This window comes from Halostagnicola kamekurae, from assembly GCF_900116205.1.
Taxonomy (GTDB): domain Archaea; phylum Halobacteriota; class Halobacteria; order Halobacteriales; family Natrialbaceae; genus Halostagnicola; species Halostagnicola kamekurae.
On the sequence record NZ_FOZS01000003.1, the window covers coordinates 1 to 57,215 of the forward strand.

53 protein-coding genes and 3 pseudogenes (1 of these 56 running past the window's edge) are annotated in these 57,215 nt (G+C 61.7%); 29 read left to right on the forward strand and 27 right to left on the reverse strand.

Going from position 1 to position 57,215, the window contains the following annotated elements; genetic code table 11:
• The 4 genes and pseudogenes from BM348_RS21670 to BM348_RS13945 form a co-directional block, all read right to left on the reverse strand.
• Positions 1-239, reverse strand: a pseudogene (locus tag BM348_RS21670) (hypothetical protein); the annotation flags it as partial.
• A gap of 264 nt (positions 240-503) precedes the next feature.
• Positions 504-1,799, reverse strand: a complete 1,296-nt coding sequence (gene gdhB, locus BM348_RS13935; RefSeq protein WP_092905618.1) for a glutamate dehydrogenase GdhB — start codon at positions 1,797-1,799, stop codon at positions 504-506.
• Positions 1,800-1,851: 52 nt separating this feature from the next.
• The gene (locus BM348_RS13940; RefSeq protein ID WP_092905620.1) at positions 1,852-3,030 is read right to left on the reverse strand and encodes a M24 family metallopeptidase; all 1,179 of its coding nucleotides are present in this window, start codon (positions 3,028-3,030) and stop codon (positions 1,852-1,854) included.
• 324 nt (positions 3,031-3,354) lie between these two features.
• Positions 3,355-4,509 carry a cobalamin-independent methionine synthase II family protein gene (locus BM348_RS13945; RefSeq protein WP_092905622.1) on the reverse strand — a complete coding sequence of 385 codons (1,155 nt, stop codon included), beginning with the start codon at positions 4,507-4,509 and terminating at the stop codon, positions 3,355-3,357.
• Positions 4,510-4,684: 175 nt separating this feature from the next.
• Between BM348_RS13945 and BM348_RS13950 the strand changes: the two genes are divergently transcribed.
• On the forward strand, positions 4,685-5,350 hold the full coding sequence (locus BM348_RS13950; RefSeq protein WP_092905624.1) for an MBL fold metallo-hydrolase: 666 nt from the start codon (positions 4,685-4,687) through the stop codon (positions 5,348-5,350).
• Between the two features lie 334 nt (positions 5,351-5,684).
• Here the strand turns inward: BM348_RS13950 and BM348_RS13955 are convergent, their stop codons facing one another.
• A complete protein-coding gene (locus BM348_RS13955; protein WP_092905626.1) occupies positions 5,685-6,488 on the reverse strand; it encodes an N-acyl homoserine lactonase family protein in 804 nt (267 codons plus the stop codon).
• 179 nt (positions 6,489-6,667) lie between these two features.
• Between BM348_RS13955 and BM348_RS13960 the strand changes: the two genes are divergently transcribed.
• Positions 6,668-8,335: an acyl-CoA synthetase gene (locus tag BM348_RS13960; RefSeq protein WP_092906362.1), complete on the forward strand. Its 1,668-nt coding sequence runs from the start codon at positions 6,668-6,670 to the stop codon at positions 8,333-8,335.
• Between the two features lie 287 nt (positions 8,336-8,622).
• On the opposite strand, the gene BM348_RS21850 is transcribed toward BM348_RS13960, so the two are convergent.
• Positions 8,623-8,958, reverse strand: coding sequence for a hypothetical protein (locus BM348_RS21850; RefSeq protein ID WP_245779504.1), 336 nt, complete (start codon positions 8,956-8,958; stop codon positions 8,623-8,625).
• On the opposite strand from BM348_RS21850, the gene BM348_RS13965 reads away from it, so the two are divergent.
• Entirely contained in the window at positions 8,866-9,759 is an 894-nt protein-coding gene (locus BM348_RS13965) for a sugar-transfer associated ATP-grasp domain-containing protein (RefSeq protein ID WP_245779500.1), read from the forward strand. The genes BM348_RS21850 and BM348_RS13965 overlap by 93 nt on opposite strands.
• A gap of 23 nt (positions 9,760-9,782) precedes the next feature.
• Here the strand turns inward: BM348_RS13965 and BM348_RS13970 are convergent.
• Positions 9,783-10,513 (reverse strand): annotated as a pseudogene (locus tag BM348_RS13970) (IS6 family transposase).
• Between the two features lie 175 nt (positions 10,514-10,688).
• Positions 10,689-11,852, reverse strand: a complete 1,164-nt coding sequence (locus BM348_RS13975) for an acyl-CoA dehydrogenase family protein (RefSeq protein WP_092905630.1) — start codon at positions 11,850-11,852, stop codon at positions 10,689-10,691.
• A 243-nt stretch (positions 11,853-12,095) separates the two neighbouring features.
• Here BM348_RS13975 and BM348_RS13980 point away from each other — a divergent pair, with 243 nt between their 5' ends.
• The 3 genes from BM348_RS13980 (at position 12,096) to BM348_RS13990 (ending at position 15,871) form a co-directional block, all read left to right on the forward strand.
• On the forward strand, positions 12,096-13,712 hold the full coding sequence (locus tag BM348_RS13980; RefSeq protein WP_092905631.1) for a long-chain-fatty-acid--CoA ligase: 1,617 nt from the start codon (positions 12,096-12,098) through the stop codon (positions 13,710-13,712).
• Between the two features lie 152 nt (positions 13,713-13,864).
• On the forward strand, positions 13,865-15,004 hold the full coding sequence (locus BM348_RS13985) for an acyl-CoA dehydrogenase family protein (protein ID WP_092905633.1): 1,140 nt from the start codon (positions 13,865-13,867) through the stop codon (positions 15,002-15,004).
• Positions 15,005-15,073: 69 nt separating this feature from the next.
• Positions 15,074-15,871 carry an enoyl-CoA hydratase/isomerase family protein gene (locus BM348_RS13990; RefSeq protein ID WP_092905635.1) on the forward strand — a complete coding sequence of 266 codons (798 nt, stop codon included), beginning with the start codon at positions 15,074-15,076 and terminating at the stop codon, positions 15,869-15,871.
• Positions 15,872-16,197: 326 nt separating this feature from the next.
• Here the strand turns inward: BM348_RS13990 and BM348_RS13995 are convergent, their stop codons facing one another.
• Positions 16,198-16,935, reverse strand: coding sequence for a 3-hydroxyacyl-CoA dehydrogenase family protein (locus tag BM348_RS13995; RefSeq protein WP_092905637.1), 738 nt, complete (start codon positions 16,933-16,935; stop codon positions 16,198-16,200).
• Positions 16,936-17,209: 274 nt separating this feature from the next.
• Here BM348_RS13995 and BM348_RS14000 point away from each other — a divergent pair, with 274 nt between their 5' ends.
• The 7 genes from BM348_RS14000 (at position 17,210) to BM348_RS14030 (ending at position 23,487) form a co-directional block, all read left to right on the forward strand.
• Positions 17,210-18,142 (forward strand): ribonucleoside-diphosphate reductase, encoded by a 933-nt coding sequence (locus BM348_RS14000; RefSeq protein WP_092905639.1) that lies wholly within the window; start codon positions 17,210-17,212, stop codon positions 18,140-18,142.
• A 73-nt stretch (positions 18,143-18,215) separates the two neighbouring features.
• Positions 18,216-19,379, forward strand: a complete 1,164-nt coding sequence (locus tag BM348_RS14005; protein WP_092905641.1) for a CaiB/BaiF CoA transferase family protein — start codon at positions 18,216-18,218, stop codon at positions 19,377-19,379.
• A 70-nt stretch (positions 19,380-19,449) separates the two neighbouring features.
• Positions 19,450-19,647, forward strand: coding sequence for a hypothetical protein (locus tag BM348_RS21415; RefSeq protein ID WP_175507194.1), 198 nt, complete (start codon positions 19,450-19,452; stop codon positions 19,645-19,647).
• A gap of 173 nt (positions 19,648-19,820) precedes the next feature.
• Positions 19,821-20,990, forward strand: a complete 1,170-nt coding sequence (locus BM348_RS14015) for a thiolase family protein (protein ID WP_092905644.1) — start codon at positions 19,821-19,823, stop codon at positions 20,988-20,990.
• Positions 20,991-21,161: 171 nt separating this feature from the next.
• Positions 21,162-22,412 carry an acyl-CoA dehydrogenase family protein gene (locus tag BM348_RS14020; RefSeq protein ID WP_092905647.1) on the forward strand — a complete coding sequence of 417 codons (1,251 nt, stop codon included), beginning with the start codon at positions 21,162-21,164 and terminating at the stop codon, positions 22,410-22,412.
• A gap of 142 nt (positions 22,413-22,554) precedes the next feature.
• Positions 22,555-22,836 carry a hypothetical protein gene (locus BM348_RS14025; RefSeq protein ID WP_092905649.1) on the forward strand — a complete coding sequence of 94 codons (282 nt, stop codon included), beginning with the start codon at positions 22,555-22,557 and terminating at the stop codon, positions 22,834-22,836.
• A gap of 75 nt (positions 22,837-22,911) precedes the next feature.
• Positions 22,912-23,487: an RDD family protein gene (locus tag BM348_RS14030; RefSeq protein WP_092905651.1), complete on the forward strand. Its 576-nt coding sequence runs from the start codon at positions 22,912-22,914 to the stop codon at positions 23,485-23,487.
• A gap of 5 nt (positions 23,488-23,492) precedes the next feature.
• Here the strand turns inward: BM348_RS14030 and BM348_RS14035 are convergent, their stop codons facing one another.
• The 6 genes from BM348_RS14035 to BM348_RS14060 form a co-directional block, all read right to left on the reverse strand.
• Positions 23,493-24,578, reverse strand: a complete 1,086-nt coding sequence (locus BM348_RS14035; RefSeq protein WP_092905653.1) for an ABC transporter ATP-binding protein — start codon at positions 24,576-24,578, stop codon at positions 23,493-23,495.
• A gap of 44 nt (positions 24,579-24,622) precedes the next feature.
• Positions 24,623-25,495 (reverse strand): carbohydrate ABC transporter permease, encoded by an 873-nt coding sequence (locus BM348_RS14040; RefSeq protein WP_092905655.1) that lies wholly within the window; start codon positions 25,493-25,495, stop codon positions 24,623-24,625.
• Positions 25,492-26,445, reverse strand: coding sequence for a carbohydrate ABC transporter permease (locus tag BM348_RS14045; RefSeq protein WP_092905657.1), 954 nt, complete (start codon positions 26,443-26,445; stop codon positions 25,492-25,494). The genes BM348_RS14040 and BM348_RS14045 overlap by 4 nt, the downstream gene beginning before the upstream one ends.
• Before the next feature lie 195 nt (positions 26,446-26,640).
• Positions 26,641-28,053, reverse strand: coding sequence for an ABC transporter substrate-binding protein (locus BM348_RS14050; RefSeq protein ID WP_175507195.1), 1,413 nt, complete (start codon positions 28,051-28,053; stop codon positions 26,641-26,643).
• Between the two features lie 156 nt (positions 28,054-28,209).
• Positions 28,210-29,754, reverse strand: coding sequence for a molybdopterin-dependent oxidoreductase (locus BM348_RS14055; RefSeq protein WP_092905659.1), 1,545 nt, complete (start codon positions 29,752-29,754; stop codon positions 28,210-28,212).
• A gap of 106 nt (positions 29,755-29,860) precedes the next feature.
• Positions 29,861-31,153 carry an MFS transporter gene (locus BM348_RS14060; protein WP_092906366.1) on the reverse strand — a complete coding sequence of 431 codons (1,293 nt, stop codon included), beginning with the start codon at positions 31,151-31,153 and terminating at the stop codon, positions 29,861-29,863.
• Positions 31,154-31,740: 587 nt separating this feature from the next.
• Between BM348_RS14060 and BM348_RS14065 the strand changes: the two genes are divergently transcribed.
• A complete protein-coding gene (locus tag BM348_RS14065; protein WP_092906368.1) occupies positions 31,741-32,778 on the forward strand; it encodes a MaoC family dehydratase in 1,038 nt (345 codons plus the stop codon).
• A 38-nt stretch (positions 32,779-32,816) separates the two neighbouring features.
• Here BM348_RS14065 and BM348_RS14070 read toward each other — a convergent pair whose 3' ends face one another.
• Together BM348_RS14070 and BM348_RS14075 are read right to left on the reverse strand one after the other, a co-directional pair.
• On the reverse strand, positions 32,817-33,242 hold the full coding sequence (locus BM348_RS14070) for a Zn-ribbon domain-containing OB-fold protein (RefSeq protein ID WP_092905661.1): 426 nt from the start codon (positions 33,240-33,242) through the stop codon (positions 32,817-32,819).
• Positions 33,239-34,387: an acetyl-CoA acetyltransferase gene (locus tag BM348_RS14075; RefSeq protein WP_092905663.1), complete on the reverse strand. Its 1,149-nt coding sequence runs from the start codon at positions 34,385-34,387 to the stop codon at positions 33,239-33,241. The genes BM348_RS14070 and BM348_RS14075 overlap by 4 nt, the downstream gene beginning before the upstream one ends.
• A gap of 209 nt (positions 34,388-34,596) precedes the next feature.
• Between BM348_RS14075 and BM348_RS14080 the strand changes: the two genes are divergently transcribed.
• Complete coding sequence (locus tag BM348_RS14080) at positions 34,597-36,162, forward strand: class I adenylate-forming enzyme family protein (RefSeq protein ID WP_092905665.1); 1,566 nt, start codon at positions 34,597-34,599, stop codon at positions 36,160-36,162.
• 86 nt (positions 36,163-36,248) lie between these two features.
• On the opposite strand, the gene BM348_RS14085 is transcribed toward BM348_RS14080, so the two are convergent.
• Both BM348_RS14085 and BM348_RS14090 read right to left on the reverse strand, forming a co-directional pair.
• Positions 36,249-37,244, reverse strand: coding sequence for an MBL fold metallo-hydrolase (locus BM348_RS14085; protein WP_092905667.1), 996 nt, complete (start codon positions 37,242-37,244; stop codon positions 36,249-36,251).
• Between the two features lies 1 nt (position 37,245).
• Positions 37,246-38,490 (reverse strand): acyl-CoA dehydrogenase family protein, encoded by a 1,245-nt coding sequence (locus BM348_RS14090; RefSeq protein ID WP_092905669.1) that lies wholly within the window; start codon positions 38,488-38,490, stop codon positions 37,246-37,248.
• A 194-nt stretch (positions 38,491-38,684) separates the two neighbouring features.
• Between BM348_RS14090 and BM348_RS14095 the strand changes: the two genes are divergently transcribed.
• The gene (locus tag BM348_RS14095) at positions 38,685-39,458 is read left to right on the forward strand and encodes an IclR family transcriptional regulator (protein WP_092905671.1); all 774 of its coding nucleotides are present in this window, start codon (positions 38,685-38,687) and stop codon (positions 39,456-39,458) included.
• 966 nt (positions 39,459-40,424) lie between these two features.
• Here BM348_RS14095 and BM348_RS14100 read toward each other — a convergent pair.
• Positions 40,425-41,717, reverse strand: a complete 1,293-nt coding sequence (locus BM348_RS14100; protein ID WP_092905673.1) for a glycosyltransferase — start codon at positions 41,715-41,717, stop codon at positions 40,425-40,427.
• Between the two features lie 95 nt (positions 41,718-41,812).
• Entirely contained in the window at positions 41,813-42,853 is a 1,041-nt protein-coding gene (locus tag BM348_RS14105) for a lysylphosphatidylglycerol synthase transmembrane domain-containing protein (RefSeq protein ID WP_092905676.1), read from the reverse strand.
• A gap of 765 nt (positions 42,854-43,618) precedes the next feature.
• Between BM348_RS14105 and BM348_RS14110 the strand changes: the two genes are divergently transcribed.
• From BM348_RS14110 to BM348_RS14115, 3 genes are all read left to right on the forward strand, one after another.
• Positions 43,619-44,950, forward strand: coding sequence for a permease (locus BM348_RS14110; protein WP_092905678.1), 1,332 nt, complete (start codon positions 43,619-43,621; stop codon positions 44,948-44,950).
• Positions 44,951-45,117: 167 nt separating this feature from the next.
• Positions 45,118-45,252 carry a hypothetical protein gene (locus tag BM348_RS22210; protein ID WP_281244705.1) on the forward strand — a complete coding sequence of 45 codons (135 nt, stop codon included), beginning with the start codon at positions 45,118-45,120 and terminating at the stop codon, positions 45,250-45,252.
• A 65-nt stretch (positions 45,253-45,317) separates the two neighbouring features.
• The gene (locus BM348_RS14115) at positions 45,318-45,584 is read left to right on the forward strand and encodes a hypothetical protein (protein WP_092905680.1); all 267 of its coding nucleotides are present in this window, start codon (positions 45,318-45,320) and stop codon (positions 45,582-45,584) included.
• Between the two features lie 4 nt (positions 45,585-45,588).
• Here the strand turns inward: BM348_RS14115 and BM348_RS21855 are convergent, their stop codons facing one another.
• Entirely contained in the window at positions 45,589-45,735 is a 147-nt protein-coding gene (locus tag BM348_RS21855; protein WP_245779462.1) for a hypothetical protein, read from the reverse strand.
• A gap of 377 nt (positions 45,736-46,112) precedes the next feature.
• Here BM348_RS21855 and BM348_RS14125 point away from each other — a divergent pair, with 377 nt between their 5' ends.
• From BM348_RS14125 to BM348_RS14135, 3 genes are all read left to right on the forward strand, one after another.
• A complete protein-coding gene (locus BM348_RS14125) occupies positions 46,113-47,477 on the forward strand; it encodes an MFS transporter (protein ID WP_092905682.1) in 1,365 nt (454 codons plus the stop codon).
• A 187-nt stretch (positions 47,478-47,664) separates the two neighbouring features.
• On the forward strand, positions 47,665-48,114 hold the full coding sequence (locus BM348_RS14130) for a pyridoxamine 5'-phosphate oxidase family protein (protein ID WP_092905683.1): 450 nt from the start codon (positions 47,665-47,667) through the stop codon (positions 48,112-48,114).
• Between the two features lie 151 nt (positions 48,115-48,265).
• Positions 48,266-49,426 carry a cation:proton antiporter gene (locus tag BM348_RS14135; protein ID WP_175507196.1) on the forward strand — a complete coding sequence of 387 codons (1,161 nt, stop codon included), beginning with the start codon at positions 48,266-48,268 and terminating at the stop codon, positions 49,424-49,426.
• 138 nt (positions 49,427-49,564) lie between these two features.
• Here BM348_RS14135 and BM348_RS14140 read toward each other — a convergent pair whose 3' ends face one another.
• The 3 genes from BM348_RS14140 to BM348_RS14150 form a co-directional block, all read right to left on the reverse strand.
• Complete coding sequence (locus BM348_RS14140; RefSeq protein WP_092905687.1) at positions 49,565-49,993, reverse strand: universal stress protein; 429 nt, start codon at positions 49,991-49,993, stop codon at positions 49,565-49,567.
• A 72-nt stretch (positions 49,994-50,065) separates the two neighbouring features.
• Positions 50,066-51,238, reverse strand: a complete 1,173-nt coding sequence (locus tag BM348_RS14145) for an inorganic phosphate transporter (protein WP_092905689.1) — start codon at positions 51,236-51,238, stop codon at positions 50,066-50,068.
• A 264-nt stretch (positions 51,239-51,502) separates the two neighbouring features.
• Positions 51,503-51,754, reverse strand: coding sequence for a hypothetical protein (locus BM348_RS14150; protein WP_092905691.1), 252 nt, complete (start codon positions 51,752-51,754; stop codon positions 51,503-51,505).
• 324 nt (positions 51,755-52,078) lie between these two features.
• Between BM348_RS14150 and BM348_RS14155 the strand changes: the two genes are divergently transcribed.
• On the forward strand, positions 52,079-53,434 hold the full coding sequence (locus BM348_RS14155) for a sulfatase family protein (protein WP_092905694.1): 1,356 nt from the start codon (positions 52,079-52,081) through the stop codon (positions 53,432-53,434).
• 290 nt (positions 53,435-53,724) lie between these two features.
• Positions 53,725-54,192, forward strand: coding sequence for a hypothetical protein (locus BM348_RS14160; protein WP_092905696.1), 468 nt, complete (start codon positions 53,725-53,727; stop codon positions 54,190-54,192).
• A gap of 89 nt (positions 54,193-54,281) precedes the next feature.
• Here BM348_RS14160 and BM348_RS14165 read toward each other — a convergent pair whose 3' ends face one another.
• Positions 54,282-54,743: a DUF2267 domain-containing protein gene (locus BM348_RS14165; protein WP_092905698.1), complete on the reverse strand. Its 462-nt coding sequence runs from the start codon at positions 54,741-54,743 to the stop codon at positions 54,282-54,284.
• A gap of 77 nt (positions 54,744-54,820) precedes the next feature.
• On the opposite strand from BM348_RS14165, the pseudogene BM348_RS22430 reads away from it, so the two are divergent.
• A pseudogene (locus BM348_RS22430) lies at positions 54,821-54,934 on the forward strand (universal stress protein); the annotation flags it as partial.
• 69 nt (positions 54,935-55,003) lie between these two features.
• Here the strand turns inward: BM348_RS22430 and BM348_RS14175 are convergent.
• A complete protein-coding gene (locus BM348_RS14175) occupies positions 55,004-55,294 on the reverse strand; it encodes a hypothetical protein (protein ID WP_245779463.1) in 291 nt (96 codons plus the stop codon).
• Between the two features lie 126 nt (positions 55,295-55,420).
• Here BM348_RS14175 and BM348_RS14180 point away from each other — a divergent pair, with 126 nt between their 5' ends.
• From BM348_RS14180 to BM348_RS14195, 4 genes are all read left to right on the forward strand, one after another.
• Positions 55,421-55,624 carry a dodecin family protein gene (locus BM348_RS14180; protein ID WP_092905700.1) on the forward strand — a complete coding sequence of 68 codons (204 nt, stop codon included), beginning with the start codon at positions 55,421-55,423 and terminating at the stop codon, positions 55,622-55,624.
• Positions 55,625-55,809: 185 nt separating this feature from the next.
• Positions 55,810-56,250, forward strand: a complete 441-nt coding sequence (locus BM348_RS14185; RefSeq protein ID WP_092905702.1) for a universal stress protein — start codon at positions 55,810-55,812, stop codon at positions 56,248-56,250.
• 209 nt (positions 56,251-56,459) lie between these two features.
• Positions 56,460-56,813, forward strand: coding sequence for a universal stress protein (locus BM348_RS14190; RefSeq protein ID WP_245779464.1), 354 nt, complete (start codon positions 56,460-56,462; stop codon positions 56,811-56,813).
• A gap of 96 nt (positions 56,814-56,909) precedes the next feature.
• Positions 56,910-57,215 carry the beginning of an ABC transporter ATP-binding protein gene (locus BM348_RS14195; RefSeq protein WP_092905704.1) on the forward strand. The gene runs 636 nt beyond the window's last position, so only the first 306 of its 942 coding nucleotides appear in the window; it begins with the start codon at positions 56,910-56,912; its stop codon lies beyond the right edge, outside the window.

Here is a 57,215-nt window from a genome sequence, read left to right on the forward strand (position 1 = left end):
GTTATCTCCCAACCACCACCGCTGGCATACTCCCAATAGATTTCACTCGTTGCAGGTTCGTATCGGATCGCCTGTAGTGAATCAGGTCCCGGCGAATGATATATTTTAACGTCGAACGTCCCATCATCCCATAACTGGATTCGGCAACTTCGCGGTTCTGGAAGTTCTTCGCGGGCGATTTCTTGCATTTGATCGACGATCGGTGCCAGTGGCTGCATCGGCGGAATTTCTCTGTTCATGTATGATCTTGGCCCGTCCTCCCGCAGGCAGCGGGAGCACCGGCTCAAACGTGGAAGTGAAATACTCGATTCTACAACGTAGCAGATCCACCCACAGCTGCGAGAAAACGGTGCATGAAGGGAAAAGACGACAGCAGATAAAGATCTATCGACCGTCCGAATTCGTTCTCAAGATTCTAAGAATAGTTAGAGAAATCTATCGAATCCGCCAGGCCAACGCGTATCGCGCTCGAGACGCGGCCCGCCCGCGAACGTGTCGACGACTTACGGCCAGAGCCCGCGGACCGCTTTCGCCTCGGCGATCCGAGAGAGCGCCACCACGTAGGCGGCGTCGCGCCACGTCAGGTCCTTCGCTTCGACCTGCTCGCGGACGTCCGCCCAAGCCGCGAGCATCTTCGTCTCGAGTTCCTCGTTGACGCGCTCGAGCGACCACTGGCGGCGGTTGATGTCCTGGAGCCACTCGAAGTAGCTCACCGTCACGCCGCCGGCGTTCGCGAGGATATCGGGGATCACCGAGACGCCGCGTTCCTCGAGGATGGCGTCGGCGGCGAACGTCGTCGGCCCGTTGGCCCCTTCGACGACGATTTCGGCCTCGATCGCGTCGGCGTTGTCGGCGGTGATGACGTTGCCCACGGCCGCCGGAATCAGGACGTCGACCTCGAGTTCGAGAATCTCCTCGTTGGTGACCGTCTCGGGGGCGTCGTGCTCGAGGACGGCCTCCGGCTCCTCCTCGTGGGTCGGGATCGCATGGGTATCGAGTCCGTCGGGGTCGTAGATCGCCCCGTTGACGTCGCTGACGGCGACGACGGTCGCGCCCCAGTCGTCGAGCAATCGAGCCGCGTTCGCGCCGACGCTGCCGAAGCCCTGGACGGCGACGGTCGTCTCGGCGAGGTCGCGGTCGTCGTACTCGATCGCCTCGCGGGCGATGATGGCGGTGGAGCGGCCGGGGGCCTCCTCGCGGCCGTAGGAGCCGCCGACGACGGGCGGCTTGCCGGTGACGACGCCGGGAGTCGTCTCGCCCTGCTGCATCGAGTAGGCGTCCATGAACCAGGCCATCGTCTGGGCGTCGGTGCCCATGTCGGGCGCGGGGACGTCCTGTTTCGGGCCGACGACGTCGCGGATCTCCTCGGCGAACCGGCGGGTGAGCCGTTCGGTTTCGGCCTCCGAGAGTGATTTGGGATCGACGGCGATGCCGCCCTTCCCGCCGCCGAAGGGGATGTCCATCACGGCGCACTTCCAGGTCATCCACATCGAGAGGCCGATACACTCCTCGGCGGTAACCGCCGGATGGTACCGCAGCCCGCCCTTGTAGGGGCCGCGAACGTCGTCGTGTTGTGCCCGGTAGCCAGTGAACACCTCGACGGAGCCGTCGTCTCGCTCGAGGGGGACCGATACCCGCTGGACCTTCGTCGGGTGCTTCAGTCGTTCGACGACGCCGGCGTCGACGTCGACGTGGGCCGCCGCGCGCTCGAGCTGTCGGCGCGCGGTGAGCAGCGCCGAGTTCGGTTCGTCGTCCGCCGATTCCGCGTCGGCCGTCTGTGTCGGTGGTGTCGAACTCATGTGGTGGGTCGAATGGTCGAAATCGAAGGTTGGTGGTCGAATATCGAGTCGGTTACGTCGTAAACAGCCGTCGCGGGAAGTCCGCCAGCGTCTCCGCGCCGCTGCCCGTGACGCGGAACGTCTCGCTGATCTCCATGCCGATCTCGTCGGTCCAGATGCCGGGGATCATGTGGAACGTCATGTCCTCCTCGAGGACGGTCTCGTCACCGGGCCGGATGCTCGCGGTGTGCTCGCCCCAGTCCGGCGGGTAGCCCAGGCCCATCGAGTAGCCGATGCGGTCCTCCTTCTCGAGGCCGTACTGGGCGATCGTCTCGCGCCAGGCCTCCTCGACGCGCTCGCAGGTGACGCCGGGTTCGACGGCGTCGAGCGCGGCCTCGATCCCTTCGACGACGATATCGGCGGTCCGCTCGAGCTCGTCGGGCGGGTCGCCGACGAACGTCGTCCGGGCCAGCGGCGAGTGATAGCGGTGCCGACAGCCCGAGAGTTCGATGATGACCGGATCGCCCTTCTCGAACTCGCGGTCGGTCCAGGTCAGGTGGGGCGTCCCGGTGTGGTCGCCCGAGGGCATCAGCGGCACGATCGAGGGGTAGTCGCCGCCGTATTCCTCGGTGCCCCTGACGAGTTGCTCGTAGATCGCGGCCGCCGCCTCGTACTCCGGTACCCCCGCCTCGATCGCGTCGAGGCCCGCCTGCATGGCGTTCTCCGAGATGCGTGCGGCTTCCTGCATGTACTCGAGTTCCTGTTCGGACTTCTTGATCCGCACCCAGCCGACCAGCAGCGTCGCGTCCTCGAACGCCGCCTCGGGGAGGTTCTCCTGTAGCCGCGTGTAGGACTTGGCAGTGAAGTACGACGCGTCCATCTCGAGGCCGATCCGGCCGTCCGCGACCTCGAGTTCCTCTAGGACTCCCGCGACGTAATCCATCGGATGGAGGTCGTACGGGGAGTGGACGTGATCGTCGCTGTAGGATCGAATGCTATTCTCACCGAGGGCGGTCGTCGCTCGCGCCCCGTTCGCGTCCATCTCGCGGCCGACCCAGACGGGTTCGTCGCGGTCGGCGGTGACGATCACCGCCTGATGAACGTAGAACGACCAGCCGTCGTAGCCCGTGAGATAGTTCATGTTGGCCGGATCGGCGACGACGATCGCGTCGAGGTTCTCCTCGCGCAACCGGTCTTTCGTCCGATCGACCCGGCGTTCGTATTCGGTCTCGTCGAAAACGTTGCGGGACATGGTAGCAGACCGTGTGGAGAACGTCACCTACAATCATTAAAAGTATTTCGTTTACTACGAGTACAGATATCGTTTACCCATCCCGTAGTGAGGATGCAGGGTTCCGCAGGGCTCTCGAGAATTACAACGCCGTTTCGAGCCGCCTCTGCTTGCGGCTATGCACGCGGTTCTCCGCGGATTCGACGTACAGCTCGGATACAAATCGATCACCGTCGACGCGTCGGACTCGAGAGCAGCACCGACATCGACATTCCGACGGCGGCTGTCGTCCGATTGCCGTCGGATCACCGACACCGATCGTCACGTTCGTCGGCGGTCTCGCTATCAGCGGCGGCGCTCGGTCGCGATCTCGGCGCCTTCGACGAGCGCCTCGAGTTTGGCCCACGCGATCTCGGGGTCGACCATGCCGAGGCCGGCCTGCGTGCCGAAACCGCAGTCGGGCGCGGCGACGATCGGCGTCGACTCGTCGACCGCGTCCACGACGCGCTCGAGTCGGTCCGCGATCGTCTCGGGGTGGTCGATAACGTTCGTCTTCACGTCGACGACGCCCGGCATGAGCGTCCAGTCGTCCGGAAGCGGCTGCTCGGCGAACGCGCGGTACTCGTGCTGGTGGCGAGGGTTGGCCTGTTCGACGCTCAGCCCCGTGATGTCGGCCTCGTAGATCTCCGGCAGCATCTCGACTAAGTCCGCATCGAGATGGTGGGGCCCCTCGTAGCTCCCCCAGCAGGTGTGGAGTCGGACCTGTTCGGCAGGGACGTTCTCGAGGGCCTCGTTGAGCGCCTCGACGTGGAGACGCGTGGCTGCTCTGATCTCCTCGAGCGGTTCGCCCGCGTAGGCCGCCGTCTGTCCGATGGTGAGCAGTTCGGGTGCGTCGATCTGGAGGTCCATCCCGGTCTCTGCGACGAGCTCGTACTCCGCTTGCATCGCCTCGGCGACGGCGAAGAGGAACTCCTCGTAGGTGTCGTAGTACTCGTTGACGTGCGTGGTCGCGACGATGCTCGGCGACGCCGAGGTCACGAACGTCCCCTCGAAGTCGGCGTCGACCGTCTCGAGCGTGTCTCGGAACTCCTCGAGTTCGTCCTCGGCCTCCGCGTGGCCGGTGTACTCGATGGGGCCGTCGACGACGGGTTGCATCGAGAGATCGATCACGTCCGTCTCGAACGTCTCCTCGGCGTACGCGGGGAACTCCTGAAGGTCCGCCCAGAGCTCCTGTTCGCGCTTCCCGTCGATCCCGCTCAATCGGTCCGCGACGTACCAGTTAAAGGAGACTCGCGACTGCTCGCCGTTGTTGACGATGTCGAGCCCGGCCTCGGCCTGCCGCTCGACGACGGCCCGCGTGGCCTCCGCGACGGTTTCGGTCCACTCGTCCTCGTCGACCGGTTCGTCGTTCTGACGCGCCTCGAGGAGCTCGAGCAACGCCGGCGGGCGAGGGAGACTCCCGATGTGTGTCGTGCGTATTCGGTCGTTAGTCGTCGTCATTGGGTACTCTTGTGAGTAATAGTCACATCGAAAATATAACTGACGGTATTCTCACGACCGGGACGGTCGCAGTGAGTCGATCGCAGTCGCGTTCCGCTGGGACGGTGATCCCTCGGGGAAGAAAATTGTTCGGAGATGGGTACTAAGTCACTCGAATTCGTACGAGAAGATAGCAATGGCTACCGAATACGATAGTTTGAGCTTCGACCGGCTCGGACATGCGAGCGTTCGGATCGAAACCGACGATAGCACCGTTATCTACATCGATCCCTGGAGCGAGGTACTGGATAGCGAGCCGAAAGACGGGGATATCGTGTTCGTCACGCACGACGATTTCGATCACTACGACCCTGACGCGATCGAGGCAGTCGCCGCCTCAAATTCTACCATTGCCGTCTACGACGCGGTTGATACGAGCGATCTCGACTTCGATGTCGTCGATCTCCCACTCGAGGGAGAAAAAACGGTCGACGGGATCACTGTTCGGACGATACCCGCCTACAACGATCCCGAAGGCGAACACGTCGACGAAGACGGAGCTCCGTTCCACGCCGAAGGGGAGGTAATCGGTCTCTTCCTTACCGTCGACAACACAACTGTTTTCTTCACGTCTGACACTGACTTCCTCGACCACCATCAGTCCGTCACTACCGACGTATTTATTCCGCCGATCGGCGGCCACTTCACCATGGATCGTCGTGAAGCCGCCGAATTCGCACAGCACATCGATCCTGGGATAGTGCTCCCAGTCCACTACGATACCTTCGAGCCTATTGAAACCGATACCGATGCATTTGTCAGTGATCTCGAAGATGCAGATATCCGGATTGAATTGTTCTAACTGGAATTCGGTCCTCAGGAATCTGTGACTCGGGTCACACGCTATAGATTCGGACAACTCTCGCCACTTCACGCTGGCACTGTGAACGGAAAATTACTCACCGGACGTATAAGTGATAGCCGTTTAGACACGTCAGGACGTGAGTCGGGCCTAATATAGAAAATCGGAACAGTAAGGGTTGAGATATTCTCGCTCAATTGGATCCAGCTATGGCGCGTTCGCGCCCATTGTCCGCTTGATCGAACAGCCAACAAGGAGACACACAGCGATCGACTCTGTCGATAAGTTACAGCCATCTGCGTATGGTCGATAGCAATTCCCTGTCGATCGCAGTCTACGGCAGTCCGCCGGTTAACCGCTCGGCATCAACCGGTGCGTGCCCGCAGAAAACGTCTGCGTCGTGTCGTCGCTCGAGTTCTTTGAGTCGGGTAAGGCTATCGTGCCAGTGGCGCTGGCTCCAGAGCAGGCCGGCACCGAGCGGGACTTCGTTGTCGTAGTTTTCGCGCATATAGACCTCGTCACCCGCAAAAATAGCCGTTCCGTAGTCGTCGAGATGGATCATCGTTCCCATCAGTCCCGGCGTGTGGCCGGGCAAGCGGATGAACTCGATGTCTTCAAAGAATGTCGTGCGATCGCGATGGATGACGTGCCAGTTCAGGTCGTGGTCGAAGTCCTCGAGGACGTACGCGCTGCTTCCTTCGTCCGTCTTCGCGCTGTAGTAGGCGTATTTGAGCTCCTTTTCGTGGACGAAGACGGGGATGTCGGTACCGGCGAAGTGGTGCAAACTTCCGGCGTGATCCAGATGCAGGTGGGTCTGGAAGACGTAATCGATATCTCCGATTGTGTACCCCACGTCGTCGAGCGCTGTCTCGAGGTCGCGTTCGGCGGCGTCGTAGTGTTCGAACGCAGCGTACAGTTCGTCGGGCCAGTAGCCCTCGCCAGCTTGCGGATGTGAACCGGTATCCCAGAGAATCGTCCCCACTGGGTGATCGATTACCAACCCGTAGACCGGCCCCTCGTCCATCGGGGTTTCCGGGTTCGGTTCGGCTGCGGACCCCATCTCGTACCCCTCGATGAGGTGGTTCAGATCGGTTCTGATCGTTCCCCGGTCGACGAGTGATACGGTTGCGTTAACCATGGATAATATTGACAATATCCCGCTATAGAAGCTACGGACGCTCGCACGCACGCAAAAATTGCTAGTCCTTTTTTGTCTCAGTGGGACGGAATTCCGTGTTATGTTCCCTGTTATATGTCACCAACAAACGTATATTACCGAACGGCCAAGCGAGTGCCACCATCGGAGAGGTGGTCTCGATGCGTGGTGACCGCCTCGAGGCGTATCACTTCTACGAGAACGAGTACGAGAGCTACGGCCAGCTCAGAGCGGAGTTCGAGTGGGAAATCCCATCCCGGTTCAACATGGCGTGGTACGCCTGTGATCGTTGGGCAGACGATAAGAGCCGTGTCGCAGTCTTCGAAGAACACGAGTCGGGCGAGCGGGCGACGTACACGTTTTGGCAACTCCAGAACCTGACGAACAAACTGGCAAACTACCTTCGACAACGGGGTGTCGAGCGCGGCGACTGCGTTGGCGTCAATACCCCACAGCGTATCGAGACGGTCCTCGCCCACATCGCCTGTTGGAAACTCGGGGCCGTTTCGGTCCCTCTATCGACGCTGTTCGGTCCTGACGCACTGTCTTACCGTCTCGAGGACGCCGGTGCTGTCGCGGCGATCGCCGGAGAATCGAACGTCACTGATTTCCGCGAGGCCCGCGAGCAGACGTCACTCGAGACGGTTCTCACGGTCGGTGACGTCGACTCACAGGAGGGAGAATACGACCTCTGGGAGGCGATCGAAGACCAGCCTCGAGCGTTCGATCCCGTCGAGACCGACTCCGAGGACGATGCGATCGTTATCTACACGTCGGGGACCACGGGCGATCCGAAGGGCGTTCGCCACGCACATCGCGTCCTCCTCGGGCATCTACCGCTGTTTATCACGACCTTCGGAAACATGCGACTCGAAGACAGCGATGTCTTCTGGACGCCGTCGGAGTGGGCGTGGGTCGCGTCGCTGTTCGATGTGTTGTTCCCCGGACTGTACTACGGTAAGCCGGTTGTCGCCTACAACGGTGGGCAGTTCGATCCATCGACCGCGTTTCGTCTGCTCGAGTCCTACGGCGTGACGAACTTCTTTGCGCCCCCGACGGCCCTACGGATGATGAAACAGGTCGAACCCAAGTCTCGGGTGGATGAGCTCCGAACCATCGCCAGCGGCGGGGAGTCACTCGGCCAAGATATCGTCGAGTGGGCGGCAGACACGTTCGGTGGCGCAGCGGTCCACGAGGGGTACGGCCAGACCGAAGCCAACCTGCTCATCGGGGATTGTACGGCCCTGTTCGAGTTTCGTGAGGGAACGATGGGGCGAGCGGCGCCGGGCCACGAGATTACGATCGTCGACCCACAGAGTGCGGAACCCACCATCGAGCCCGACGAAACCGGTGAAATCGCGGTTAGATACGAATCCAATCCCGTGTGCTTCAAGGAGTACTGGAACAAGCCCGATAAAACAGACGCCAAAGTTCGGAACGGCTGGTTGCTCACCGAGGATCTGGGTCGTCAAGACGAAGACGGCTACATCGCTTTCGAGGGCCGGACGGACGACGTTATTATCAGTGCCGGGTACCGAATTGGCCCGGTCGAGATCGAGGAGTCCCTCGCCAGCCACGACGCTGTCGCTGACAGTGCAGTGATCGGCGTTCCCGACGACGAGCGCGGCGAAGTTCCGAAAGCCTACGTGGTCCTTACAGCGGGTTCGAACAGAAGTGAAAATTTGCGTGAGACGCTTCAGCAACACGTTCGCGACCGACTCGCACAGTACGAGTATCCGCGCGAAATCGCGTTCGTCGAGGAGTTACCAAAGACGACCACCGGGAAGGTTCGACGGGCATCTCTCCGAGAGCGCGAAGGGCTCTCGTAACGAGGTCAGGGCTACGAACTGATTGTGAGGGCGAGCAATTCACCTCACTCGTCTTCCCTACGATCGTCCTATCGGACAGCTCGACGAACTCGAGGAGACGACCACCGATTCCGCTGTGGATACGGAGAGCGGTTCCTTTCGGTGCCGCCGGAGATTCTTGTCCTGAAGTACAAGAAGATATGCCTTCGGTAAATCCTGTGTGTCTGATCATACAGCGTCACATTCCAAATTGAGCGTTTTAGTAGAGACTATTCTGAATATAAGCTTATAATGCAAGTGTATAGCGACTATCGATGATCCGAGAGGCATACCAGACCGTAAATCGGGCTCGAAAACTCATCCGGGAAGAGCGCCAATCCGGCCCCGAATTCGATGTTTCGCCCCGCGACCGGCTTCGATACTACAAGCGTGGGTTTTTGAGTAAATCTGCGGTTCTTTATGACTTCGAGACCCACGATCCCAGCACCTATCTCAGCGATTACCAGCGGTTCATTCGATCGAGCCGCATCAACGGTCACTGGAATGCCCTCATCGATAATAAGCTCGCGTTTCATCGGGTCCTCGGCGAGTTTCCCTCGCACCGACCGTCGGTATATGGACTGCTCAAGGACGGGCACTTTCATCGCTTCAACCCGGATGACAGGACAGTTGTGAGCGGCGGCGGGAGTGAACTCGAGTATCAGAACCAGACCGTTCTCGCCGCTTTAGAACCGACCATGGATCCACTCGAGTGGTTCGACGCGACGCTCTCGAACGGGGATCAACTCGTGCTGAAGTGGTTCAGCGGCGGTGGCGGAAACAATGTTCACTTTCTCGAACAGAGAGACGGGTCGTACCTGTACGACGGAACGGAGAAAACCGACGCCGAACTCGCTGAGGTAGTCGGCTCCCTCGAGGACTACCTCGTCTGTGAGTTTGTCGAACAAGCTGACTACGCGGACGAACTGTTCCCTACCACAACAAACACGATTCGAGTACTCACAATGTACGATGAGCAGGCACAGGAAGCATTTATTCCCATTGCGATTCACCGAATCGGGAGCAGCGATTCCGTCCCCGTCGACAATTTCTCGAACGGTGGATTGAGTGCCGAAGTCGATCGAGAAACGGGACTACTCAGTGCCGGTGCTGAATATCCGCATGATGGCGCTGTTGGCTGGCACGATACACACCCTGAAACCGGTGCTCCAATCGAAGGCACAGCGATTCCCGGATGGGAGGCAATTCGCGAGCGACTGCTCGAGATCGCCAGTACGTTTTCACACCTGCCATATGTCGGCTGGGACCTCGTTGTGACCAGCGAGGGCGAGTTCAAGATCATAGAGGCCAACAGTTATCCGGGCGTGGCATCGCTTCAGGTCCATCGCCCCCTCCTGGCAGAGAGCCGGATACGGCGCTTCTATCGACGCCATCACGTCGTCTGATAGAGAATAGAAGGTGGCACTGTCTAGTTTAGCACCTCAGCTGGCGTTTGTCTGTTGAGTGATTGGTTCAGTCGTTGTGTGTTATAGTAGTGTACGAACTGATCAAGCCACTCCTGACGCTCGTCCGACTTCCCACCCACGAGTTATGGAAGCGGTTAACTCGCATCTTGAGGGTGTGAAACCACTTTTCGATGAGGTTTCGCTCGACGTAGTCGAGCTGACCGCGTAACCCTAACCGAGAGACAGCAGTCAGATAGCCGTAGCCATCAACGAGAAACACCGTGTCAGAGAGATCGTGTTTCTCGGTCAATCGATGCAGGAATGAAGCGGCAGGATCGGTGCCTCGTCGTCCGTATACTGCGACATCGAGAATAAGCCGCGAGTCTAGGTTGATTGCATCGTATACCCAAGACCAGTCGCCGTTGATCTTGACAGCTGTTTCATCAATGGCGACCCGCGACGGCTTCGCCATCCTCAGAACGCATCGCATTCTGATGGACCCCACGAGACCGTTGCTCTCGTGGACGTCGGCGGCCTGAAACGCTGTCGGCCAGCCGATGTACCAAGTGCCAGATCTCTTGGTGAGGCCGTTCAACTCTGATCAAGCGAAGAATAGCTTGTGTCTCTCGAAGCAAACAACCGGTCGCGTGGAGACGGACGGCGACACCCGCCAGGTGTTCGCCGTCCGCTCACGCTCCCCAGCTTCATCAAATTCCGCCGCATAGCACTCGCTGAGCAGGTCTACGAGTGCCATTCCAAACTAACTCTACGACCTGGCCCGCTTCTCAAACCGCACTAACTAGACGGCGCCTAGAAAGTGGATACCTGAGTGAATCGCCACTAATGTATTATCGAATATAGGGTTAGACTCGAGAAGCCGAGCCGAAGCGACCCGAGTCGGCGAGCGAAACTGGTCGCCTATCAGGTCACTACTGATAGGCCGGGATGCCGGTGAATTCCTCGCCGAGGATGAGTGTGTGGATGTCGTGGGTCCCCTCGTAGGTGTAGACTGTCTCCATGTTGGCCATGTGTCGCATCGGCGAGTAATCCGTGGTGATGCCGTTGCCGCCGAGCATCTCTCGAGCGATCCGGGACTGATCGCGGGCCGTCCGAACGTTGTTCCGCTTCGCCATCGAGACGTGTTGCGGTCGCATCTCCCCGCGCTCTTTGAGTTCGGCGAGCCGGTGTGCCAGCAGTTGGGCCAGGGTGATCTGCGTTCCCATCTCCGCGAGCTTGCGCTGCTGGAGTTGGAACCGACCGATCGGACCGCCGAACTGGTCGCGGTCTTTCGCGTATCGGCGGGCCTCCTCGAAGCAATCCCGCGCCGCCCCGACCGCACCCCAGGCGATGCCGTAGCGAGCCTGCGTGAGACAGGACAGCGGCCCCTTCATGCCGGAGACACCGGGCAGGACGTTCTCCTCGGGAACGCGGACGTCGGTGAGCGCGATCTCGCCCGTAATCGACGCGCGAAGCGAGAGCTTCTCGGTGATCTCGTTGGTCGAAACGCCGTCGCGATCGGTCTCGACGAGGAAGCCGCGTACGGGTTCGTCCTCGCTCGAGCGGTCCCGCGCCCACACGATCGCGACGTCGGCGATCGGGGAGTTCGTGATCCACGTCTTCGTACCGTTCAGGACGTAACCGTCACTGTCGCGCTCGGCGTAGGTCTCCATCGCCGACGGGTTCGAACCGTGTTCGGGTTCGGTGAGACCGAAACACCCGATCGCCTCGCCCCGGCCCATCGCGGGCAGCCACTCCACTTTCTGTTCGTCGCTCCCGTAGGCACGGATCGGGTACATGACGAGCGCACCCTGAACGGAGGCCATCGATCGCAGCCCGGAGTCGCCCGCCTCGAGTTCCTGCATCAAGAGCCCGTACGCCGTCTCGGAGACGTTCGGCGAGCCGTAGCCCTCGAGGTTCGGCGCGTAAAAGCCGAGGTCGCCCATCTTCGAAATCAACTCTTTCGGGAAGGTTCCGTTCTCGAAGTGTTCGCCGATGTCGGGCTTGACGTGTTCGTCGACGAATTCTCGAGCCGTATCCCGGATCATGCGCTCTTCCTGGCCTAAGTCCGCCTCGAGCCGCACGAAATCGAGCATACGTTGACCTAGACGAATGGCACAATAGGTATTGCGGTGCCAGATACCACGTGCGGGCGTCGTGGCGGCGAGGGCTCTTCGAACGCGGCTGTCACCGGGCCGAAACGAGGGAGCGGCGACGACAGTGTGCCGGGGCGGATCCGGTCCAGCGTTGGCGGCGACGATCGGGTTCCGGCCAAATTCGAGGGGGTGTGTTGACAAGTAACAATACTTTTGTGCCGTTCAGCCGTTGACACACATCGCATGACAAATCTCGTGACGGACGTAGCCGAGACGGTAGCGACGCACCCGGATTCAACCGCGATCGCGTACCGAGAATCCGAACTGACCTACGCGGAGTTCTGGGAGCGCGCCGGGCGGTTCGCACAGGCCCTGGACGATCGCGGCATCGACGAGGGCGAGCGCGTCGCGATCTATCTACCGAACCTCCCGCAGTTCGTGACGGCCTTCTACGGCACGCTACGCGCCGGCGGAATCGTCGTTCCGATGAACCCCCAGTACAAGGCTCGAGAGATCAGCCACATGCTCGGCGACAGCGGGGCGCGAGCAGTCGTCGCGCTCACGGATCTCGTCCCCAACGTCCGCGAGGTACGGGACGGCACCGATGTCGAACGGATCGTCAGCGTGGGCGGAAACGCCGACGGCGCCACCGAGTTCGGCGACTTCCTCGCGGACGACACCCGGGAGGTCGTTGATCGCGCGGACGACGACGTCGCGGTCCAGCCCTACACGTCCGGGACCACTGGCACTCCGAAGGGCGTCCTGTTGACCCACTACAATCTGGCGTTCACGACGCGGGCCAACGCCGACGTTCTGCCGGATGGCTTCCAGACCTCCGACCGACTCATCGGCACGCTCCCGTTGTTCCACATCTACGGCATGTCCGTCGTCATGAACGGCGCGATGTACAGCGGCGGGACGTACTACCCCGTTCCAGAGTGGGACGCATCGGCCGTCATGGACCAACTGGAAGAGGACGAGATCACGATCATGTTCGCCGTCCCTGCGATGTTCAACGACATGATCAACCAGCCCGACGCCGCCGAGTACGAGTTCGAGTCGCTTCGGTTCGCCAACTCCGGCGGCTCGAGCCTCCCGATGGAGGTGTTAGACCGGTTCGAGGAGCTGTGGAGCGTCCAGCTCAACGAGGGCTACGGCCTGACCGAGACGAGCCCGGTCACACACGCGAACACGAACGAGAACCGCCGGAAGGGAAGCATCGGTCAGCCGCTCGAGGGGGTCGAGGCGAAAATCGTTGATAGCGCGGAATTCCATTCCGCTGACCGTTCGGGCGGCAGCGGACCGCCCGAAGACGAGGGGTTCGAGGAAGTGCCGCGCGTCGAGGAGGGGCCGATCGACGAGGACGAGACCGATCTCCACGCGGTCACGGGCGAGCTGGTCGTCCACGGCCCGAACGTGATGAAGGAGTACTACGGCCTGCCGGAGGCCAACGAGGAGGCGTTCACCGACGAAGACGGCACGCGCTGGTTTCACACCGGCGACATCGGCTACTGGGACGAGGACGGCTTCTTTTACGTGGTCGACCGCGAGAAGCACATGATCGTCACCGGCGGCTACAACGTCTACCCGCGGGAAGTCGAGGAACTCCTCTTCGAACACGAGGACGTCGCCGACGCCGCCGTCGTCGGGATTCCGGATGAGCGCCGCGGCGAGACCGTCAAGGCGTTTATCGTAACCACGCCGGACGCTGAATCGACGCCCGAGGACATCAAACAGTACTGTCTGACGAATCTCGCCGAGTATAAGCATCCCCGCGAGGTCGAGTTCGTGGGAGAACTGCCGCGGACGACGACCGGCAAGGTACAGAAGTTCGAACTCCGCGCCGAAAGCAACGACTGAACACCGCCGCAGCACCGCCGCAGATCGTGTCCGTCCGGACTCCGGGCGGGGCCACCATTTCCACTCTCAAATCTTAGATTCGAATAGATTAACAAAAGCAAATCGAGAGTATATTCGAACCTACTTTGTAAGACGATCCCGATGAAACGCGTATGGCATTCCAGCTGTCAGCCGAGCACGAGGCTATCCGTGACGCCGTCCGCGAGTTCGGCGAAAACGAGATAGCGCCCGTCGCCGAGGAGCACGACCGAGAGCACAGGTACCCCGAGGATCTCCGGAGGAAGGCCGCCGAGTACGACTTCGTCGCGCCGAACATCCCCGTCGAGTACGGCGGTGCCGGGATGGACAAGCTCTCCGCGACGATCGTCATCGAGGAACTCTGGCGGGCCGATCCGGGCATCGGCTCGGCCGTCGGTTCCGCCGGCTTCGGGACGGACATGATCGTCGAGTTCGGCGACGAGTGGATGAAAGAGGAGTGGCTCCCCGAGATCGCCACCGGCGAGACCGCCTCCTGTTCGATGATCTCCGAGCCCGCACACGGCTCGAACGTCGCGGGCATCGAGACGGTCGCCGAAACGGACGGCGACGAGTACGTTCTCAACGGCAGCAAGATGTGGATAACGAACGGGACCGTCGCCGACGTCGGCGTCTGCATGGCGAAGACCAGCCCCGGCGAGAGCCACCGCGGGATCACCGCCTTCCTCGTCGAGATGGACCGCGACGGCGTCTCGACCGACAAGATCGACAACAAACTCGGGATTCGTGCCTCCGACCTCGCCGAGGTCGTCATCGACGACGTCCGGGTCCCCGAGGAGAACGTCATCGGCGAGGTCGACGAGGGCTTCTACCAGCTGATGGAGTTCTTCGCCTCCGGCCGCACCAGCGTCGCCGCCCAGGCCGTCGGCGCCGCCCAGGGAGCCCTCGACGCCGCCGTCGAGTACGCCACCCAGCGCGAGCAGTTCGATCAGAAGATCGCCGAGTTCCAGGCCATCCAGCACAAGATCGCCGAGATGGCCACCAAGGTCGAGGCCGCTCGATCGCTGACCTACCGCGCCGCAACCCAGGTCGAACAGGAGAACCAGGACGTCGCCGCCCAATACTCGAGTATGGCGAAGTACTTCGCATCCGAAATAGCGGTCGAGGTCGCCGACGAGGGCGTCCAGGTCCACGGCGGTTCGGGCTACGTCACAGACTATCCTGCCGAACGCTACTATCGAGACGCCCGCATCACGAAAATCTACGAGGGCACGAGCGAGATCCAGAAGAACATCATCGCCGATCAGATCCTGTAATCGGGCTCCGCTCGAGAACGGATTCGCCGCCGAGCGTACCTTTTTTATCGTTGCCCGTGACTGTCCATCATGGTCGAATCACTGGAGACCGTTCTGGTAGAGTACGACGAAGCCCGCGGCGTCGGCACGCTCACGATGAACCGACCGGACGCACTGAACGCGCTGAACGCGCAACTGGGAGCCGACATCGTCGCCGGACTCGAACGCCTCGAGGAGCGAAACGACGGCGCCGACGGCGTCGAACTGCGGGCCGTCGTGCTCGAGGGGGCAGGCGAAAAGGCCTTCTGCGCCGGTGCGGACATCGGCGGCTTCTCCAGGGAGTCGTCCGGCGGCTCCTCGCCCCGATCGCACTACGAGTTCATCCGCGACTACCCCGCGCCGGTCGTCGCCAAGATCGACGGCTACTGTCTGGGCGGCGGGTTCGAGACCGCGCTGGCCTGCGATTTCCGACTGGCCAGCGAGCGCAGCACGCTCGGCTTCCCCGAGGTGGACCTCGGCATTTTGCCCGGCGCGGGCGGCGTTCAGGACGTCACGAAGATCGCCGGCTCCGCCGTCGCGAAGGAACTCGCGATGACCGGCGAGCACATTTCCGCGGCACGCGCCGACGAAGAGGGGCTCGTCAACCGCGTTTACGCGGACGACGAGTTCGACGAGGGTGTCGACGACTTCGTCACCGAACTGGCCGGGAAAGCGCCGCTCGCCGTCCAGGCGATCAAGCAGTCCGCCGACATGGCCGTCAACAGTGGGCTCGAGGAGGGGATCGCGTACGACCGCTCCCTCTTCCAGGAGTTGCTCCGGACCGAGGACCACGCGGAGGGCGCGGCGGCGTTCTCCGAGGATCGCGAGCCCGAGTTCGAGGGAAAGTAACCGGACACGGCGGACGACTGCCGTTTCACTCTCGACCGATTTTCGACCTGCGGTGGCGCGCGCTGTCAGTCGGCCGAACGAGAGTGAGGGCGGCCGACGATACTGCGCGAGGGATGAGCGAGTGTAACGAGCGAATCGGCTGGGGAGGACGTGGTTTCTCCGTGTTGCCACGATAGCAGGACACCCTGACTCGCTGGTTCTACACACTGCTCAACGAGTCTCGGTGATCGAGATCGTGATACTACTATCGTGGTCAGGACACGCCACAGCATATCGGTTTATCGATCCAGCGTGGAAACGAGTCCACACCGGCGAGGAAACGGCTCTCAGTCCCACTCCTCGCCGATGCCGGCAAGCGAGAACGGCCCGACCGGGAGGTTGTACCCGTCCTCGAGCGCCTTGTCGACCTGCTCTTCCGTGGCGATGCCCTCGTCGACGATCTTCTGGGCCTCCTCGCCCATCGCCGCGTAACAGCGGTTCGCGATGAAGCCGTAGGAGCCGGGGTCGTCGTCGATGGTGACGCGCGTCTTGTCGAGTTCGTCGACGAGTTCCTCGGCGCGCTCGACGACGGCCTCGTCGGTCTCCGGCGCTCTGACGATCTCGACCATGTCCATGACCGCGACCGGATTGAAAAAGTGCGTCACCGCGACCCGCGAGGGGTCGGAGACGGCGTTGGCGATCGAGGTCACCGCAAAGCCGCTCGTGTTCGAGTAAAGCGGCTGGTCGTCCGTGACCTCGTCCAAGTCGCGAAAGACCTGCCCCTTGATCGCCAGGTCCTCCGTCACCGCTTCGATGACGAACTCCGTCCCCTCCGTCGCCGCCTCGAGGTCAGTCGTGAACGTCATCCGCTCTAAGACTCCGTCCATCTCCGCTTCCGAGAGATAGCCGCCCTCGACCGCATCCTTGAGGCCGTAGTTGCCCGAAATAACCCGTTCGCGGGCGGAGTCTGCCAGCTCCTCGTTCATCTCGCGGACGGCTACCTCGTAGCCGTTGCGTGCGAGTACCTGTGCGATACCGGCGCCCATAATGCCGCCACCGACGACGGCAGCACTCTGCTGTGCCATGATACCAACCTTCACGAGAACTGTCTTAGTTCTTGTCAAGCCGGAACGACGCTGGGCCGAAGCGCCGTTCTCGGCCGGGATCGACCGCTCGGAATCGGAACCTTCGACACCTCGAGCGTGGCTTCGGACCGTCCGACCTCCTCGGCGTTGATTGCAGACCGTCCGATTCCTCGAGGCCGGTGTCGGCCTGGGTCGATTCTGCGAGGACGGGTTTCGGATCGCCCCCATCAGTCAACGTCCGAACATTTAATAGCCGGCTCGGGGATCACGACGTATGGCAACGGAGTACACGCCGTCCGAGATGATGGACCGAGAGTCCAGATCGAACCGCTACTACCGCAACGCGGTCGAGCGCCACTGGGACCCCGGCGAGATCGACCTCGAGCGGGATGTCGAGAACCTCCTCGCGTTCGTCGAGGCGTCGGAGTCGTACGATCGGGAGTCATGGTATGGCACGCTCACCGGCATCGCGAAGTTCGGCGCGGGAGAGGACGCCGTCACCGAGGACCTCGCACCCCTGGGGACCGTTCTCGAGGACATCGACGACCAGTTGTTCCTGACGACCCAGCTGTACGAGGAGGCCAAACACGCTGACTTCTTCGATCGCTACTGGCGCGAGGTCGTCTGGCCGGTCGAGGACGAACTCGGGTGGGAGCGATCCGATCCCCGCCACGAGCGGTGGTTCAACGAGCCCTACATCGAACTGTTCGACCGCAATCGCACGGCCCAGTACCGACTGCTCGAGGACGACACGCCCGAAAACCGAGTGAAGGCGTACTGTCACTACCACCTCACCGTCGAGGGTATCCTGGCCCAGACGGGCTACTACGGGATGCAGACCTCCTACGGCGGCGAGTTCGAGGAGCTGCCCCACCTGCCGGGGCTCGTGCGGGGATTCGCGAAGATCCGCAGCGACGAGGGCCGCCACGTCGGCTTCGGGATGAACCAGGTCAAGAAGCTAATCGCCGAGGGAGTCGATCCACAGCTCGTCGAGAAGACAGTGGAGGACCTGCTCCCGCTGGTGCAGGACATCACGGAGGACGACCGGTACCAGGCCGACGACCCCGAAACTCGCCCGGGCCTCGAACCGGGGAAACTGGCCGAGTACGCCGTCGAGAAACACGCCGACCGGATGCGACAGATCACCGACGCCGCGGCCGACATTCCCGACATCGACGACCTCGTGGCGCTCGAGGAAGACGACTGAGGGGGGTCTGGTAAGGGTGGGCGAGGCAGATCATCGGCGGCAGGTTTTTGCGCGCCGATCGAGACGTGATACCATGCGACTCGATTCGATTCGAATACTCGATCTGACGCGACTGCTGCCCGGCCCCTACGCGACGCAACTGTTCGCCGACGTGGGTGCGGACGTGATCAAAGTCGAGGACACGGACGCGGGTGACTACGCCCGACACATGCCGCCGACGACGGACCGCGACACCGGCGCGCTCTTCGATAGCGTCAATCGCGGCAAGCGCAGCGTCGCGCTCGACCTGAAGTCGGAGGGCGGTCGCGAGGCGTTTTACGACCTCGTCGCGGACGCGGACGTCGTCTTCGAACAGTTCCGGCCGGGCGTCGCCGAACGACTCGAGATCGAGTACGAGACGCTCCGCGAGTACAACGACGAGCTCGTCTACTGTTCGCTGTCCGGCTACGGGGGAACCGGACCGTACGCCCGGCGTGCGGGTCACGATCTCAACTACGTCGGCGTCGCCGGCCTGCTCGAGATGACCCGCGCGGACGAGTCGATGGCCCCCCAGATCCCGGGCTACCAGATCGCCGACCTCGGCGGCGGGCTGTTCGCGGCCTTCTCGATCGTCGGCGGGCTGCTCTCGCGAGAACTGGGGGAGGGCGGCGAGTACGTCGACGTGTCCATGACGGACGTGGTCGCCTCCTTCTCGCAGACTGTCGCTCACGAGGCGCTGACCGGTGACGATCCCCGCCCCGGCGAGACGGCGCTCACTGGGCAGTACCCGTGGTACGACGTCTACGAGGCTTCAGACGGACGCTACGTGACCCTCGCGGCCCTCGAGCCGAAGTTCTGGGAGGCTTTCTGCGAGGAAGTCCGTCGCGAGGAGTTGATCGACGCCCACGGCACCGACGACGCCGCGGAACTCGAAGCCGTCCGCGAGGAGGTCGAGTCGCTTTTCGCCGGCCGCACGCGGGACGCCTGGCTCGAGGCGCTGAGCGACGAGACGATGACCGGACCGGTTTGTACGCCCGCGGAGGCACTCGAGCATCCGCAACTCGAGGCCCGCGGGATAGTCGAGCGCCCCGACGACGCGCCGCCGCGAGTCGGCTTTCCCGCCGTCGGGTCGGCAACACCCGAGAGTCTCGACGAGTCGGTCCCCGATCACGGCGAGCACACGGACGAACTGCTCGCCAGCGTTGGGTACGGCGAGGACGAGCGGGCCGCGCTCCGTGACCGCGGTGCGATCCGCTGATCGGTCCGGTAGCGCAGCGAGCCAGCTCCGACGCCGGCGGTTCGATCCGGGTTCCGGCGAATTCCTTTGCGTGTACGGCCGCAAACCCACGCGAGGCGTCGTTCCGAACGTCACCCGTCCGAAAGCGCTCGCGGGTGTACTCGCTCCCGTCGGTCCCGACGCTCGAGACCTACTCGAGGACGACGTTCGCGCCCCCTCGGCGAGCGTTCGACAGTCTGCGCGTCCGATGCGGTCGGCCCCGCCGATTACCATGGCGGTTGGGTCCTGAATACCAAAGTTCATCCTCGAGAAAACACTATGGAATCTGACTTAATCCTTGGAGAGAGTTACCGTGTTTCTTGGCAGGTTCGAGAAAGTATTCGACGGTACGGTCTCCAGCGCGATCGGTCACGATTTATGCACAACATCTATGACCGGTGACGGAATACTCGTGCGTACGTCATGAACTCCGCAGTCATCGTCGACGCCGTCCGAACGCCCTTTGGCAAACGAGACGGCTCGTTCAGGGACACGCACCCGCAGGACCTCGCTGCCGAACCGCTCGAGGCGCTGCGCGAGCGCAACGGGTTCGAACCGGAGACGATCGAGGATGTGATATACGGCTGTGTCACGCCCATCGACGAGCAGGGACTGAACATCGCCAGACTCGCGCCGATGGTCGCAGGCTGGGGCGATATCGTCCCGGGCGTCCAGTTGAACCGGATGTGTGGCTCCGGCCAGCAGGCGGCGAACTTCGCCGCGGCGAACGTCATGGCCGGCCAACACGACGTGCTCGTCGCGGGCGGCGTCGAGCACATGACTCGCGTCCCGATGGGTTCGGACGGCGCGGACGGGGCAGACGGGGCCGACAGCGTCACCGACACCTACTTCGAGCACTTCGACGAGGTGACCCACCAGGGAGAGGGGGCAGAACGGATCGCCGAGGAGTACGACTTCTCGCGCGAGGAACTCGACGAGATCGCCGCCGACTCCCAACGGCGCTGGAAGGAGGCCTGGGATGACGGTCGCTACGACGATCAGATCGTCCCGGTCGAGACCGAACTCGACGGCGAGGAGGTCGTCGTCGAACGGGACGAACACCCGCGTCCCGGGACCGACGTGGAGACCCTGTCCGAGCTTCCACTTTCCTTCCGCGAGGAGGGCGAGGGCTTCCACCATCCCGGCAACTCCTCGGGGATCGTCGACGGCTCGGCTGCACTGTTAATCGCGAGCGAGGAGGCCGCCGCGGAACACGGCTGGGAGCCGATGGCCCGGATCGTCCAGACCGAAGTCGTCGGCGTCGACCCGATCACGATGCTCAAGGGGCCGATTCCGGCGACCGAGAACGTCCTCGAGAAAGCCGATATGACGGTCGGCGACGTCGACCTCTTCGAGGTCAACGAGGCGTTCGCAGCGGTCGTGGCCGCCTGGCTCGAGGAGACCGGCGCGTCGTGGGAGGACGTCAACGTCAACGGCGGCGCGATCGCCCACGGCCACCCGCTGGGTGCGACCGGGGCGATGTTGCTGACCAAACTGGCCCACGAACTCGAGCGGACGGGACAGGACACGGCCCTCTCGGCCATGTGTATCGGCTTCGGGCAGGGCGTCGCGACGATCCTCGAGCGAGTCTGAGCGGAGTTTCCCGGCGGTTTTCGAATCGGTGCGGACGGGGCCACGGTTCGGACGGGGACGGGTACGCGGACGTGACATGGGGTCGCGTAGCAGACCGATCCCTCCTCTTGCTTCCAATGTATGCGATCGGACACCTATAGATTTACAATTCTGTATACTATCATGGATAGTATGGAATACCACGATTCCGAGAAAGCGACGGAGGTCGCGGGGCGCGTAGCGGACTTCATGGACGAAGTCGTCATCCCGCGCGAGCGAGAGGCACTCGCGACGGGCGAGGACATCACGATGGACGAGATTCACGAGCTGTGGGAGCTGGCCAAAGAGAGGAATCTGTTCGCGCCGCAGGTTCCCGAAGAGTACGGCGGCCAGGGACTCGACTTCAGCGACATGCTTCCCTCCTTCGAGCAAGTCGGGCGCTCGCTCATCGGTGCGCTCGCGATCCGAGCCAACGCGCCACAGGAGGGGAACATGCACACACTCGAGATGGTCGGCACGGAAGCGCAGAAAGAGGAGTGGCTCCGACCGCTCGTGCAGGGAGAGATCCAGACGGCGTTCGCGATGACCGAGCCCAGGGCCGGGGCCGGCTCCGACCCGAAGATGCTCCAGAGCACCGCCGTCAAGGACGGCGACGAGTGGGTTATCAACGCCCACAAGTGGTGGACGTCCGACGGGCTCGGCGCTGACTATTACTTGGCGATGGTTCGGACCGACCTCGAGGCCCACCCATACGAGGGAACCTCTATCATCATGGTACCGCGCGACGCCGACGGGGTCGAGGTCCAGCGGAACATCCCCCACCTCGGCGGCCACGGCATCACCGAACGCGAGGGCGGCCACGCAGAGGTGAAGTTCGACAACGTCCGGGTCCCCGTCGAGAACACGCTCGGGGAGGAAGGCGAGGGGTTCCGGATCGCCCAGATGCGACTGGGCGGCGGCCGACTCACCCACTGCATGCGCTACTCCGGGATGGCGGAACGCTCGCTCGAGATCGCGAAGGCTTACCTGCAAGAGCGGGACGCGTTCGGCTCGAAACTCGAGGAGAAACAGGCGCTGCGCCACCGCATCGCCGACGCCGAGACGCGCCTGCACGCCGCCCGCTGTATGGTCCGTCACGCCGCGCGCGAACTCGATCGCAGCGACGCCCGCATCGAGGTCGCGATGTCGAAGATGTTCACCGCGAACGTCACCAACGAGACCATCGACCTCGCGCTGCAGTGTCTGGGCGGCAACGGGATCGGCAAGGACCTGCCGATCGCTCACTTCTACGAGAACGTCCGTGCGTTCCGAATCGTCGACGGTGCCGACGAGGTTCACCGCCGCTCGATCGCCCGCTGGGCGTTCGAGGACGTCGACGAAGCCGAGATCGAGAACACCCTGCAGTTCGACGAGGAGCTGCGGATCGCCGCGCTCGAGGAGTAACGCCTTAGAGCGCCTCGTTTCCGACGGCGTCCGCTGGGATTCGTCGCCGCTGGGGACTCGAGGGGCGGGGAATCGAGTTCGATTCTGTGCGTGTCACCACCACCCATAGATATATGGCCATCGATGGGAAAAACGGCAGTATATGAGCCGCGAGAGCGCGTCACGGAAATCCGATAGCGCGGGTCTGGAGAACATCCGCGAGGCATCGGACGCGGTCGAGAAATCCGCGCCGGGGATCGTCCTCGAGAAGGTCGCAGAACGCTGGCGAACGGTCGGTGCCATCGTCATGTTGGCGGTCACCAGCGTCCTGTTGTACTGGATAGACGGCTACCTCTCGATCGATTCGCAGGTGTTCGGCGGCATCACGCTCCTCCTGTTGGGCTACTTCCTCGTAACGTTGCGGACGGACGTCCGCATGGGGTGACGGCATGCGAGCGATGGCAGGCGTTCCCCACCCACTCGCGAACGACTCGGTCGCACATGGCGAGGCGATCGGACCGTGATCGACTGGAAACTAGATGGGTTCGTACCGACCCGACGGCAACCGGCACCGGAGGTCCAAACCGCGAGCGACCGCGGGGTGTTGCTCGCCCGCACCGGGGCGGCGGCGATCGACCTGTTCGTCTGTTACGTCCTCCTCGAGTTTCCCCTGATCTACGTCGCGAGCGTGCTCTTCAACGGACCTTACGAGGCCCTCGGCGGGGCGGTGATCCCCCTGTCGCTACTCGTTCTCCTGCCGCTTTACGCCACGTACTCGTTCACCCTCGAGTGGCGCTACGGCCGGACACCGGGGAAGGTAAATCGCGGTCTGCTGGTCGTGATGACAGATGGGAGACAGTGCACCCTCCGAGCCAGCGCCGTGCGAAACCTGTCTCGATACGTCGACCTGCTGGGCGTCCCGCCGCTGGTGGTCGGTCTCGTCGTTGCGCTTGCGACCGACGGCCGTCGCGTCGGCGATCACGCGGCGAACACGATCGTCGTTCGCTCGACGGCGCCGACCGATCTCGAGACGGCGGTCGCCGCCGACGCGGACGCGAGCGCGGCCGCTCGAGCGAGCGGCGAGGAAAAGAACTGACCCGATTACGCGATCCGGACGCCGGAGTCAGTATCGAACAGTTGGATGTACTCGTCGTCGAAGACGAGGCCGTACTCCTCCCCGTCGCCCTCGAAGTCGGGGCCGGTGACGACGACGATCTCGCCGAACTCGGTGTCGAAGAAGCTGTGGGTCGCGTCGCCCAGCGGCTCGTCGAGCAGGTGCGTCGCCGGGATGCCGGTCCCGGGATCGTCGCTGGTCCGGATGTACTGGGGGCGGATCCCGACGCGGACGCCCTCGTCAGCCCAACCGTCGAGGCCGTCGCGAGCGAGGTCGTACTCGTAGCCGCCGACGTCGAGTTCTGCCGTGCCGTTGACCGACCGGACGTTACCGTCGAAGAACTGGGTGGATGGTTGGCCGATGAACTGGCTGACGAACTGCGAGTCCGGTTCGTCGTAGACCTCCTTCGGTGGGGCGACCTGAGCCAGTTCGCCGTCGTTGATGACTGCGACCCGATCGGACATGGTCATCGCTTCCTCCTGGTCGTGGGTCACGTACAGCGTCGGACAGCCGATCTCGTCGGTCACCTTCTCGATGACCGGGCGCAGTTCGGCCTTGAGCTTGGCGTCTAGATCCGACATCGGCTCGTCGAACAGGAAGATCTCCGGATCGCGCACGAGCGACCGGCCCAGCGCGACGCGCTGTTGCTGGCCGCCCGAGAGATCGGCCGGCATCTTCTCGAGTTGGTCGGTAATCTGGAGCAGTTCGGCGGCCTCCTCGACGCGTGCGATCCGTTCCTCTCGAGAGAATCCGGCGATCTTGAGGCCGTACGCCATGTTCTCCTGAACGCTCATGTGCGGGTACAGCGCGATGTCCTGGAAGAGCAACGCGATGTTGCGCTCCTGGACCGGCTTGTCCGTCACGTCGCGGTCACCGAACGTGATCGTCCCGCTGGTCGGCTTGTTCAGCCCCGCGACACAGCGAAGCGTCGTGGTCTTCCCGCAACCGGAGGGGCCGACCAGTGTGACGAATTCGCCGTCCTCGATCGTGAGATCGACGTCGTCGACGGCGACGATTTCGTTGCCCGATTCCCGATACACCTTCGTCAGGTTCCGGATTTTGATATCTGTCATATGTTAGTATTTCTCGTGGTATTCGTTGTAAAGGTACTGTTCACTCACAGCGCTCTGACCTGGAACCCCTTCAGCAGGTAGCTCTGCATGAAGTAGGCGAACAGGAGCGGTGGGAGCGTCATGGCCAGCGAGATCGCCATCAGGTAGGCGTCGGGCAGGAACTGCGCCTGTCCCATCGCCCGGAGGATTCCGGGTGCGAACGTCGTGGTGTCGGTCTCGGGCAGGAGGATCTCAGCGAACGTGAAGTCGTTCCAGGCGAGCGCGAACGCGAACAGCGCCGCGGCGATGATCGCCGGCCGACACTGGGGCACGACCACGTCTCGAAAACCGCGCCACCGTGATGCGCCATCGACCCACGCTGCCTCCTCGTGGGCCTCTGGGATCGTCATGATGTACTTCCACATCAGCCAGACCGAGAAGGGCATGGAGATCGCAGACAGGGCGATGATGAGCCCGACACGAGTTCTGAGCAGCCCGATGTTCTGCCAGATCTGATAGAGCGGAATTCCGATGACGATCGGGCTGAAGAGATAGCCGATGAGGAGGACTCGAGCGAAGTGCTCCTTGTATGGGAACTCCAGTCTCGCGAGGCCGTAGCCGGCGACCAGCGACACGAGGACGACCGTCACGATGGTCCCGATGGCGACCACGACCGTGTTGATCATGTAGGTGTACATCTCCGGCTGTGTCAACACGGAAAAATTACCGAGTGTGAAGATGTCCTGCGTGGGGAAAACCGTGACAACGTTCTCGACCGTCTCGTAATCGGTGAAAGCCAGCTGGGCGATCCAGTAGATTGGCCAGACGCCGACGAGTACGATGATCGCGGTGCTGACGAGTTTCAGTGCTTCGAAGGCGCGGGTTTCGCTGTCGTAGGAGAGGCCGAAGATGCCTCCCGGTGGTTCGTTTTGGCTCATGTGGTTGTTTCGACCTCCTCGCTGGGATTGAACAGTTTGAAGTAGATGATCGCCGACGCGAGCAAGAACAGGAACATGACGACGGAAATTGCGTTGGCGAGTCCGTAGGCCTGTTCCGTGTAGACGGTCTTGTAGGCCAGTATCGGCAGGGTGGTCGTCGCGTTGCCGGGTCCGCCCTCCGTGAGCTGCCAGATGATATCGAACTTGTTGAACATGAAGACCGAACGGAGCAAGACGACGACCGTCACGATACCCATGAGACGCGGCAGCGTGATGTCTCGGAACATCTGCCATCGGTTCGCGCCGCAGATCTTGGCCGCCTCGTAGAACCGGTCCGGAATCGCGCGCAGTTGCGCGAGCGTGAAGATGGTAACGAAGACGGCGAATTTCCAGGTGCCGATGAGGATCAGCAGTTGCATGGCCCAGTCTCGAGAGCCGAGCGGCGCCTCCTGTGTGCCCCACAGGCCGAACCACTCGGCTCCTATCATCTGGAAGACGCCGCCGGCCGGATCGAAGATCCGCATCGCCACCAGCGAAACGATGATCGTCGGGATCAGATAGGCAGTAAAGACCACCGCGGTGAGCAGTTTCTGCCCGCGGGTGATGCGATTGAGCACAAGCGCCATCCAGAGCCCGACGGCGAGTTGGAGGAGCGTACTGCCGACCATGTAGACGATCCCTCGCCACAGCGAGCCCCAGAACGTGGAGATGTTCAGGACCTCGCGGTAGTTCGAGAAGCCAGCCCACTGCCACTCGGGGTTGAGCGTGTGGATGTTGTGTAACGATGCCCAGAACGCGAACGCGATCGGGAGCGCCGCGATGAGTAGGTACAGGACGATGACGGGCAGAACGGTCGCGACCCCGACGACCGTCTCTCGCCGTACCGGGAGGTCGTCCCACGGAACGTACGCCCTGCCGGTTCGTACCGATTTTCCGGTCTCACTGGCCATATCTGTGTCCCCTCTGCATGTGTGTGTTAATCTCACGGTAGCATATAAACGATTCGCTCGCTCTATCGCTACCCCCTCAAACGTCGGCTAAGGGCCAAACTGACAGCCCGGTAGTAATTCCACTCATCAGGCTAAATTTTGAACGCCGATAGCGTCCGAGTGCGTTCGACCGCGTGCTAAGTTGCGTCTCATCGACTATCCGAACGTGTCCTGGGCCTCCGAGAAGGCCTCTTCGAGTTGTTCGTAGCCCCAGTCGTAGGCCTCCTGAACGGAGTCGGACTCGGTGACCACGCGGTTGATCATCTCGCCGTAGAACCACTGGCGCTGCATGTAAAGCGACTCCGGCGAGGAGGTGTTTGCCTCGTCGACGCTGCCGTAGTGGTTCCCCCAGATCTCGTCTTGAACGTACTCGAGTTTCTCGAGCAAGTGAGGATGCGCCTCGAAGATGTCCTGGTTCTGGAACTCGTCCGATCCGAGCACGTCGGCGTAGGTCGGCAGGAACCGGCCAGGATCCGTCTGGTAAAAGCTGACGGTCCGCTCCATACTATCGGCGTAGAGCCACTCGAACCACTCCTTGGCGTCGCCCGGCCGCTCACCGCCGGCGAAGATGTGATACCCGTCGGGGGCCGGCGAGGACAGCCAGTTCTCGTCCGGGTCGACTCCGTCGAGCATCGGGTACGGGATGACCTCGGTGTTCTCGGCCACCGCGCGCAACTCGTCACTGTCGTTCGCTTCGGCCTGCTGTGCGGTGACGCCGATCGGCCAGCAGTTGAGGTGATAACACTGGCCGTAGTTCCCCTGGACCCAACTGCTGAGCGAACTGGACCAGCCGATGCTCGTCGGATCGGGCGAATACTCGGCGAGGTCCTTGGCGTACTGCAACACCTCGGTCACCGTCTCCTCGGGCCACCAGACCTCGAGTTCCTCGCGGGCGTCCGGATCGCTCCAGCGAAGGCCGATCCCCGAGATGCCAGCGCTCGCTAGGAGGACGAGGAGTTCGTCCTGACTCTTGCCGGTCGGTGCACCGGCGAGTCCGTACCCGCGCATGTTGGGGTACTCCTCTGAATCGTCGATGACCTGTGCGTTCTCGAGGACATCGTCGAACGTCTCGGGTTCCTCGAGTCCGAGTTCGTCGTAGACATCCGCTCGGTACTGGAAGTTAGACACGTACAGCCCGTGTGGGATCTGATAGAGTTCGTCACCCTCCCCGAGGAACGCCTCGGTGTTTATCTCCCCGTTGACTTCCTCGATCGACGCTACCACGTCGTTTACAGTTTCGAGCTGGTCTGTCTCCCAGATATCGGCCACCTGATCGAACGTCGAGGTGTTCGCGTCCGGCGGCGTGCCGGCCTGAATCAACTGCGAGAGTCGCCCCTCCTGCGTTCCGGACATACCGCCCTCCTCGATGTTCATGGCGATGTCCGTCTCGTCGGTGAACGCCGACTCGAGTTCCTCCCAGAGACTCTCCCAGGGACCGGTGTAATAGTCCGTGATGAAGTGGACGCCATCGCTGCCGCCGCCGCCACCTATACACCCCGCGATCGCCGAAGCGATTCCGACACCTGCTCCCGTAAGTACCCGACGCCTGTTGATAGTATCCCGTGTCATTCGGTCTCAAGCCATATTGGCTATTGATAGCATTCCTCCATATCCATATAAACCTCATGTTTTTCCATACGAATTGAGGGGTCGGTTGCAGGGTCGTTTCGGTTCTCCGCTTGCGAGCCGTTTTTTCGAATTCACGCCGGAGAAACGATCCGACACTCACTGCGGTGTGACGGTCTCGGAAACCCAGCCGGTGGCACCGTCGGGACGCGGACCGTCCTTCTCGGGAATCTGCAGGTTCCCGTCGCCGTCACGGGCTCGAACGATTACTTCGTGACGCCCGCCCGCCCCGTACTCGTGGCACCACTGTCGCCAGACGTCCTCGCCAGGAAGGGGATCGGAGAGTTCGGCGTCGACCCAGGTGTCGCCCCCATCGGTCGAAACCTCGACCGCCCCGATACCTCTGGTGCCGGCGTAGGCGTGACCGGCCACCTCGAAGCGGCCACTTCCCAGGGAGTGGGTCTGCCAGAGCTTGGCGACGGTGTTGACCGGGCCGGTGCCGTGCCAGCCCCGGTGCTCCCAGTAGCCCGTGGTGTCTTCGTCGCGAACCTCGATCTCGGTCAGCCACTTCACGTTGATCTCGCCCCAGTGGCCCGGAACGAGCGCGCGAACCGGCGCGCCGTGTGCTCGCGGCAGCGGTCGCCCGTTCATCCGGTAGGCCAGTAGCCCCGACCACAGGGCCTCGAGCGGGAACTCGTTGTAGTAGCCGTCCGCGCCGTGTAAAATGACGCGATCGCCCTCCGGTTCCGCCGCCTCGAGGAGACGCCGGACGGGCACGCCGCTCCAGAGCGCGGTGTCCATCTGCCAGCCGTTGAGCTGGTCGCCGACGCATCGCAGGGTCGCGAACCGGTCCGCTAGGGTCATGCCCTCGATGGCCTCGAAGTCGTACTCTGCGCTCTCGCCGACCGCGCCGGTGATCGAGAGCGACCACTCCTCGCGGTCGACGTCGGGGTCGACGTTGCCGATGTCGACCTCGTAGAAGTCCGTACTGACCAGCGGCTCGAGGCCCTCGACGTCGAACGACTGCGCTTTCGCCTGCTCGAGCAACTCCCGTACCTCGGGTCGGGCGTCCGCTGGGATCTCGAGGGGAGAGGGGAACGATTCCTCGTTGGTTCCGCGGACGAAGAGGCCGAGCGCGCCCACGCCGATCGCCGATCCGACGGCTCCGAGGACGCGCCGCCGGGCGAGCGATCCGGTGGGAGGGTCCTCGCCAGCGACGAGCGCGGTCGTCCCGGCGGTCGCGAGCAGGGCGAATTCCGCTCCGCCGGCCGCGCCGAGCGCCGACAACCCCGAGCGCGTTAGTCCGTACGCGAGGAGGCCCGGCGGGACCGCTCCGAGTGTCGCGCCGAGGACGATCGTGGCGCTCCCGCGAGACAGCACGCGGGATACGGGGCCTCGAGCGAGCACGAACGCCGCGCCGGGTACGGTGACCAGACCGAAGACCGCGCCGGTCGCCGCGATGGCCGTCAGGAACGCCAGCCGATGGCCCAGCGTTCCGAGCTGCGTGATCGCGAAGGTCACGAGGGCGTCCGGGCTGAGCACCACCACGAGTCGATCGAACGGCGTCGCGACGAAGGCCGGCCGTCGACCCACGGACAGGTAGGATCCTCCCACTGCGGCCAGTCCCGCGGCGAACGCGACTGCGACCGCGGGGAGTCGCGGACGCACCCGGGCGACTGCGCCTCGAATGCGTGTCTTCACCATGATAGTTAATAACAATGTTAGCGGCCAAACATCAAAGCTTCGTCCGTGAGTGGGGTATCGGGTTCGAGGCGGGGAACGACCACCGATCCCCGCGATATCGGCGACCTCAATCCGCTTTCACGCCCGCCCGCGAGACTTCGGGGTTGCGTAGCAGCGGCAGCGAGACGACCGTCAGACAACTGAAGACGAGCGCCGCACACAGAATGTAGGTCAGCTGGTAGCCGAACCAGAGGTCCACCGCGGGGATGGCGACGAGGGGCCCGAGGCTGAGGCCGACGTCGCCCATCACCTGGTAGACGCCGCCCATTCGCCCGAGTTCGTCGCCCGGCGTCAGATCGCCCACGATCGCCAACATCGCAGGCGCGGCAGCGCCCATGCCCGCGCCGACGAGAACGATCGCTCCGAGCAGCGCCTCGAGCGTCGGGACGTAGGCGATGATCAGAAAGCCCGCGCCCATCGAGAGGAACGCGGGCACCGTCAGCAGCGTCCGGTCGCTGACCATGTCTGACGCCCAGCCGGTGACGACCGTCATCGACCCCGAGGTGATCACGCCCAGCCCCATCACGATCCCGCTGATGCCGGCCGCACCGAGCGTAGAGAGCTCGAGGCCGTAGTCGCTGGCGTAGCGGGCCAGCGTCGAGAGGACGATCCCGCCCCAGAGAAAGCGGACGGCGAAGTTGCCGTAGCCGATCAGGACGACGGTCGGGTTGGCGGCGAGCAGCGCGGGGACCTCGCGGAGCTTCGCGGCCCGCCCGTCCGCGCCGGCGTGGACGTCGGGCAGGACGAGCGTCGCGACGGTGCCGGCGAGCAACGCGAGGAACCCGGCGGTGAGAAACGCCGTTTGCATGCTCGCGAGATCCGTCAGGAGGCCGCCGAGGACGAGCCCGGTCGGGAAGCCGAGCGACTGGCCCCCGCGCATGTAGCCGACCCACCGGCCGCGGTTGTCGGCCGTCGTGACGTACGTGATCGTCGCGAACGCGCCGATGAAGACGAACGCGCTGCCGACGCCCCAGAACAGCCGCGAGACGACGAATACGACGCCCGGAAGCGACACGTCCCCGAGTATCGGCACCGTTCCCAGATCGGTCGGCGGCGCGTGGAGGCCGACGACGTAGCCGAAGGGGGCCAGCGCCTGCGTGAAGAGGCCGAAGATCATCGGGGTCCGCGCGCCGATCCGGTCGATGATCGTCCCGGCGGGCGTGTTCATGAACAGCCGCGCGATACGGTTGGCCGAGAGGATCACGCTCAGGATGAGCGCGGAGATGACAAGTCGCTCGTCGAGCAGCGGCAGCGTCGGGAACGCGACGCCGGTCGCGACGCCGCCGAAGAACACGCCGGCGATGACCGCCAGCGCGATGGTCCTGATCTCCGCCGTCGAGTAGATTGACTCTTCAGACATCGTCGTGATACCCACCTGATCGCATCTCCGTGTACGGCTCGCTCACGGTTCGATTCCGCGCTCCTCGAGGAGGCGCGCCCCGTTACCGTCGTATGGCGGTTCCATGAGCGTCTCCGCGGAGACGATATCGGCCTCCATGTTGCCCGTGGTTTGTCACTCGAGCTGAAAAATATATGGGTACTGGTAACATGAGTCTCGCTTCGGGGTCCTTCCACGCGGGGGTTGCCTCGCCCGGCGGCATGTGGTGGCGCGCGCTGGCGGCCGACCGAGCGCTCGCGAGGGCGCGACAGCCTCGTGCGAGGGATGAGTGAGCGACGCAGGGAGCGAACGAATCGGTTGGGGAGGGCGTGGCGACGCAGTGGTGCCACGATAGCAGGACACGCCGCACGTGGGACGGTCGTACTCCGGCCGGCGAATTCAGATCGGTCGAGGAGCCCGCGAGAATAGCGTCCGAGAGGGGTACTGTTATGTCAGTCGTCCACAAACCATGACGGCAATGAAACGCGGCCACCGCAGATCCGAGGTGCGATCCGATGCGACGAACCGACGACCGAAAACCACACCCGCTCGAGCCACGGAGGGCCACGATGCCGAATAGACCCATCGAGGAACTCGAGGCGATGGTCGGCGACTCCCGAGCCACCACCGAAAAGTTCCGCATCGAACCCGGCAAAGTCGAGGAGTTCGCCCGAGCGATCACGGCCGACGATGCCGTCTTCCGTGACAAATCGGTCGCCGCCGACCGGGGCCACGACCGCGTCCCTGCGCCGCTGACCTACTCGCAGGTCGCTCGCTTCCCGCGGTACACCCCCGACGATGTCGACGGCAAAGGCTTCGACCTCGCCTTCCAGCCGGAGTACGTCATCCACGGCGAGCAGGCTTACGAGTACGAACGCCCCGTCTACGTCGGCGATGTCCTCGAGGGAACGACCACGCTCGCGGACGTCTTCCAGCGCGAGGGCGGCCGCGCGGGGACGATGACCTTCGCCGTTCTCGAGACCGAGTACCGGACGCCGGATGGCGAACTCGTCCTGATCGACCGCTCGACGGCGATCGAGACCGAAGGAGCGATCGACGACGAGAGCTCGATGGACGACGAGGACGCGGCCGAGAACGACGCCGACGGGTCTGCCAGCGACGAGGGGGCCGAACTCGACAGCGCCACCGCCGACGCGGCCCCCGAGACTCCCGGATCGACAGTCGACGAGTTCGAGCGCGTTCGAACGGTCGACGGACTCGAGCCCGGCGCGACCGGTCCGACGGTCGTCGTCGAGGACCTCGAGCGCAAGCACTTCGTGAAGTACGCCGGCGCGAGCGGCGACTTCAATCCGATCCACTACGACGAGCCCTACGCGACGGCGGCGGGCAACGAGAGCGTCTTCGGCCCGGGGATGTTCACCGCCAGCGTCACCTCGCGGGTCGTCGCCAACTGGTTCGACCTGCGGGACGTGACGAGCTTCGGCGTTCGGTTCCAGTCGAGGGTCTTCCCCGGCGACACCGTCGTCGCGAGCGGCGAAGTCGCCGGGATCGACGCCGATGCGGGCACGGTGGAGACGGAACTCGAGGCGCGGACGGTAGCGGGTGAAACGCTGCTGACCGGAACTGCGACGGCCGACCTCGAGTAGGGAAGCGAAACGATGCGACCGATTTTCCGTCGGCTCGACTACTCCGGCGCGAACACCGGAATCGCCGCCTCGTCGGAGACTCGCCAGAACGTGACGCCGACCGCCGCATCGATCTCGAGGTTGTCGGGATCGGCGTCGAGCAGGGCGAGCAGGCGGGGACCCTCCGCGAGGTCTATCGCGCCGACGATATACGGCGTCCGATCACCGAACCCGGGTTCGCCGGGGACGTGACAGACGGTGTAGGTGTAGATCGTTCCGACGCCCTCGCTGTCCTCGAACGGCGGGTCCTCGGCGCCGCAGACGGTACAGACCGCCCGTGGGTAGAGCTGGCGGTGGCCGCAGTCGCAGGCCTGGTAGCGCAGTTCGCCCTCGAGGGTTCCCTCCCAGAACGGGACCGTCGCGCCGGTCGGGACCGGAACCGGGCCGTCCCACTCCTCGCGGCAGTCCTCGACTCGTCCGGTCATGATTCCCTCCGGAGGACAACGGTACTGCTCGAGGAGAGCACACCGCCGGTACCGTGGGCGACGGCCACCTCAGCGTCGTCGACCTGCCGATTGCCCTCGTAGTCGCCCCGGAGCTGGCGGGCGGCCTCGATGAGAACGAAGACGCCGAAGTGGCCGGGGTGGCAGTACGAGAGCCCGCCGCTCTGCGTGTTCATCGGCAGCTCGCCGCCGGGGGCGGTCGTGCCGCCGGAGACGAACTCGCCGCCGTCGCCCTTCTCGCAGAAGCCCAGGTCCTCGAGGGTGACCAGCGCGGTGTAGGTAAATGAGTCGTATATTTCGGCGACATCGACGTCGTCGTGGGTGATTCCAGCTTGCGCGAACGCCTTCGGTCCCGTCACCGCCGCCCCAGTGGTCGTCATGTCCGGCATTTCGCTGATGTCCTGGCGGTGGGTGCTCGTCGAGGCGACGCCCGCGACGGCGATCTCCGGAACGCCGAGTTCCCGCGCTTTCGCCTCGCTCACCAGCACGACCGCGCCGCCACCGTCGGAGACGAGACAGCAGTCGAGCAGGGTAAAGGGCTCTGCGATCGGTCGGGACTCGAGCACGTCGTCGATCGAAATCGGCTCTCGCTGGGCCGCTTTCGGATTCATCGCGGCCCACTCGCGGGTCGCGACGGCGATCTCCGCGAGCTGTTCCTCGGTCGTGCCGTACTCGTGCATGTGCCGGCGCGCCGCCATCGCGTAGGCACCGGGCGGCCGGAAGAGCCCCGTCGGTCGAACGAAGCCGTCGACGGGATGGGTCTCCGCGAGCGATCGGTCCCGGTCCGGGCCGGTCTTGCTCGTGGAGCCGTAGGCGACGACTACCACGTCCGTCTCCCCACGGACCATCGCGTCACGGACGTGCCCGCAGAAGTGCTCGAACGACGAGCCCCCGATCTCCGTCCCCTCGAGGAACGAGGGGTCGTCGAGATCGAGGTACTCGGACAGCAATAGCGCGGGCATGTAGTCCTCGCCGCCGGCGACCGCGATGCCGTCGACCGACTCGAGGGTGCAGCCGGCGTCCTCTACGGCGCGCACGGTTGCGATGGCGGCGTTGTCCAGCCAGTTCCGGTCGGGCGTCTCGCCGAGCTCGCTCTCGGCGACGCCTACGATGACCGGTTCAGCCACGGGTATCCCTCCGCGCGACACGTTGTACCATGGTCATCCGATATCCGGACCGAACACAAATAGATTGTGGTGAGAAGTAACACACCATTTCCCGAACGGACACCACTGTTGTTTGATTCTACCACATTCGCTACCAACGTAACAGCATCGTGTGCCTCACTCTGCCAAACATAGGTACTATTTTATACCATTCCGTGATACCATGGGACATGAATTTGGCAGACGTTACCGAGGATGGCAGAGAAGGGAACGTGGCCCGCCTCCACGACGAGACAGCCCAACTGCACGGCGACGCCCAGGCCATCGAGTACCACGGACGGGCGCGTACCCACGACGACCTGCGGACCGAAAGCGCCCGGTTCGCCGGCGGGCTGGCGGACCTCGGAATCGAGCCCGGAGATATCATGCTCCAGTACCTCCCGAACTGTCCGCCGTACCTGATCGGCGCGCTCGGTGCGTTCAAGGCCGGTGTCGTCGTCTCGCCGGTCAATCCCCAGTACCGCAAACGGGAACTGACCTATCAACTCGAGGATACCGACGCCTCGGTCGTCCTGACCCACGAGGCCGTCGCGCCCCACCTCGAGGAAGCCCTTGAGGCGATCGACCGGGAACCGGTGATCATCTCGGTCGGCGGCGATAGTGACGACATCCACGCTTTCGACGACGTTCGCGGCGAGGAGCGATTCGTCGAACGGGCCGACGACGACGTGGCCCTCCTGCCGTACACCTCGGGAACCACGGGCAAACCCAAGGGAGTCCAACTGACTCACCGGAACTTTCGGGCCCAGACGTTCGTGACCCTCTCGCAGGAGCAGGCGGTCGCGGACGAGGACGTCAGGAGCCTCGTCTGGCTCCCGCTCTATCACATCACCGGCTTCACGCACACCGCCTGGCAACCCCTCGTCCGGGGCGGCAGCGTCTACCTGCGCAGCGCCGCGAACTGGGACGGCGACGCCGCCATGGAACTGATCGAGACGGAGGAGATCAGCCACTACGTCGGCGTCACCGCGATGTACGTCGATATGATAAACAGCGAGAAGTTCGGGGCGTTCGACCTGACCAGTCTCGAATCGGTCTCCGAGGGCGGGGCGAAGATGTCCGTCGCCGTCCAGGAGGAATTCGAGGAGACCGCCGGCGTCGAGCTGTCGGAGGGGTACGGGCTCACCGAAACCACCGGCGCGACCCACACCCAGAGCGGTTCGACATTCGGCCTCCGCCACGGGACGATCGGCCAACCGACCCGGATGACCGAGGCCGTGATCGTCGACGGAAGCGGCGAGACGGTCGGCATCGGTGAGGAGGGCGAACTCCTGGTGCGCGGCCCGTCGGTGATGAAAGGCTACCACGGCATGCCCGCAGCAACCGAGGAGTCGTTCACCGAGGACGGCTTCTTCCGGACCGGCGATATCGCCCGCCGGGACGCCGACAACTACTACGAGATCGTCGACCGGAAGAAGCACATGATCAACTCAGCGGGCTACAACATCTACCCCAGCGAACTCGAGGAGGTGCTGGCCGAACACGAGGCCGTCGCCGAGGGCGCCGTCGTCGGGATCCCGGACGAGCGGCGCAACGAAGTGCCGAAGGCCTACGTCGTCACCACACCGGGCGTCGAAGCCGGCGAAGACGTCACGGGCGAGGAGATTACGGAGTACTTCCTCGACAAGGTCGCCTCCTACAAACACCCCCGCGAGGTCGAGTTCATCGAGGAACTGCCACGTACTACCTCCGGCAAAATCCAGAAGTACAAGCTCGAGGAGCGAACGGAGGGGTAACGCGTGACCGCCGTCGACGTTTCATAGGTCCTCGCGGGCGGCGGACCGGTCGTCGCTGCCGAGAACCGCGTCGTCTTCTCCATAGATTACGGCGAGGCTTTCTCGAACGAGTAGTAGCGGACGCCGTCGCGCTCCTCGAACTCGACTCTATCCCGATCGTCGAGCGTTCCTAGGGCCCCGAGCGTGTCTAGCAACTGGGCCGGATACCGGACCTCGCCGGCGCGGTTCCGGGTGATCTCCCGGGGCGTCGCCGGCCCGACGGCCGTCACCGCCTCGAGGGTCTCCCCCGTGAGCGATTCGAGTTTCGAGCGCGTGTTCTCGATGGCGCTCGCGTAGTCGGTAAAGACCGGGCCGTGGCCGGGAAAGACCCGATCCACGGCGCGCCCCTCAAGGCGGTCCATCGTGCAGTGGAAGTCGTCGACGGCCTCGTAGGCCCCGTAGTCGATACCGACGTTGATCGCCCCCGATCGGAACGGCTCGATGAGCGCGTCTCCCGAAAAGAGGACGCGCTCGCCGTTCAAATCCGTCGCCAGGGCGGCGTGATGAACCTGATGCCCGGGCGTGTGAATCGGCTCGAACTCTCGACCCGAGACGGTAAACGACTCGTCGAACGCGAAGGGAATCGTTCCCTCGGAGGCGAGCAGGTCGCGGTTGCGCTCGAGCGACGACGTCGCACGCTCAATCTCGCGCTCGATGGCCTCGCCGCGGTAGCCCGCCGAGAGACCGATATTGCGGACGCCAGCGGCGAGGTCGGCCGGATCGCGCTCGAGTTGCTCGAGGACGGGGCGGGGAGCGTAGACCGTGGCACCGGCCTCGCGTAACAGCGGTATCTGTCCGATGTGATCGGTGTGGGGGTGGGTGACGACGACCGCTTCGATGTCCGCGGGATCGTATCCTCTCGTCGCGAGCCCTTCGCGGATCGTCGCTTCGGCGCGCTCTCGAGGGTCTCCGGCGTCGATCAGGATCGGCGCCGGCTCCTCTATGAGGTAGGCAGCGGCGTGTTTCGGCGGCCACTCGATGTCGAAGTCGATGCGGGAGACCTCGCTCGCGGCGCTCGCGCCTCGATCCGTCGATTCACCCATCTCAGATGAGTTCGCGGGCGATCGTTCGCTTCTGGATCTCGTCGGTTCCCTCGAAGATGCGGAAGACCCGCGCCGAGCGGTAGTTGCGCTCGATCGGCAAGTCCTTCATGAAACCGGCCCCGCCGTGGACCTGCATCGCGATGTCGGCCGCGTCGTTGGCGAGTTTCGCGCCGCGGAGCTTCGCCATCGACTCCTCCTTGCGGGCGCGCTCGCCGTTGTCCATTTTCCAGGCGGCGTAGCGGTAGAGCTGGCGGACCTGCTCGATGTCGGTCGCGAGTTCGGCCAGTTGGAACGACACCCCCTGCCGGTGGCCGATTGGCTTTCCGAACGTCTCCCGGTCGCGGGCGTACTCGACGGACAGATCGAGCAGGTACTCGGCCGTCCCGACCGCGCCGGCGGCGATGTTGATCCGGCCGCCGCCGATCCAGTCCATCGCGGACTGGAACCCCTTGTCGACCTCGCCCAGCACCTGCTCCTCGCCGACGCGGCAATCGTCGAGGTGGATTTCGGCGTGCGTGCCGGGGGTCATTCCCATCGCGCGGTGGATCGTCCCGATTTCGTACCCGGGCGTCTCCTCGTCGACGAGGAAACACGTGATCCCGCCGAGGTCGCCGTCTTCGCCGCTCGTGCGAGCGAAGACCATCGCGAAGTCGGCGTAGGGCGCGTTCGTGATGTAGACCTTCTGACCGTTGATGACCCACTCGTCGCCGTCTTTCTCCGCGGCGGTGCCGCTTCGTTCCGAGTCGCTACGCGACTCGCTCTTCTCCGCGCGAGTGTCCATGTGGTGGGCGTCGCTGCCGTGGCCCGGCTCGGTCAGCGCGAAGCAGGTCGTGATCTCGCCGTCCATCAGCGGCTCGAGATACTCCTCGCGCTGGCGCTCGTCGCAGGCGAGCAGAATGGGCGTCGGGCCGCCCGCGCCGCCGAAAATGGCGCTGTGAAAGCCCGGCGGCCGGTTGGACATGTGTTCGCCGACGATGGCGCGGGTGAGGATATCGACGTCGCCGCCGCCGACCTCCTCGGGCATCGTCATGCCGTAGAAGCCCGCCTCGACGGATTTTTGGCGGATCTGCTCGACGATATTTCGATACTCGGGGACCTGCCGATGATCCTCGTCGACGATGTGTTTCTCGTAGTCCGCACCGAGGAACTCGTCGTACTCGGTCTCGAGAGGCGCGACCTCCTGCTTGATGAATTCGTCGAGCGCCTTCTTGATTTGCACCGCTTCGGACGGTTCGCTAAAGTCCATAACTTGCCTTTCATAACGTCCTACTTAAACGTTACCGTGTGACACAGATTCAATCGGCTCGTAATCGATCCGACGGCGCGTATCGGCTAAATTAGCGTCTGAAACGAACGAACGCGATTCGACGGGATTTTTTCGGGTTCGATTTCCGTTCATTAGAGCGGAACAGTTTTACTGAACTTCGTGGAACACGAATTATGGCAACGACACGCACGGACGGAGGAAATCGGGTCGAGGCAGTGGTCAAAACCCTCGATATCCTCGAGGCACTGTGGCAGGCCGATGGAGCCGGCGTAACGGAGCTTACAGAGCGGACCGGACTCGCGAAGAGTACGGTCCACGCCCACCTGACGACGCTGTGCTCGAAGGGGTACGTGGTCCAGAAAGGCAACGAGTACCGACTGAGCCTTCGATTCCTTTCCTTCGGCGAGCACGTCAAACACGCCGAACCACTGTACGAGGCGTCGACCGAGCCCATCGAGGCGCTGTCGGAGCGCACCGGAGAACGGGTGCTCTGTTCGACACCCCAGAACGGCCTCGGGACGGTCATCAACGTCAGGGAGGGCAGCCGCTCGTTCACGAGCGATATCGACGTCGGAACGCATACCTACCTTCACAACTCGGCCGGCGGGAAGGCCATGCTCGCGCACTTTTCAGCGGAGCGAGTCGACGAGATTATCGACGAGTGGGGACTCCCCGTCTTCACCGAGAAGACGATCACGGATCGAGACGCCCTCTTCGACGAACTCGCCACGGTTCGCGAGGAGGGAATCGCGTATAATCAGGGGGAGTATCTCCACGGGGTCAGTGCCATCGCCGCCCCGATTCTGGACAACGACGGGACCGTCTACGGCGCCGTCACCGTCACCGGGCCGGAACACCGACTCGCGAACGAGTGGGAGGAAAACAATCTCGACAACGAACTGTTATCCACGGCGAACACGATCGAAGTGAACGTGATGTTCTCGTAACCGTTCAGTCGAGGCGAACACGCTCTGTCATGCCCGGTCCCCGCTGATCGAGACTTCAGCAGCAGACTCGATCTCGAGTCGCAGATTTGATTACACATGTACGACCGTAATACTGGTCAATTCCGTGCTCGACACGGGTCGGTCCGTCAGCAAACGCTCGAAGACGATCAGTAACGGATGAGCTGGGGCTGTCCACACGGGGGTGGCGTTCATCTGCGCCGTCGACGATCATATCAGCGTGTGGGGACGACCCGGTCGGCCAGAGCCCGAGTTGCATCTGCTCGCATCGTCTCGCTGTTTGGTGAGGCATCGGCCGTTCCCGTTACCATCATACTCCCATTTAATCGGTATTCGCCACGCGATACTTCTCTTATTTTCCGATATTTATATTATTAATGTAGATTATAGTCTCGTGAAAAGTTACGTTGCAACTCGATATGGCGAAATACTGATGGGAAAGGTCCCAGTTAGTATTGTGTATATTCTGAAATGAATCTTGACTCGGGATTCGTTCACGATATCGGGATCGCTGACCGGAAAATATGGGTCACCTACTATCTTCTGCTTCAGGACGCCGAGAAAACCGGTTTCGTGTACTACCGTTTTCACGTTGATGGCTACGGTTCAGTTCTTCTGAGGCGCAAGCATTGGTGATTCGGTCGATTCCGTCAACCGAAACCGCATGAGTCGGAGGTCTTCTGCTTGCGACGTGCGGTGTCAGTTTTCCTACCCCGTAGGTAACTTCACGAAAGCAGCTGAGTTTTCTTGGGGAGTAAGCACATTACTGTGGACTGTACGACCTTAACAAATCATTAAATAGATAATACATAGGAGGAGTGTGAATCAGACCATCCCCCAAATTATATTCAGAGTATGACAAATATGGATTCCGGTCGCGTCTCGAGTGACATACCCACGAGAAACCGATCAAAAATCGAACTATCCCGCAACGAAATCGCCGTTTCGTCATCGACCGTGTTTTTCCACCTGGTACCAGCTGGTCTCCCGTCCGACGACATAGCTAACGACCACCTGTACGACGACGAGCCCGAACAGCGTCAGTGCCACCGGGACGAGCAGCCACGCCAGATCGAATCCCTCGGTGTCGGCGGTGTAATTGTCTATCCCACGGGTTGTGAGCGTGATTCCGTAGATGCCGGACAGCCCCATAGCGACGACTCCGGGGTGAGCGAGGGCGACGAGCACGAGCAGCGGGACGGTCACCGAGAGGAGTGAGCCGACGGCGAACGTCCCCACGAGTGACAGGAGCGAACTCAGAAACGCGCGGTCGCGGAGATTGCGCCAATCGCTGAGGTGGCGATGACAGACGGAGACGTGGCCGGATATCCAGCGGACTCGCTGGCCCCACCAGTCACGCAGGGTGTGTGCCGCCTCCTCGTAACAGGGATAGTACAACAGCTCTCGAACCGAGCAGTTGGCCTGATGACACCGATGGGTGAAGTCCATATCTTCGGTCAGCGTCTCCTCGTCGAACAGGCCGACCTCGTCGAAGACCGAGCGCTCTATCAGAACACTGCGTGTGCCGACGATGCCGAGTCCGAGGATAGTCCGAGCGAGCTTCTGGGGTAGGAAAAAGAGCAGCAGGTACTCGTAGTATGCCATCGATTCGATCCGTCCCGTCGGTCGAGGGAGGCTCCGAACCCGCGCGATGTCATGATCTCGTAACGCGGCCATTCCGTGGGCGATCAGCTCCGGGTGCGGTTCCTGATCGGCGTCGAACATCGCGATCACGTCGGCATCGCTGCGGTCGATGGCGTCGTTGAGCGCGCCCGCCTTCGATCCCGGCCGACGGTTTTGAATGTACTCGACTCGGTCGTGTTCGGCGGCCAGCTCGGCGGCTCGAGCGAGAGAGGGCTGATCGTCCGGTTCGCAGATGATCGTGATAGCGAGGTCCTCGTAGGTCGAAGCCACGAGATGTTCTACCGACCGGTGCATCACGTCGGATTCGTCGTGAACGGGGACCACCGCCTCGACGGACCGGCCCGCATGGACCAGCGCGTCGGAATCCTCTCGGAACAGCCCATAGAGATACAACAGCAACGAGGCCGCGAGGATTACGACGGCGACCGCGAACCACACGCGTACGTCGAGGACGGTGTCGAGGAACCAAAACGGGTGTGCGAACACGATCTCGAAGAACGAAGTCACGTGCTCGACGACACGGAAATCGCCAAGCAACGCTACCGCCGTGAGAACGGCGATACCAGCGGCTGCGAGGTATCGGTGGAGGGACGTCATACCCCAGAGTTGTGATAGCAATACTATAAACTTATAGGTTCAATTGTACGTCCAGAAATCCGGTACGAATCACAGTTTCGTGAGCCGTTCGAACGTCAATGACGGCGATACAGGTTGTCCACGATAACAGCGGCGATGCCGCCACCAACCAGCATTGGGAGCCAGTAGGTCGCTCCCCGATAGATGACGACGGCAGCCGTCGCAGCCGTCGTCGCAACGCCAGTCGTAGAGACGACCAGAACGATAAACGCCGTCTCGACGCCGCCGATACCGCCCGGAAGTGGGAAGATCCCGGCGATACTGGCGACTGGCAACACCACGAGCATCGCCACGAAGGGGACGGTAACACCGATCGACGCCAGCGATATCCATAGACAGATCGCCAGCGTGAGCCACCCGGCACACGAGAACAGTCCGGCCAGAACGAGAAGTCGCCCATTGCTGGCGATTCGGTCGATAGAAGCGAAAAATCCGTCTATGCGGTGCTCGATGTCCGCTCGAGTCGGCGTCTCAATACGCGGGACGGTCCGACCGATCCAGCGGGTGATCGGCGGGATTACGGAGAGGACCGTCGCCTCGATCCGATCGCGGAATCGCCATCCGAGCGTGAGCGCGAGACCGAACCCGGTCAGGAGCACGACGACAGTGAAACTGGCGAGGAGGAGGTTTTGATCGAAGTCGAGTCCACGCAGGGCGAACAGACCGATACCGACTATCCCCATGCCGATCGAGGGGAAAAAGTGCAGCGTATCGACGCTTGCGATCGCGGCCAGTCCGTTCTCGTACTCCGTATCTGCGGTCTTCGAGATCAAGAACGCGCTGATGGGTTCACCGCCGGCCTGTCCGAAGGGAGTGACCTGATTCGCGAAGGTCGCAGCGGTGAATACGACGATCGACTGGACTCGAGAAATCGGCGTTCCCATCGCTCGCAAGACGGTGTGCAGGCAGAGTCCCCAGGCGGTGAGCCAGAGCGGAATGAAACCGAGCAAAACGGCGATGACGGCTGGCTGGGCTCGCCGGAGTTGTGCAACGATCCCGTCGATACCGACGACCCACAGCATCAACGCGAGGACGAGTCCGGCACCGACGAAGCCGATGAGGATGGACCGCCACTCGAGTAGCCTCTCAGTTTTCATTGAAGATTCTCACCAGATACCGGCGAGCGTACAGCGCTTTCTAGCGGTGGATTCTCACTACTCACAGTCGGTGAGTGTCAGCACCCATCTCTTTCGACAGTCGACGGGTTGGCAGACGTGTGCTGGATGCCCCTCTGTGTCGACGTAAATCTCGGCCCTCGAGCGATCTGTGGTCCGATATGTGCACCAGACGGGTGCGAGAGGACGCTGCGTATGTATCCACGAACCGAACAGTTCCCATATTCAGCCGATAGGACGGGTCATATTTAAAATTGCTTGGTCCGTAAATCGCTGTAGGAGCTATGGTCTGGATGGTTTCACGTTCCGGATTGGGGAGCGACGACGAGGCTGTCCTCGTCGCCGACGACGGGCTCGGATACCAGATTTCACTTTGACTCCTCGAAGTGCTCGAGGACCGCATTCGCGGTGACGACCCTTGGTAGTATTCGATACCGAGTACGGCGCGCCGGCCGAGGAGGTGCCGGTCGTCTGTACCGAGTTCGGTTGGGTCCAGACACCGACGATCACTACGCCGGAACTACCTTTACATCGACTCTGGTTCTCACGCAGTTACAGTTGACCGATGACTGCCAAGTAGTTCATCTGTACTTACCGGTCCCATCAACATTTGTTAGCCGATGAGAATTTTTATAGATCCGATTTTAACAATATGCTCAATGTTACATCGTGAAACAGAAAGCGATGGTGGCTCACCAGCGGGATGGTAGCCGAAACTCCGTAAAGTCTAGACCCACAACCGAAGATATGGAGCAAAGGGAATACGCGATCCTCGCGGTTATCGCGCTTGCGACGGTTGCGCTCGGCGCCCTCACGACATCGGAACCCTTGTGGGCGTTCTTCGTCGAGAGTACGCGCCAATTCCTGACCACGACCGCGGCAATGGCGTGGATCACGTGGTGGGCGCTCGTCATCGGATTCGCGATCGCCGGCGGCGTCGAGGCCTGGACGTCCGATGAGGAGGTCTCGGACCTATTGGAAGGCCACGGCCTCCGAGAAATCGGGTACGGGTCGCTGTTCGGGTTCGTCTCCTCGTCGTGTTCCTACAGCGCAATCGCCACGGCGAAGAACCTCTTCAAGAAAGGTGGGTCCGCTGCAGCGACGCTCGGCGCGTTCATGTTCGCATCGACGAACCTCGTCATCGAGATCGGCATCGTCATCTATCTCCTGTTGGGTTGGCAGTTCCTGGTCGCCGACGTCGTCGGCGGGTTCATGCTTATCGGTCTGATGGTGGTCGGCTTCGTGTATCTCACGCCCGACGAGGTCATTGAACGGGCCAGAGAGAATGTCCAAGACGAGAACGACTCGACGGTAACGGACCCCGTCTGTGGAATGGAGATCGACCCTAATGAGGCGGACTACTCCACCGAACACGACGGTCGGACGTACTACTTCTGCTCGGCGTCCTGCAAGGAGAGCTTCGACCCCGAGGAGGTAAACACCACTATCCGCGAGCAGGCGACATCCCTGTCGGGCTGGAAGGCGCTCGCCGACAAACAGTGGTCGGAGTGGGGAATGCTCTGGGACGAGATCGCCATCGGATTCATCTTCGCAGGTCTCATTTCGGGGTTCATCCCCGAAAGCGTCTGGACGAGTGTCTTCTCGGGCCCGACGCTCGGCTTGCCGGTGTACGTTTTCTGGACGGCAGCGCTTGGGGCGGTCATTGGCGTCGCCACGTTCGTTTGCTCGGTCGGGAACGTCCCGTTTGCCGCCGTCCTCTACGCGAACGGTCTTCCGTTCGGATCGGTGCTCTCCTACATCTACGCGGACCTCATCGTCCCACCGATCATGGACGCCTACCGCGAGTACTACGGTACCGAATTCGCGGCGATCCTCTCGGGAATGATCTTCCTCTCAGCCGTGCTCACGGGCTTCGTTATCCACTTCATCTTCCTCGGGGCGGGCGTCATCCCGTCTGCCTCGAGCGTCCAGATCGCGGAAGTGAGCATCGAGATGAACTACAAACTGGTTCTGAACGTGCTCGCGACGATCTTCTTCCTGTTCCTCTACTGGCTCCACCGCTCGGAGTCGACGATCGACGAGGGTGACCATAGCGAGCACGTCCACACCGCGAACTAATTGCTCTCTACCTCCCGTACGCCCGTTGTAACTGGTGAAGACATACGCTGACTCATAGCGGAAGCAGACCGACTGCCTCAAGTCGCGATCTCGACGCGGTTCGCTCAATAGAGAGAGTGCCATAACATCTATTCTCCAGAGCGGTCGACGACGAGTTCACCAGTTGAATGAGTGTCGGTTCGGGATACATCAAACAAGAGCAGATGATGAAAGCCGGCATCATTCTCAACATCGTAATGACCACTGTACTGACCGGCCTCATCTGGTTCATGTTCCAGTTCGTCTGGCCGACAGTCCTCTGATAAGCGGCAAACAGCACTGGTTTCGATCTGGTCAACTATTACCGATCGTAAATGGTATCGAATACATGGAGCGTCTCTCCATCTACAACGGATTATTTGCCATCATCGGAATACTATTTGGCTTGAACGCGCTCGCCCTGTTCGTCACTGGAGAGTGGGGACTCCCCGCGCTCCTGGTCGCGGTCGGTTCAGTCGTGATGATCACTGGCGCCGTGAACGAGTTGGTATCGACCGATCCACCTGCGCTCGAGATCTCTTCAACCGAGCTCCTCGTGGTATTCGTCGGTGGCTGTATGATCCTTATCGGCACTGTCTTGGAATTCCGAGTGTAGGTTGTTACTCGTCGTCGATCGATTCCGTTCGGATATAGTACGGCCACTCCCAGTCTTGAACCCACTCCGTGGGCGCATCGCGGGACCGTAACTGGTTCGCTTCGTACGATTTGTCCGAGAAAACGGTTCCATCTTCGTCAGTTCCCCTCATGTGGAACGACGTATGTCATCGAGTCTCGATCTTCTGCGGGAATCAGGTGCTTTTCTTCTCCGTCGTGGACGTGCCCCGGTGAGTTGAACCACTCCTGCGGTTGAACGTAACGGCTATTTCTGAATTAGTGTTGTCATGGTGATCGTAATGCCGTGATTGTTTCAAACGCTCGAGTTGACATAACTACCGAGGACACTTTCCACGCCTGAATTTTTCCCACTCACTTACGGCGTTCGTCGAACACCGTTCTGATCACCCGACTCGAGCAGTATCCGCAACTCCGGCGACAGCTACTCTCGACCGCTGGTTTCGGCTTTCTAAAGAAAGAGTATTTACCACGTTGCGCGATAAACGGGCATATATCGTCTCTCACTCACATGAGCCAAGAGCAGGTCACCGTCGACGCGGATGATTCGGGCCCGCTAGGCACGTTCAGACAGTTCTTCGCCTTGGAACGGGACGTCTTGGTCCTCTCGGCGGCGATGTTCGCGTTCAGTCTGGGCTTTCAGATGACTAGCCGCTATCTTCCGGAGTACATGGCAGCACTCGGTACCAGCGGCTTCGTTATCGGTCTCTACGGGACGGTTGGAAACGTTATCTCGGCAGTGTATCCCTACCCCGGCGGCGCCGTCTCGGACCGCATCGGCTCTCGATACGCGCTCACACTGTTCGGCCTGCTCTCGACCCTCGGATTCGTCGTCTGGCTACTCGCTCCCTCCGTCGGCACGATCGAAATCGCGGGCGTGACGCTCGAGCCGTGGGTCTGGATTTTCGTCGGATTACTGCTCGCACAGGCGTGGAAGTCGTTCGGCCTCGGTGCGACGTTCGCCGTCGTCAAGCAAGCGACCGATCCGTCGAAACTGGCCGCAGGATTCGCGAGCACCGAAACGTTTCGTCGGACCGCCTTCTTTATCGGTCCCGTCCTCGCGGCCGTGCTGATCGGCCTCTTCGCCGAGTTCACGGTGAGCTTCCAGTACGTGCTCGCGGTCGCGGCCGTCTTCGGAGCTATCGGCACGGTCGTGCAGCACGTCCTCTACGACGCCAGTGAGGACACGATCGGTGACAACTTCGAAGGCCTCGGCCAGATTCGTTCTGATCTCCGCGAGATGCCGGACACGCTCCGGCCGCTGCTGATCGGGGACACACTCGTGCGGTTCGCCAACGGCATGGTCTACGTGTTCTTCGTGCTCGTCATCACGCAGGTCTACGAGGTCGGCTTCGAAACCACACTTGCGCTCGGCCAGTTCTCCTACGCGATCGACCTCTCTCCGGCGGCGTTCTTCGGCTACCTGCTGGGCGTCGAGATGCTCGTCGCGCTGGTGACGATGGCGCCGGCGGCAAAACTCGCCGAGCGAATCGGCCTCAAACCCGTCGTCGCCCTCGGATTTCTCGTCTACGGGACCTTCCCCATCGTCCTCATCGCCGGTCCCGAGGTGCTCGCCCCGGCGGTGGGGCTTCAGTGGGCGATAATCCTCATCTTCGCCTTTTCGGGCCTTCGGTTTGCGGGCCTGCCGTCCCACAAAGCGCTCATCGTCGGTCCCGCCGAGCAAGACGCCAGCGGTCGAGTCACCGGTGCATACTACCTTCTGCGGAATACGATCGTTATTCCGAGTGCGGCACTCGGAGGGTACCTCTGGGACTTCGTTAGCCCCGAAATCGCCTTCACTATTGCGGCGGCGGTCGGTGTCGTCGGGACGGGTTACTTCCTCATATTCGGCGAGGAGTTCGACGCCTACGCCTGACTTTCGAGACGGTCCGGTCAGATATCACTTAGACAACCGTCGTATAGTTTCTACCAGGCGGAGTAGGCCGAAGCGGTTCACGTTATATGTGAGAATAATGTGGTACACGAGGAAGGAGGTCTCATCGTACTGAACGTACGGGGTACTGTAGTAGGGTACTTTCTATCCACGCGTCCTGCGAGACGATATGCAAGGACTGCGCTGGGTTCAAATGACCGAGGAGGAAGTCGACGAGTTCCTCGGTCGAGGTGGAACGGGCGTCGTTTCGTTCTCGACGGATCCCGATGAGCCGCCAGTATCGATACCTATTTCGTACGGATACAGTGCGGACGTGAATCGCTTTTACTACCGCCTCTCGTTCCCGCGAGACAGCAGGAAAGACGAGCTCGTCGAAAAACCGATCGCGTTCGTTGCACACGAGAAGACTGACGACGGATGGCAAAGTGTCGTCGCCACCGGTCGGCTCTCGGACATCGCCGACGCACCGTACGACTCGGCCGAGATACAGGGAATGTGGTCGATTCAAATCCCGCTCGTCGACATCTTCGAACGGCCGCCGAAAGAAACGACGTTCCGGTATTTCAGCCTCGAGCCGGATACGATGACGGGGAGAAAAGAGGTGATTAGCGACACGTAACGACAAAATCCAGGTGTAATGACCTACCAGCCGGCTTTATGATGCTCAATGGGGCCGACCACCAACGGGTCGGTCGATTATACCATAGAAGGTTGTCATTACGGATGTCACGCGATGCCATTTTTTATCGTTCGACGTGGATACCGTCCCCGTGACGGACGTTCATGTCTTTCTCTCGGTCGGTATCGCGCTCGTCGGTTCGCTCCTGCTCGGCGAACTCTTCGAACGCGCGGGTGAGCCGGTCATCCTCGGAGAGATCGTCGTCGGGATCGTCCTCGGGACGTCCGTTCTGGGAATCGTCGATCCGTCGGGGCCGTTCTCCCTGCTCGCTGCGATCGGATCGATGCTGTTGCTGTTCGACGCGGGCTACGAGGAGATCGATCTCGCTGACCTCGAGCGAGGCGGTGGGTCCGTCGCTGTCGTTGCGCTGTTCGGTGTGGGACTTCCCGCGGCTGCTGGCGTTGTGGTCGGAGTCATCTTTGGCTACTCGCTCGCTGCGAGCGGTATCCTGGCGATCACGATGGGTGTCACGTCGGTCGGAATCACCGCACGGGTGTTTCTCGATCTCGACCGACTCGAGACCCGATACGGCCTCCATGTCGTCGGCGCCGCAGTCACCGCAGAAATAGTGGGTCTCGTTTCGTTTTCGCTGTTGCTCGCGACAGTCCGTGCAGGTGGAACAATCGCACAGTACGGGAGAATTGTCGGTCTCGTAATCGCGTTTTTCCTCGGTGCGATCCTCGTTCAGTGGCTGCTGATCGATCGGTTCTCGCAGCTACTCGCTCGCTTCGAGCAGACGGCTGCCGATTTGATCGGCATTATGGGCATTCTATTTCTTTTCGGTTACGCCGCCGACGTCGCGGGCCTCGACGTGATCGTCGGCGGGTTGGTAGCCGGGTTGCTCGTCGGCGGTCAGGATCGATTTCGGGAGTTGGAGATTCGAGAAGGAATATCCGGAATCGCATACGGCGTGTTCGTCCCCCTATTCTTCGTGAACGTCGGAGCGCAGTTGGATCCGGCCGTCTTCCGTCAGTTCGATCCCCTCGTGGTGACCGTCGTTGTCGTGGGAGTGCTGGTGAAGATTTCTGGGAGTTACATCGGCGCACGGCTCGTGAACCATCCGTCCAACGAAGCGTTGGTCGTCGGCGTCGGCATGCTTCCTCGTGCTGGCGTCGAGTTGGTCGTCATTACGGGTGCACTCGCCGCGGGGATCATCGACGAGCGGTTGTTCTCCGCGGGACTCGGTCTCGTCCTCGTTTCGGTGCTCGCGACGCCGCCGCTCCTTCGGAGGGCCGCGGAACGAGTCGACTGATAGGCCTCGAGTGCGTCTCGAACGAAACATCGAATTCGGATCCCGCACTATCCGACGGTTGCGCCGGATACGACAGCTCGGTTTCGTCGCTCGTCCGAAATCTCGATCGCCCTTTCGTGCCCAATCGGGCACGGATACCTACCGGACGAACGTAACGGGTACCGGTGCTCGTTGGAATACCATCTTCGCGACGTTTCCAACGAGAAACTGGCGGGTTACCCCCTCACTGTGCTTTCCGTGGCTACCGAGTACGACCGTATCGTAGTTCTCCGACCGTTCGACGATCGGTCGAACGGGATGACCGATTTCGACGATCGTATCGCAGGTTCGGTCTCGTCGTGCTGCGATCTCGCGTGCTCGCTCGAAGATGGGTTCGGCGCGTTCGTGAGCCGCTTCCTCGAGGTCGTCTTCGAGTGCGAGCGCGACCGCTTGCCCCATCATCATCGTCGGACCACCAACGGAATGGAGCACGGTAACATCGGCATCTGGATGGTTCTCGAGAGCGTACTCGAGCGCCCGTTCAGCCATCTCGGAGCCGTCCATGGGAACGAGGATACGTGAAATCATGCCGTCGTTACACCGTGTCAGCGAATAAGTGTGGGGGGATATTCCATTCGGGAAGGTACGTTTCGATGGTCGTCACGTAATTCCCGGAACGAGCAGGAAGAAGCCGTACGCCAGTACCGTCGACATCGACGGCCCGATAATCCACATCGAAACGTACCTGATGACGGCCTGTGGCCTGAACAGTTCGTCCGCCTCGAGTACTTCTTCGGGTTCTGGTTCGCCGATCGGCGGCAGTTCCTCGTGTTCGTCCTCGACCGTTAGCGCTCCTGGGACGATTTCGGTACTTTCTGTCTCGCCAACGAGTGCTTCTCGAGCGGTGATCGGTCGGGTTGCTCTCCCCCAGCCGAGTCCGACGATCGCCATGACCGAGGCCATGACGAGGCTGATCGGGATGCCGATGTACGAGAGCGCAGTCGTGATCGTTGCAGCCGTAATCATGACGATCAGGGCGGCCAGAAGCGTGATATCACTGAGATCGCTTCCGACCGATTCCATCGTCCTGCGGGCGATCGTGAACCCACCGAGACCGATCGCGAACGTCGCGATGACGATTGCAGGGCCCGCCGTCAGCGCTCCCCCGCTCACTAGCGGTGCGGCCGCATTCGGGACATTGCTCGCGCCGGCACTGAACGCCATATAACAGCCGGTGACAATGACTACCGCCGTGGTGGCGACTTCACGCCAGGTCGTGTTTGGGCCGAGAACCGGCCGTGGAACCGCTCCATCACGGTCGAGAACGATCAGTGGCCCATCGGAGTTTTCGATCTGAACTCGTCGACTTAACGCGGGGTAGACGTATCGACCGATCGTCGCCCCGATCCAGAAGCCGGCGATAGGAGCGAAAATCCACCACGAGATGATCCAAACGACGGTCTGATAGTTCAGCGAGTTCGTCGCTAACCCGAGCCCCGCGATCGCTCCAACGGTCGTCATCGATGTCGGTACGGGGACGCCGAAAACGTTGGCGAGCAGGATGCCAAGCCCGATGAAAAACAGGATGGCGATACCAGCCGAAAGTGAAATCTCGATTGTGATTATCCCCTCAGAAAGCGTATCTATCACGTTTCGACCGACGGTCCAGCCACCGAGAAAGACAAAAAACGTCATGATTCCCGCCGCAGTCGCCTTCCGTATCAGCCCAGCACCGACAGCGGGCCCCCACGCGATGCCAGTTGACGATCCGCCAATATTGAATCCCACGAATATCGATGCAGCGATACCCGCTACCAGCATACCCGCTACCATCTGGAGGGACTACAATCGTGCCCAATAAAAAATTATTTAGCCAATATTATTATTTATTTTGTGTTATATTTACTTCATCTATGACATACCTTCTTGATTAGTGAACGTCGTTGCGTACTCGCGAACGTCGGTGGATCGGTAACAGCGTCGAACGGATCGGTCGTGCCACGAACGGTTTGGTCGTGGCCGATCGACTCATTAGAGTCATTTATCCACAATCACACTCCTCGAGAAACGGGGGCTGACTGGGTTTGTTACTGGCCCCTATCCGAGGGATACTGCCAGAACGAGTACGAGCAAAAACGCGTGCCACCCGATGGCGGAAGCCACGACCACTGGGTCGGTCGGCGAGCGCGGTGGATTACGGATCATGGCATCATACATAAAGAACGTTGCGACGAACGATCCGAGCAGGAGGCCCGTCTGGAACCCAAACCCGATTACTATGCCGGCGAGTATCCCTCCGATGACGCTTCCAGCGACACCGACGATAATTTTGTCGTAATAATCAACCATCGGATATCTCCACCGTTCGCACTGTACGACGGCCAGTGAGATCAAACCCTCGCACGTAAATAGTTGTTATATTACCTATCGTGGATGGCAAATACCAATTACGCCGGTGAAAGGCTTGCAGTCGTCAGCCCTAATCCACAGATTTCGGTCAGGATCGATGCGGTTCCACAAACGTTCCATTGCGACTGTCGAAGCCGAGCAACGTGTAGTTTCCACGGTCACGCTTGAACAGCGGCCTTGGCTCGTGTGGATTCTGATCCAGATCGCGTTACGCGCCTTTCACGTGCCCAATAGTTATTCTGAGTGCCGGTGTACCCCGAGGTCATGGTCAACCAACGACCGAACGTTCTCCTGATCCACGGCCACGATATCGGTCGGTATCTCGGTTGTTACGGTGTGGACATCGAGACGCCGAACGTCGATTCGATAGCGACGGACGGAGCGTTGTTCGAGCGCCACTTCGCGACCGCCCCGCAGTGCTCGCCGAGTCGTGGGAGCCTCATGACCGGCCGTATACCGCACATAAACGGTCTGATGGGGCTCGCACACCAGAACTGGGAGCTTCACGACGACGAACGGATCCTCCCGCAGTATCTCAGCGACGCCGGATACGAGACGCACTTGTTCGGTCTCCAGCACATCACCCAGGATACGGATCGACTTGAATACGATCACGTTCACTCAGAGGGGAACCTGTATCCTGGCGTCTCCCCGTCGGTCCACCAGGCCAATCGAGCCCGTAACGTCGCGTCGGTCGTCACGTCGTTTCTGGAAAAATCGGCGTATGACGCCCCATTTTTCGCGTCGGTCGGCTTCTTCGAGTGCCACCGGGTCGAAGAGGAGAACGGTCGGTTCGGATTCGATGCCGACTATTACCGGGGCGACGAACCGGAATCGGTCCGTCCACTCCCGTATCTCCCGGACCGACGCGGAATTAGACACGATCTCGGAGAAATGCACGGCATGGTGTACGCCCTCGACGACGCAGTCGGGACCATCCTCGAAGCGCTTGCTGCCGCCGGTATCGAAGAGGAAACGCTCGTAATCTTCACCACAGAACACGGTATCGCGTTTCCGCGTGCGAAAGGCACATGCTACGACGCAGGACTCGAGGCCGCGCTGGTGATACGCTATCCGGGCGTTGTCGACGCCGGCGTGCGGTACGAGGACTTGATGAGCAACATCGACGTATTACCGACGATCCTCGATCTCGTGGACGTAAACCGTTCCGAGTCGATTGGCGGTCGAAGCGTTGCCGGCCTGATCGCTGATACTGAAACGGGCTACAACGAGCGGGAGCGGATCTTCGCAGAGATGACGTGGCACGACGTGTACAATCCGGTCCGTGCAATTAGGACCGGACGCTACAAATACATTCGAAACTTTTGGCATCTCCCGACAGTCTACCTGTCGACGGATATTTTCGCGAGCGAGTCCGGCCGCGAAGTTCGCGAAACGGACGGAATCCCGTCCAGAGAGTACGAAGAACTCTACGATCTCCGAGATGCTCCCCAAGAGGACGACAACGTCGTACGCGAACCTCGCTATCAAGACATCAGACGGGACCTCTCGAAGCAACTCTACGAGTGGATGGACGAAACAGGTGATCCGCTCCTCGATGGACCCGTCGTTCCGGGCGACTATGAAGAAATTTTGTCGTGGCCACACGACAGTTCATGAGTGATCGTCGGGTGAGCATTCGCGGGACAGAGCCGCCGGTACCGCCAGTACGAATCCGGTCGCAGTGAGAGAACTGCCTCCTCCATAGATGAGCAAGGCCAGCGACTCGAGATCAAGCCTCGAGGCAATTCACTCAACCAATTATACGGGATTCTCTGTGAATCCTCGTGTCGGATGAACGGAAGATTACGACCTAACGCTGCTGTCACAGTCTGCAAGGCATCGACGGATCAGTCCGCCGACCAACCAGTAGAGCAAACTTCTATCGGCTCTGGATCGTACGACTCGATATGTACGTTCAACGGCTGAAACGTCTGCTCGAGTTCTTCGTTATCGGCATCGTATTCGGTGTGACAGAAGACCTTCTCGCTGTCGTCATCGCAACGGATGCTGCGGTAACGCCCGAGGTGCTCGTCGTCGTCGTGTTGATCGCAATCCCGTTCGCGATCATTTCGGAACTCGTTGTCGATCACCCGCAATTTATCCACTTTGAACGACTGGCTATCCTACTCAAGCGAACGCTCCCGGGCGGCTCCGCCAATGAATACCATTTGAAACCGCGGATTCATTCGGACGGACATCGTGATACCGTTCTGTCGCCGAAACACCACTATCACCGCTGTAACCTCTGTGGAAGCGACTTCGATACCGGTACACAACTTCACGAACACGTCGAGCGGCGTCATCCCAAACAGGACGTGCGGTGGTGGGTCGTCGCGGAGGACCCCGCAAAAGAACTCCGGTTTTCTCCGGAGTGAGCATATTTCTACAGTGCATCGTCCGGTCGTCTCCAGATCTCAAGACTCATTGAAAACGTATTTTCGATCATACTTTGGCGTGAAATACGTTATCTGTCCTCGGGTTGTGGTCCGCCGCCTGTCTGGGCTTCTTCTGCGTCACCCCAGCCACCGGCGTCGACGACTTCGAATAACTTCCCCCAGTTTTCGTCCTGGCTACCTTCCGGTAGTTGATCACGGAGTTGCTGAAAGTCAGATTCCGGAACCTGCGTGTGGACGAGATCGAGTATTACCCGAGCGTGGTAGGCGGCGTCCGATCGATCGGCCGCTTCGATTTCACTCACCCGTGAAACGAACTCTTTCCAGTCGAATCGCTGGCCGTGTTCGTGGACGGCACCGGTCATGTACCAGCGAATCTCCATCGGGAGCGACGCGGCGAGATCTTCGGCCGCCCCCGCCGGAATCCGCTCTCCGAGCGTCATGAGCGTGGCTCTGATCGCGCGAACCGTTTCACCCGTGCCCGGTAGCTCGAGGCGATGTTGCACCTGTCCGGTGAATTCATCGAAATTCATGGCACGAAGACCCAACGCCGCTCAGGCGCATAAAACCCGACCGTGAGTACAGGTGTGACACCGTCAGGAGATGAGAGGAGGCCGACGAACTCGACGCGGACCTCGTCGCGATCGGCGACGAGGGACAAAACCACCCGCGGTCTGGAAAGATCGGTAGCGTCGACGAGCGTATCGTCTGTACGACGGATTGAACGGTGCCGACAGCGTGATCGATCGTATCGTGTTTGTACCCATCGGCCTGTCTCGCGGTCGAGTGGCGGTTAGCCGTCCGTTCGTGTGCTCTCCTCCAGTTCCGTCTCGAGGGTGAGCCACCAGAGGTGCCACCGGTCTTCGACACTGTGATGCTCGAGGATTCCGTCTTCGACTCGCTCGAACAGCTGTTCGAAGAGCGCGTCGACAGAAATGTCACACTCGTCGGCAAGGTATTGTGTGTTCACGACGGGAACGGGAGCGGCCCGGATCACATCGACGATTTCTTCGGTCGATACCCGTTCTATATCGGCGTCCGCGCCGGAACCTGTCTCCGGGCGCGAAGCGCGTTCATCTGTCACGCGCTTCGTACTCGGTCGCTGGTAATGAACCCAGTGGGTGACACTCGCGCGGAATTCACGCTTGCGACAAATGTCACGGTCGGAGCGAGAGAGAATTATACCGGAGTTAGTCGTACACCGATTGCCATGACAGCAGTCAAAATCATTCGCGTGATGGGAACGTCAGAAGAATCCTGGGAAGACGCCGCTCACGAAGCGTTCCGCGAAGCGAGCCAGACGGTCGACGACATCTCCGGAATCAACGTCGAGCGCTGGACGGCTACCGTCGAAGATGACGAGATTGTCGAGTACAAAGTCACGACCGAGATCGCGTTCCCAGTCGAGTACTGATCGATAGCAGTGTCTCCCCCGTCCTAAACGGCATGGGGACGACTTCCGAGGAACACACTTCCTCGAGCCAGTACGTCGCACGGCTTGAGTCAGTAGTGCCGGCCAAATTGAACTCACGGGACCGGGGTCGAATCGAGCCCAAATACCCCAGCGAGTTTCTTGTATTCTCGAATTGTTCTCCCGGTATGGGAATACACGTACTCGTCCCACTCGACGGGTCGCCACAATCGTGGGCCGCGTTCGACCACGCAGTTGCGACGTACGACGAGGGGACGATCACGGCGCTCCACGTCGTCAACCCGATGGCCGGCGTCTACGGAGATTACGAGGGCGGCGGTTACTACGATGCGCAGGCCTACGACCGGGCCGTCGAACGCGGCGAAGGATTTCTCGAACGAGCACGTACTCGAGCCGAAGATGCAGATATTCTCGAGACGACAGTTTTAGAGACGACGGTCGAAACGGGTCCGCCTGCTCGAACGATCGTACAATATATCGACGAGAACGATGTCGACCACGTCGTCATGGGAAGTCACGGTCGATCCGGCGTGGCACGGGTATTGCTCGGCAGCGTTGCTGAGTCCGTCACACGACGAGCGTCGGTCCCGGTAACGGTCGTTCGCTAGGCGATCGGCGAGGCGGCGATCGGGTGACGATTGGACCCGTGACACTCGCCGCCACGACCGAGCTATTTGTTGTTGCCCGTCGACCGGAATCGTGTGACGACCACGACCCTGGTCGCGTTCGACGAATCACCGCAATCGGTCGACGCGCTGGGTCACGCACTCTAGACCTACGACGATGCGACGATTCGTGTGTTGTACGTGAACGACCCGTGGGAGCGGGCCGGTGGGAGGGGATCAACGACATTTTCTTCGCGGAGGACGCGTTCGAGCGATCCAAGGATATCGCATCTGACGTGATTACTGCAGCGGACGAGATCGCACGCGAGTACGACCGAGAGATAGTCGCGGAAACGGAAATCGGCGGGACCGCGGAAGCGATCGTTTCCTATGCTGAGGACCACGATATCGACCACCTCATCCTCGGCAGTCATGGGCAACGGGGTCTCACGCGATTCTTCCTCGGAAGCGTCGCTCAGTACGTCGCCAAGCGGTCGCCCACTTCTGTCGCCCTCATTCGGGGCGACGACGCCGACGAAGACCCGTCGAGTTCCGACGACACCTAACCGTCTCGAGGCTACTTCGAACCAACTTCTCGAGCGAGCGCACACGGTTCCGTCCCGGCTGGAACGTATAAGGTCACCGGGAGCGTCGTCTCGCACGTGAACCGCGCCGCGTCACGGCCGATCGAACTCGACTCGTTGACGAAGTATTACGGCGACGTTCGCGGCGTTGAGGACCTCACGTTCGGCGTCGACCGGGGCGAGATATTCGGCTTTCTCGGTCCGAACGGCGCGGGCAAGTCGACGGCGATTCGGCTCCTTCTCGGTCTGTTGAAGCCGACCGACGGGACGGCGTCCCTGTTCGGAGCCAGCATATCGGAACGAAACGAACTGCGCACCGTCAAAGCACGTCTCGGCTATCTCCCGAGCGACGTGACGTTTTACAGTCGCGTGACGGGGCGGGAG

Bases quoted from the DNA above. Each gene is read 5' to 3' on its own strand.
- BM348_RS14000 (WP_092905639.1), top strand. From the start codon at position 17,210: ATGGCAACGGAGTACACGCCGTCCGAGATGATGGACCGAGAGTCCAGA.
- BM348_RS14045 (WP_092905657.1), bottom strand. From the start codon at position 26,445: ATGGCCAGTGAGACCGGAAAATCGGTACGAACCGGCAGGGCGTACGTT.
- BM348_RS14130 (WP_092905683.1), top strand. From the start codon at position 47,665: ATGCAAGGACTGCGCTGGGTTCAAATGACCGAGGAGGAAGTCGACGAG.
- BM348_RS14005 (WP_092905641.1), top strand. From the start codon at position 18,216: ATGCGACTCGATTCGATTCGAATACTCGATCTGACGCGACTGCTGCCC.
- BM348_RS14060 (WP_092906366.1), bottom strand. From the start codon at position 31,153: ATGTCTGAAGAGTCAATCTACTCGACGGCGGAGATCAGGACCATCGCG.
- BM348_RS14140 (WP_092905687.1), bottom strand. From the start codon at position 49,993: ATGATTTCACGTATCCTCGTTCCCATGGACGGCTCCGAGATGGCTGAA.
- BM348_RS14145 (WP_092905689.1), bottom strand. From the start codon at position 51,238: ATGGTAGCGGGTATGCTGGTAGCGGGTATCGCTGCATCGATATTCGTG.
- BM348_RS14100 (WP_092905673.1), bottom strand. From the start codon at position 41,717: ATGACGTCCCTCCACCGATACCTCGCAGCCGCTGGTATCGCCGTTCTC.
- BM348_RS14065 (WP_092906368.1), top strand. From the start codon at position 31,741: ATGCCGAATAGACCCATCGAGGAACTCGAGGCGATGGTCGGCGACTCC.
- BM348_RS13980 (WP_092905631.1), top strand. From the start codon at position 12,096: ATGACAAATCTCGTGACGGACGTAGCCGAGACGGTAGCGACGCACCCG.
- BM348_RS14025 (WP_092905649.1), top strand. From the start codon at position 22,555: ATGAGCCGCGAGAGCGCGTCACGGAAATCCGATAGCGCGGGTCTGGAG.
- BM348_RS14080 (WP_092905665.1), top strand. From the start codon at position 34,597: ATGAATTTGGCAGACGTTACCGAGGATGGCAGAGAAGGGAACGTGGCC.
- BM348_RS14110 (WP_092905678.1), top strand. From the start codon at position 43,619: ATGGAGCAAAGGGAATACGCGATCCTCGCGGTTATCGCGCTTGCGACG.
- BM348_RS14085 (WP_092905667.1), bottom strand. From the start codon at position 37,244: ATGGGTGAATCGACGGATCGAGGCGCGAGCGCCGCGAGCGAGGTCTCC.
- BM348_RS14115 (WP_092905680.1), top strand. From the start codon at position 45,318: ATGGAGCGTCTCTCCATCTACAACGGATTATTTGCCATCATCGGAATA.
- BM348_RS14180 (WP_092905700.1), top strand. From the start codon at position 55,421: ATGACAGCAGTCAAAATCATTCGCGTGATGGGAACGTCAGAAGAATCC.
- BM348_RS13995 (WP_092905637.1), bottom strand. From the start codon at position 16,935: ATGGCACAGCAGAGTGCTGCCGTCGTCGGTGGCGGCATTATGGGCGCC.
- BM348_RS13950 (WP_092905624.1), top strand. From the start codon at position 4,685: ATGGCTACCGAATACGATAGTTTGAGCTTCGACCGGCTCGGACATGCG.
- BM348_RS14035 (WP_092905653.1), bottom strand. From the start codon at position 24,578: ATGACAGATATCAAAATCCGGAACCTGACGAAGGTGTATCGGGAATCG.
- BM348_RS14070 (WP_092905661.1), bottom strand. From the start codon at position 33,242: ATGACCGGACGAGTCGAGGACTGCCGCGAGGAGTGGGACGGCCCGGTT.
- BM348_RS14105 (WP_092905676.1), bottom strand. From the start codon at position 42,853: ATGAAAACTGAGAGGCTACTCGAGTGGCGGTCCATCCTCATCGGCTTC.
- BM348_RS13975 (WP_092905630.1), bottom strand. From the start codon at position 11,852: ATGCTCGATTTCGTGCGGCTCGAGGCGGACTTAGGCCAGGAAGAGCGC.
- BM348_RS14095 (WP_092905671.1), top strand. From the start codon at position 38,685: ATGGCAACGACACGCACGGACGGAGGAAATCGGGTCGAGGCAGTGGTC.
- gdhB (WP_092905618.1), bottom strand. From the start codon at position 1,799: ATGAGTTCGACACCACCGACACAGACGGCCGACGCGGAATCGGCGGAC.
- BM348_RS14150 (WP_092905691.1), bottom strand. From the start codon at position 51,754: ATGGTTGATTATTACGACAAAATTATCGTCGGTGTCGCTGGAAGCGTC.
- BM348_RS14155 (WP_092905694.1), top strand. From the start codon at position 52,079: ATGGTCAACCAACGACCGAACGTTCTCCTGATCCACGGCCACGATATC.
- BM348_RS14040 (WP_092905655.1), bottom strand. From the start codon at position 25,495: ATGAGCCAAAACGAACCACCGGGAGGCATCTTCGGCCTCTCCTACGAC.
- BM348_RS14090 (WP_092905669.1), bottom strand. From the start codon at position 38,490: ATGGACTTTAGCGAACCGTCCGAAGCGGTGCAAATCAAGAAGGCGCTC.
- BM348_RS14055 (WP_092905659.1), bottom strand. From the start codon at position 29,754: ATGGTGAAGACACGCATTCGAGGCGCAGTCGCCCGGGTGCGTCCGCGA.
- BM348_RS13990 (WP_092905635.1), top strand. From the start codon at position 15,074: ATGGTCGAATCACTGGAGACCGTTCTGGTAGAGTACGACGAAGCCCGC.
- BM348_RS14160 (WP_092905696.1), top strand. From the start codon at position 53,725: ATGTACGTTCAACGGCTGAAACGTCTGCTCGAGTTCTTCGTTATCGGC.
- BM348_RS21855 (WP_245779462.1), bottom strand. From the start codon at position 45,735: ATGAGGGGAACTGACGAAGATGGAACCGTTTTCTCGGACAAATCGTAC.
- BM348_RS13945 (WP_092905622.1), bottom strand. From the start codon at position 4,509: ATGACGACGACTAACGACCGAATACGCACGACACACATCGGGAGTCTC.
- BM348_RS14125 (WP_092905682.1), top strand. From the start codon at position 46,113: ATGAGCCAAGAGCAGGTCACCGTCGACGCGGATGATTCGGGCCCGCTA.
- BM348_RS13985 (WP_092905633.1), top strand. From the start codon at position 13,865: ATGGCATTCCAGCTGTCAGCCGAGCACGAGGCTATCCGTGACGCCGTC.
- BM348_RS21850 (WP_245779504.1), bottom strand. From the start codon at position 8,958: ATGAAAGTGCCCGTCCTTGAGCAGTCCATATACCGACGGTCGGTGCGA.
- BM348_RS14050 (WP_175507195.1), bottom strand. From the start codon at position 28,053: ATGACACGGGATACTATCAACAGGCGTCGGGTACTTACGGGAGCAGGT.
- BM348_RS14020 (WP_092905647.1), top strand. From the start codon at position 21,162: ATGGAATACCACGATTCCGAGAAAGCGACGGAGGTCGCGGGGCGCGTA.
- BM348_RS14185 (WP_092905702.1), top strand. From the start codon at position 55,810: ATGGGAATACACGTACTCGTCCCACTCGACGGGTCGCCACAATCGTGG.
- BM348_RS13960 (WP_092906362.1), top strand. From the start codon at position 6,668: ATGCGTGGTGACCGCCTCGAGGCGTATCACTTCTACGAGAACGAGTAC.
- BM348_RS14015 (WP_092905644.1), top strand. From the start codon at position 19,821: ATGAACTCCGCAGTCATCGTCGACGCCGTCCGAACGCCCTTTGGCAAA.
- BM348_RS13940 (WP_092905620.1), bottom strand. From the start codon at position 3,030: ATGTCCCGCAACGTTTTCGACGAGACCGAATACGAACGCCGGGTCGAT.
- BM348_RS22210 (WP_281244705.1), top strand. From the start codon at position 45,118: ATGAGTGTCGGTTCGGGATACATCAAACAAGAGCAGATGATGAAAGCC.
- BM348_RS14165 (WP_092905698.1), bottom strand. From the start codon at position 54,743: ATGAATTTCGATGAATTCACCGGACAGGTGCAACATCGCCTCGAGCTA.
- BM348_RS13955 (WP_092905626.1), bottom strand. From the start codon at position 6,488: ATGGTTAACGCAACCGTATCACTCGTCGACCGGGGAACGATCAGAACC.